A 51,388-nucleotide genomic window follows, 5' to 3' on the forward strand; every position below is an offset into this window, starting at 1 on the left:
CGGCGCGCACCGCCGACGCCGAGACCGTGCGTCACGGCACGCAGGCGCTGGCGGCGGCCGACCCGCTCGACCCGGACGCCCGCGCGCAGGTGCAGGCCGCCGTCGCCCGGTCGCTCGTCGTGGTCGGTCGGTCCGCGGACGCCGAACCGCTCGTCGCCGCCGCCCGGGCGCACTGGGAGCAGGTCGGCGACGAGGGGCGCCTCGCCGACGCGCTCGTCGTGCAGGGCTCGGTGCGGTCCGCGCTCGGGGACGTCGACGAGGGCGTGGCGCTCGTCCGCCGGGCCGTCGAGGTGCTGGAGCGGCGGTCGCCCGGGCCCGAGCTCGCCGCCGCGATGCTGCGGCTCACCAGCGCCCACATGCTCGCCCGCGAGCGCGACGAGGCGGTGCGCTGGGGCGAGCGGACGATCGAGCTGGCCGGGCGGCTCGACGAGCGCGGGCTGCTCGGTCGGGCGCTGGTCGAGACCGGCATCGCCGACGTCGTCGACGGCCGGCGCGGGGGGCTGGTGCGGGTGCGGGAGGGGATCGCGCTCGGCGAGCGGGAGGGGCTGCCCGGCGTCGTGGCGTCGGGGTGGGCCCAGATCGGCTCGGGGTGCGGCGAGCTGCGCGACCACGGGACCGCCGTGCCGGCCCTCGAGCAGGCCGTGCAGGTGGCCGGCGAGCACGGCCTGGAGTCGCTGCGCTCCTACGCCCTGGCGTGGTGGGCGCGCTGCGACCTCGAGCTCGGCCGGTGGGACGACGCCCTCGCCCGCTCGCGCGGCCTGCTGACGTCGTCGACGCCCCTGGTCTCGCGGTTCGTCGCGCTGCTCACCACCGGCTGGGTGCGGGCCCGGCGGGGCGAGCCGGACGCGTGGGAGGCGCTCGACGAGGCGCACGCCATCGCGCGGCGGATCGGCCACCTGCAGCGGCGGTGGCCCGTCGTCGTCGCCCGGGCGGAGGCCGCCTGGCTCGACGGCGAAGCGGGCCGGTTCGCCGACGAGCTCGCCGACGTCCACGCGCTGGCGCGCAGGTGCCGGCACCCGGTCGCGGTGGGCGAGCTCGCGCTGTGGTTGGTCCGTGCCGGGGCCGCGCCGCCCGCCGACGTCCCCGCCGGCCCGTTCGGACGCTGGGTGTCCGGGGACGCGGCCGGGGCGGCCACCGCGTTCCGCGCGTCCGGGACGCCGTACGAGGCGGCCTGGGCGCTCGCGGAGACCGGCGACCCGGGACTTGCCGAGGCGGCGGAGGTGCTCGGGTCGCTCGGTGCCGCACCGCTGGCGACCCGGCTCGGACTGCGCGTCGCCCGGTCCGGACGCGGGGCGCCGGCGCGCCCGGCCGGGCTGAGCGCGCGCGAGCTCGAGGTGCTGCGGCTCGTCGCCGTCGGCTTCACGAACCCGCAGGTCGCCGCGGCGCTGGTGATCAGCCGCAAGACCGCCGAGCACCACGTGTCGCACGTGCTCGCCAAGCTCGGCGTCGCCTCCCGGGCGGAGGCGGCCGCGGCGGCTGTGCGGCTCGGCGTCCTCGACTAGCCCCACGGCCCACCCCGCAGGTGGGGACGCAGGATGGGGCAGGTGCCCGATGCGGCGGGGGTGGCCGCGGCGGTGGGATACCGGCATGGACAGATACCTGATCGAGCGCAACATCCCCGGAGCCGGCAGCCTCACGAGCGACGAGCTGCAGGCCATCTCGCAGAAGTCGAACGGCGTGCTGGCCGACATGGCGCCTCGTGCGCAGTGGGAGCACAGCTACGTCGTCGACGACAAGATCGTGTGCGTCTACCTCGCCGACGACGAGGCGGCCGTGCGCGAGCACGCCGAGCGCGGCGGCTTCCCCGCGGACGCGGTGCACCGCGTCGGCACCGTCATCGACCCGATGACGGGACGCTGAGCAGGCCCGCGAGCGCGGCGGCGTAGCGGTCGACGTCGACCGGGTCGTCGCTGAGGACGCGGAACAGGGCCGCCCGGGCCAGCACTGTCCGGGCGGCCCCGACCGCGTACGGGGTCAGCGCGGCCGGGTCGGCCCCGGCCCACAGGACGAGGTCGAGCACCGCGACGGCCTCGGCCCAGGCGGGGTCGCGCCAGTACGGCGCCACGTCGATGACGACGGCGGCCCCCGCGGCGTCGACCAGGACGTTGCCGCCGAGGTCGCCGTGCACCAGCTGCGACGGGGTGCGGACGTCGGTCCCGGCGCGCACGTCGAGCAGCCGGGCGACCAGGTCGGCGTGCGGACGCCCGCGGACGGCGGCGGCCACCTCGTCGGCCGGCGCCACGTTCGCCAGCACGTCGGCGTCGGCGTACCGGCCGCCGCGCCCGACCAGGACGTCCGGCCTGCTCGGGACAGCGGACGCGAGCTCGGCGTGCAGGACGCGCCCGGCGGCGACCACGACGTCGAGGTCGGTGCAGGTGGACGTGCCCGGCTCGTACCGGCTCGCCGCCCAGCCGTCGACCACCCACTCGCCGTCGCGGGCGGGGACGGGCACCGCGACCCGCAGGTCGAGCGGCCGCCGACCGGGCCGCTCGTCCATGCGCACGGCGAGCCGCGCCAGGACGGGGCTGAGCCAGGCGGTGACGGCGGCGTCGCGACCCGGCGACAGCACGAGGTCGCCGGCCCGCACGCTGCCGCCCTGCCCGCCGGGCAGCGGCTGCACCTCGCCCGTGACCGCGAACAGGTCGAGGACGTGCGACGGGGGCGAGGTCACTTGAGCAGCAACGTCTCCAGCCGGCGGGACGCGACGACGACGCCGACCAGCCCCATCGCCACCAGGTACGCCACGTGCCACAGGATGCCCGGTGCCACGGAGCCGAGCATCAGGTCGCGGACCATCTCGACGCCGTGGAACAGCGGCGTCGCGTGCAGGACGCCCTGCAGCCAGCCCGGGTAGGTCGACAGCGGGTAGAAGGTGGTGGAGAACAGGAACATCGGCAGGATCGCCAGCTGCACGTAGTCGAAGTCCTGCCACGAGCGCATGTACGTCGTCGCGGCCATGCCGACGGCGGCGAAGGCGAACCCGATCAGGCTCGCCGCCGGGATCGCCAGCAGCGACCACCACGACTGGACCAGCCCGCTGGCCAGCGCCACCAGGTAGAAGGCGACCGAGTAGACCAGGCCGCGCAGCAGCGCCCAGCCGATCTCGGCGACCGCGACGTCGCGCGGGCCGAGCGGGGTGGCCAGGATCGAGTCGTAGAGCCGGGCGTGCTTCATCTTGAAGAAGATGTTGAAGGTGCTGTCGAAGACCGCGCCGTTCATGGCGGAGGCGGCCAGCAGCGCCGGCGCCACGAAGGCGGCGTACTCGACCTGCCGCCCGCCGTCGAGGGTCACGGTGCCGACGAGCGCGCCGATGCCGACGCCCATCGAGAACAGGTAGAAGACCGGCTCGAAGAAGCCGGAGACGATGGTGATCCAGGCGTGCTTGAAAGCGACGAAGTTGCGCTCGACCATCATCCGGGCCATGCCGGCGCCGGCGGGCAGCGGCAGGGCGCGGGCGAGGGCGTGGGCGGGTCCGCGCCGGGCGGCAGGCGACTCGGGCCGCAGGTCGGTGGTCATCAGCTCACCAGCCGCTTCGTCAGCTGCCGCTCGGCCAGCACCCAGCCCACGACGACGAACACCAGCAGGTACGCCACGTGCCCGGCTGCACCCGCGAGCGTGCCGGTGCCGAGCGTCAGCCCCCGGCACAGCTCGACCCCGTGCCACAGCGGCGTCGCCCAGGCGACCGGCTGCAGGAACCCGGGCAGCTGGTCGACCGGGAAGAACGTGCCGCTGAACAGGAAGAGCGGCATCAGCACGAACCGGAAGAGCACGTTGAAGCTGTCGCCGCCGTCCTCGACCTTGGCGGACAAGGCGGTCACCGGCGTGACGAAGGCGAGACCGGTCAGCACCGCCGCGGGCAGCGCCAGCGGCGTGGTCCAGGCGTGCGTCGCGCCCAGCACGGCGGCGACGACCAGGAAGACCCCGCACACGATCAGGAGCCGGACGACCATGTACGCGACCTGCCCGGTCAGCACCTGCCGGGGGTTGAGCGGCGTGGCCAGCATCGCGTGGAACTGGCCGTTCCACTTGATCGCGCCGAGCACCGGGTAGGTGCTCTCGCCGGCGCCCGTCTGCATCGCGGTCGCGGCGAGCACCCCGGGCGCGATGAACGAGACGTAGGCGACGCCGTCGATGCCGCCCGAGATGCCGCGGTCGACGAGCACGCCGAGGCCGTACCCCATCGCCGCCAGGTACAGCAGCGGCGACAGGAAGCTCGACATCAGCGAGCCGCGGAAGGTGCGGCGGTAGACGACCAGGAGGTACTCCAGGACCGAGGCCGCTCCCCCGCCGTCCGGCGGTGCGGTGCCGAGGGCCCTGCCCCCGTCCTGCGCGTGCTCGACCTGCTCGGCGGCCATCAGTCGACCAGCGTCCGTCCGGTGAGGCGCAGGAAGACGTCCTCGAGGGTGGAGCGGCGCACCAGGCTCGACAGCGGCTCGAGCCCGCGCCGGTGCACCTCGGCCACGGCGGCGTCGCCGTCGTGCACGTAGAGCAGCAGCCGGTCGGGCAGCACCTCGACCCGCTCGCCCACGCCCTCGACCTGCGCGGCGTACGGCGCGTGGTCGTCGGCGTGCCAGCGCAGCTCGAGCACCTCGCGGGTGGAGTGCTCGGCGATCAGCTCGCGGGGCGACCCCTCGGCGACGATCAGGCCGTGGTCCATGACGACCAGCCGGTCGCAGAGCTGCTCGGCCTCGTCCATGTAGTGGGTGGTGAGCACGAGCGTGACGCCTGCGCGCTTCAGCCGGAACAGCCTGTCCCACAGCACGTGCCGTGCCTGCGGATCGAGACCGGTGGTCGGCTCGTCGAGCAGCAGGATGCGCGGGGAGTTGATGAGCGACCGGGCGATGGTGAGCCGGCGCTTCATGCCGCCGCTCAGCGGCTCGACGCGGGAGGTGCGCCGCTCGGTGAGCTGGGCGAACTCGAGCAGCTCGTCGGCCCGGCGGCGCACCTCCGCGCGCGGGAGGCCGAAGTACCGGCCGTAGGTGTGCATGTTCTCCTCGACGGTGAGCTCCTCGTCGAGGTAGTCGCGCTGCGGGCAGACGCCGAGCTGGGCGCGGATGGCCGGGCCCTGCGTCCTGGGGTCCATGCCCAGGATGCGCAGCTCGCCGCCGGACGGCGGCGAGACGCAGCCGATCATGCGCATCGTGGACGACTTGCCGGCGCCGTTCGGGCCGAGGAAGCCGAACGACTCGCCGGCGTGCACCTGCACGTCGATGCCCTTGACCGCCTCGAAGTCGCCGAAGGACTTGCGCAGGCCGCGGGCGGAGATCAGGACGTCGCCGTCGGGACCGCCCGTGGACGAGGTCGTCGGCGCGCTTCCGGGGGTGGGGCTGACAGGCACGGGGACGACCGTAGCCCCGCCCTCCGACAGGCGGCCAACCGGTTACCGCCCCGCTGGAGGGTGGGTCGCAGAGGGTCGGTCGGGGGCCGCCGGTGCGGCCCCCGACCGGGTCTCAGCGGCCGTCAGCGGCGCAGCGACAGGCCGTGCCCGTAGGCGAACAGCGGGTCGCCGAGCCCGGGGACGTCCTCCGGGTGCTCGCGCACCTGCTGCATCGACCGCGGCAGGTCGAACGGCAGCCGTCCGCGGGGCTCGACCGCGCCGGTGAGCGCATCGAGCAGCGCGGCGTCGCAGGTGCCGTAGCTGCCGGTCAGCGCCGAGCACAGCGGCAGCAGCGGCGTGAGCACCGGCGGCCGGTCGAGCACGACGTCGACCACCAGCGGGACGGTGGCCGCCAGCCTGCTGAGCCGCGCGACCAGCCCCGGCTGGAAGTCGAGGTGCCCCTGGTGGAACCAGGACTCCAGGAACAGGTCCGAGCGGGGCTCGAACGGCGCCCCCAGGCGCAGCAGCGCGACGTCGGCGTCCTCGGGCCGGTCGACGACGGTGAACCGCTCGCCGACGACCGCCGGGTCCCAGCCCTCGCAGTAGACGCGCGCGCCGGGACGCAGCGGGAGCACGCCGTCGAGGTGGTCGGTGCCGTCCTGCAGCACCGTGACCGACGCCGACTGCGCGGCGAGCCCCTCGGCGCGGAACGTGTCGTTCCCGACCGTGGCGGCCGCGTGGTCCTCGTCGACGTACGGGTGGTCGAACAGCCCGAGGCGGAACTTCACCGCCAGCAGCCGCCGCGCCGACTCCTCGACCCGCGCCTCGGTCACCCGTCCGGTGCGGACGAGCTCGAGCAGCACCTCGACGCACTCCTCGCCGCCGAACTGGTCGCAGCCGGCCTGCAGGATCAGCTCCATCCGGCCGAGCGGGTCGAGGTGCTCGACGCCCCACGACCGCGCCGGGAGCACCTGGTCGCCGACGTGGTTGTCGTTCACCAGCTCCCAGTCGGTGAGCACCACGCCGTCGTAGCCGAGGCGCTCGCGCAGCATGCCGGTGACGACCTGCCGGTTGTAGCCGAAGCCGACCTCGTCGATCCGCTCGCCGTCGACCACGAGGTCGACCGGCATGCCGTAGTACGGCATCACGGCCGCGACGCCCGCGGCGAGCACCGGCGGGAACGGCGACAGGTGGTCGTCGAACCGCCCGCCGCGGTAGACCTGCTCGCGCCCGTAGGGGAAGTGCGCGTCCTCGCCGTCCTGCTGCGGCCCGCCGCCCGGGAAGTGCTTGGCGGTGCACGCCACCGAGTCCGCACCGAGCTCCTCGCCCTGGAACCCGGCGAGGTAGGCCAGCGACAGCTCGGTCACGAGCGCCGGGTCCTGGCCGAAGGTGTGCACCTGCCGGGCCCAGCGGGGCTCGGTGGCGAGGTCGAGCGTGGGGTGCAGCGCGGCGCGGATGCCGACCGCCACGTACTCCTGCCGGGCCACGTCGCCGAAGCGGCGCACCAGCTCGGGGTCGCGCAGGGCGGCCAGCCCCAGCGGCTCCGGCCACTGCGAGAAGGCCCGGGCGGCGAACCCGGCGCCCGAGTTCTCGATGAACGCGTTGCGCGGGTCGGTCGAGATCGTCACCGGGACGCCGTGCGGGGTCTCGGCCGCGAGCCGCTGGACGTTGTTGTACCAGCGCGCCGCCATCCGCGGGTCGTGCAGGTCGTGCACGTTGAAGTGGTTGACGAGCTTGTCGACGACCACCTCCCGCGTCCCGGTCTTGCTGATCCTCCCCGGCCCGGGCAGCGTCGAGCCGTCCTCCCCCGCCTCGATGACGGTGTGGAACAGCAGCCCGACCTTCTCCTCCAGCCCCATCCGGCCCACCAGGTCGTCGACCCTGGCCGCCACCGGCAGCGAGGCGTCCCAGTAGGGCTCGCTGCGGTCGCGCCCGTCGACGTACCGCGGGTCGGGCCTCGGTGTCCCCGTCACGGTCGCGCCGGCCATCAGACCGTCCCCGCCCCGAACCGCTCCATCGCGATGACCGGCCGGAGCGCGCGGCTGAACTCCCTGGTGCAGAACGCGTCACGCAGCAGGTCGCGCACCAGGACGTTGCCGACCGCGCCGAGCACCATCGCCTGGTCGAGCGACAGGTAGCGACGGGCGATCGTGCCCGACCGCACCGCCACGGCGTCGAAGAACCCGCCGTCGCCGTAGGCACCGAGCTCGCGCTCGATGCGGCGCAGGTTCGTGAAGGCCTGGTCGGGCTCGTGCATCATCGCCAGGAAGGCGGCGTGGGGCGTGACGACGCCGTCGCCGAACGCCGGGTTCGGCGCGGTCGCCGGTCGGCAGTCGCCGAAACCCGGGTCGTACTGCGTCTTGTCGACGTCGGAGAAGTAGCCGTCGGGGTTCATGCCGAGGGCGTCGACGCCGTACTCGCGGTAGCTCGCGAACGGGTCGGACGAGGGCGAGAAGCCCCAGTAGCCGTAACCGGCCTCGTCGAGCCCGTGCTCGCGCTGGGCGCGCACGTGCAGCGCGTGGTTCACGGCCCAGGACCGCTTGCCCCACTTCGTCTCGTGGACGAAGACGTCTGGCATGAGCTCCTCGAACATGCTGCCGCCCCAGCCCGGGACGATGCGCATGCCGCGGTACTCGTAGGCACCCTCGAACACGTCGACGCCCAGGTAGCTGCGGGTGCGGCCGACCGGCTGCGACTCGTGCCACGACCAGTCGCACGACGCCGGGAAGGTGCGCCACGGCGAGAAGTAGCCGCTCGCCGGCACCTGCCCGGTGGCGATGCCGAGGTAGGTCGCGATGCGCGTCTCCGACACCGCGGTGTCGTAGTGGTGGTTGGTGTACCAGACGTCGGGGCCGATCCCGATGTGGTTGCCGAGGAACACGTCGGCGCCCTCCGCGGGCGGGGCGTCGTAGAACCCGCCGTGCAGCAGGCCGGCCGGCTCCTTGTCGGGGTTCCAGAACATGTCCCAGCGCATCCGGCGGAACAGCCGGTCGGCGAGGGGCGCCGCGGTGGCGTCGCTCGACCGGACGACGACGAGGGCGGCGCCGAGCCAGCCGTTGTCGACGCTGGACAGGAACGGGTACACGCGGGCGCCGTCGGTCGGCCACGCCGTCACCACCGCGCCGGTGCTCTCGTCGTACCAGTTGTAGTACATGCCGCTCGGCTCGTGGTGGTCCATCTGCAGCAGGGTGCCCAGCGTCTGCACCAGCCTCCGCGAGCACTCCGCGGGCGTGATGATGCCGAGCTCGCGCGCCACGACGGCGCTCCACAGGTACCCGCCGATGTTGGTCGGCGACGTGTAGCGGCTGCGGTCGCCCGGCGCGAGCGACTCCGGCGAGTTGTCGGCGACCAGGCCGGTCGTCTCGTCCGTCATCGCCACCATGGACGCCCAGGTGTCGCGCGCCCACCGGCGCACGGTGCGGGTGTCGAGCCGCGCGGTGCCGCCCGCGGTCAGCAGGGTGGGCGCGGCGGACGCGGGGGGCGCGGCCAGCCCGCCCAGCGAGCCGGCGCCCGCCAGGGCCGCAGCCCCGGCCCCGAGCAGGAAGCCGCGGCGCGACGGGGTGGCGGTGGTCGTGCTGATCAGGTCGGTCCGGGTGCTGCTCATCGTCGAGCTCCTTCGGGGTGGGGGTCAGGACGGTTGCGCCGCGACGGGTGCGGACCCGTGCGGCGGACTCACTTGATGCCGGTGGTGGCGATGCCCTCGATGATCCGGCGCTGGAAGACCAGGAAGACCGCCAGCACGGGGATGATGACGACCGTCGCCCCGGCGAGCAGCAGGCCGTAGTCGGTGCTGTTCTGGCCGGTCGAGTACAGCGCCAGCGCCACGGGCAGGGTGTAGTTCTCCTCGGTCTGGGCCACGACCAGCGGCCACAGGAAGTTGTTCCAGCTGCCGAGGAAGGTGAGGATGCCGAGCGTCGCCAGGGCCGGCCCGCACAGCGGCAGGAACACCTGGGCGAAGATGCGCAGCTCGCCCGCGCCGTCGACGCGGGCGGCGTCGAGCAGGTCGCGCGGGAGGCCGAGGATGAACTGCCGCATCAGGAAGACGCCGAACGGCGAGACCAGGAACGGCAGGATCAGGCCGGGCAGCGAGTTGATCAGCCCGGCGTTCGCGACCAGCACGAACAGCGGCACGAAGGTCACCACGCCGGGGATCATCAGCGTCACCAGCACGGTGACGAACACGACCCGCTTGCCCTTGAACTCCAGCATCGCCAGCGCGTAGCCGAGCATCGAGCAGAACAGCAGGTTGCCCACGGTGACCACGACGGCGACCACGAGCGAGTTGGTGAAGTACGTGCCGAAGTCGAGCCGGGTGAACAGCTGGGTGATGTTGTCGAGCGTGGGGTCCTGCGGCAGCACCGTCGGCGGGACCTGCCGCAGCTCGGGCGTGGTCTTGAACGCCCCGAGGACCATCCACAGGAACGGCGAGACCACCACCACGAGCAGCACGGCCAGCACCGGGTAGAGCCAGTTGCGTCGCAGCCACCCACCTCGGGGCCGCGCGGGACGGCCACCGAGGTCGGTGCCGGCGCGACCGCCGTCGCGGCCGACCGGGACGGCGCTCACCGGGCGCGAGCTGGTGTCGGAGGCGGTCATGACTGGTTCTCCCGCAGCAGCCGGAACTGGATCGCGGTGACGACGGCGATGACCACGAAGATCAGGTAGCTCATCGACGCCGCGTACCCGTAGTTGCCGAAGCTGAACTGCTGGTAGGTGTACATGGACATCGTCAACGTGCTGTCGAGCGGACCGCCGCTGGTGAGCACGAACGGCTCCTCGAAGATCTGCAGGTAGCCGATCATCGTGGTCACCGAGACGAACAGCAGGGTCGGACGCAGGAGCGGGAACGTGATGTGCCAGAACCGCTTCCACGCGTTCGCACCGTCGATCGCGGCGGCCTCGAGCAGCGAGGCGGGCACCGACTGCAGACCGGCGAGGAAGATGATCATGCCGGTGCCGAAGTTGCGCCACACGATCATCAGCAGCACGGCCGGCTTCGACCACGTCTCCGAGCCGAGCCAGTTCGGACCGTCGACCCCGAACCAGCCGAGCGCCGTGTTCAGCAGGCCGCCGTCGGTCTGGTAGATGAACCGCCAGACCACCGCGACGGCGATGATCGAGGTGATCACCGGCAGGTAGAAGCCGAGCCGGAAGAACGCGCGCAGCCGCTGGATGCCCTTGTCGAGGGCCACCGCGGTCGCGAGCGCGACCGCGAGGGTCAGCGGCACGCCGATGACGACGAAGAAACCGGTGTTCGCCATCGAGGTGAGGAACTTGTCGTCACCCAGCGCGCGGGCGTAGTTCTCGAACCCGACCAGGTCGACCGCGAACGGGGTCCGCAGGTCGCGCGAGGTCGTGTCGGTCACGCTCATGAACAGGGACTGGACGACGGGCCAGACCGTGAACAGGAGGAACAGCAGGCAGAAGGGCAGGGCGAGCACCCACGCCGCCCTCCCCTCCCGCAGCCCGGTGCGGGTGCGGGAGGAGGGAGCCGGCGTGCTGCGCTGCTCCTTCTCGGTCGCCGTGGTGGCGCTCATCGCAGGTGTCCTTACTGCCCGGTGCCGATCGAGTCGGCCTGGCCCTGCACCTCGGTCAGGCTCTCGGCGACGTCGGCGTCCTGCTTGGTCACCCGCTCCAGGGCGGAGTCGAACTCGGTGACGACCTGCTCCCACGTCGGGAACGACGGCGGGGCCTTGGCGGTCTCGAGCTGGGTGCCGAACGTGGCGAGCTTCTCGTCGTCGGCCAGCGCCGGGTCGTCCCACGCGGAGGTGACGGCGGGCAGGTCGGTGGAGATGTCGTACCACTTCACCTGCGTCTCGGGCTCGGAGAGCCACTCGACGAGCTTCCAGGCGCTGTCGCGGTTCTCGCTGTCCTTGAAGACGGCGAGGTTCGAGCCCCCGACGAACGAGGACGAGATCTCCTTGGCGGGGATCTGGAACACGCCGTACTTGTCGGCGAAGCCCTCGCCGCCCTGCGCCTCGACGGCCGACATCATCCACGGGCCGGAGATGAACATCGGGACGCGGCCGCTGACGAAGTCGGGCTCGGTCGTGGGCTGCACCGGGGCGTTCTTGTCGGAGATGCCGTCGGTGAAGAAGCTCTGGTAGTACTCCACGGCCTCGGCGGTCTTCGGGTCGTCGAAGTTGTAGGCGGTGCCGTCGTCCTTGGTCAGCTCGGCGCCGTTGGACCAGGCGAACGGCATGACGGTCTGCCACGAGCCGGTGCCACCGGCCTGCATGCCGATGCCCCACTCGGCGCCCGCCTTCGACTGCATGTCGGACGCCATCTGCTTCAAGCCGTCCCAGTCGGTGGGCGGCTCGGTCCAGCCGGCCTGCTCGGCCAGGTCGGTGCGGTAGTAGACCACGCGGGTCTCGACGTACCAGGGCACGCCGTAGGAGGTGCCGTCGACCTCGGTGGTGCCCCAGGCGCCCTCGAAGAAGTCGCCGGAGTCGATCGAGGGCGGCGTCGGGTCGAGTGCGCCCAGCCCGGAGAACTCGCCCATCCACGTGGAGCCGACCATCGCGGCGTCGGGCGTCTCGCCCGCGGCGATCGCGGTGGTGAACTTGTCGTGCGCGGAGTCCCAGGGGACGGCGGTCACGTCGACGGTCACGTCCGGGTTGGCGTCCTCGAACTCCTTGACGAGCTCGGGCAGCTTCTCGCCCTCGGCGCCCATCGCCCAGATCGAGATCTCGCCGGTCGCGGGACCCTCGCTGACCTCCTGGCCGGTCTCCTCGGCGGTCGCGCCGCCGTTGCCGTCGCGGCCGCAGCCGGCCAGCAGGAGCCCGGTGGCCAGCAGCGCCACCGTGGCGGTCGTGGTGCGTCTCATCGCGGTGTACCTCTTTCGTGTCTGCCGGGTTCCGGCAGGTTTCGGGGCGGGGGTGGACGGGGGGTCTCAGGGGGCGGGGTCGACGCAGCCGCAGGAGCCGCGCAGGACCAGCTCGGTGGGCAGCACGCCCTGCCCGGTGGGCAGGTCGCCGCCGACGACGAGGGCGTGCAGCCGCTCGGCGGCGGCCTCGCCGAGGCGCCGCACGGGCTGGCGGACGGTGGTGAGGCCGGGACGGACGAACCGCGCGGCCATCACGTCGTCGAAGCCGACGACGGCCAGGTCGGCCGGGACGTCGTACCCGGCCTCCTGCACGGCGCGCTGCACCGACAGGGCGATCTCGTCGTTGGCGCAGCACAGGGCGTCGGCCACGAGCTCGCCGGCGAGCCAGCGCCGGGCGACGTCGCGGCCGGCCTCCTCGCGGAACGGCACCCGCACGGCGTCCGCCGGCACGACGCCGCGGTGCTCGTGGGCCGCACGGAACCCGCGGTAGCGGTCGGCGACGTCCGGCGCGTGGTCGGGGTCACCGACGAACAGCAGCCGGGCACGCCCGTGCTCGAACAGGTGGGTGGTGAGATCCGCTGCGGCGACGCCGTTCTCGGCGCGCACGCTGTGCGGGTCGTCGCTCGCCTCGCCCGCGAGCACCACGACCGGACGCTGGGCGCGCAGGTCGTGCACGAGCCGCTCGGGCAGGGCGGCGGACGCGAGCACCGCGATGCCGTCGACTCGTGCGGCCAGACCGCGCAGCGCGGTGCGCGGGTCGCCGTTGCCGACGAGCTGGCGCAGGACGACGCTGTGGCCGAGCTCGGCCGAGCGCGCCTCGAAGCCCATCAGCAGCTCGGCGAAGTACGGACCGGTGAGCTCGGGCAGCACCAGCCCCTGCGCCTCGTGCCGGCTCGCGGCGAGGCTGCGAGCCCCGCCGTGCGGGAGGTAGTCGAGCTGCTCGACGGCGGCCAGCACCTTGTCGCGGGTGCGGTCGGACACCTTGGCCGAGCCCTGCAGCACGCGGGAGACGGAGGCGATGGAGACACCGGCGCGCTCGGCGACCGAGTAGATCGTCGCGCCGCTCTGGTGGGAACGGGACTGCACGGGACTCACCTCCGCCCTCGACGTTGAAAGCGCTTACACAGGCACCTTGCCACGGTCTGCCCGATCACCGCAAGCGACGTAGCCTGCGGTGGTGGACGCGATCGAGGTGCTGCTGGAGTCGTTCGGCCGGGTCCCCGACCTGGCCCGGACCGCCGTCGAGGGGCTGGCGGAGGACGAGCTCGCGTGGCGTCCCGACGAGGAGGCGAACCCCATCGGGTGGCTGGTCTGGCACCTGGCCCGGCAGCAGGACGCGCAGGTCGCCGCGCTGGCCGGCACCGACGAGGTGTGGGGCCGTGACGGCGGGTGGGGCGAGCGAGCGGACCTGCCGTTCCCGTTGCAGGAGAACGGGTACGGGATGGACGCCACCGACGTCGCCCGGGTGCGGCTCGACGCCGCGACCCTGCTGGGCTACCTCGACGACGTGCAGGCGGCGTCCGAGGCGTACCTGCGCTCGCTCGCGCCGGACCGGCTCGACGACGTGGTCGACGAGGACTGGGACCCGCCGGTGACGCGCGGTGCGCGGCTGGTCAGCGTGGTCGACGACGCGGTGCAGCACGCCGGCCAGGCGGCGTACGTCCGCGGGCTGCTCGAGCGCCGCTGAGGGAACGGCCTCAGGCCGCGGCGGGGGCGGCGCGGCGGGCCGCGAGCGCGGTCGCCACGACGGGCACCAGCAGCACCAGCGCCGCGACGTTCAGCCACGCGTACCCGGCGAGCTCGAGCACGGGTCCGGCCAGCACGCCGGCCGTCGCGGCCGCGACGCCGACGACGAGGTCGCCCGTCCCCTGCACGGGGGTGCGCACCTCGTCGGGGACCGACGCCGACAGCAGGGCCGAGCCGGCGACCATCGTGCACGACCACCCCAGGCCGAGCAGGACGAGCGCCACCGCCACCTGCCGGTGGTCGTGCGAGGCGGCCGAGGCCCCGGTCGCGGCGGCGGCGCCGAGCACGACGACGCCTGCCCCGACGACCGGCACGGCGCCGTACCGGTCGACCGCCCAGCCCACCAGCGGGCTGAGCGCGTACATGCCGGCGATGTGCAGGCTGATGACCACCCCGACCACGCGCAGGCTCGCGCCGTGGTCACCCAGGTGCACCGGCGTCATCACCATCACCGCGACCATCAGCGCGTGCCCGCCCGAGACGGCCGTCATGCCGGCGAGCGCGCGCGGGGTCCGTGCGACGAGCCGCAGCACCTCGAGCGTCCCCGGTACCGGCTCGCGCGGCCCGGCCGTGGCGGAGTCGGCGACCGCGGGGGCCGCGCCGTCGTCCGGGAGCGCACCGCTCCCCCGCGGCCTCCGGTCACGGAGTCCGAGGAGCACGACGAGTGCGGCGGACGCGAACGCGACCACCGAGAACAGGTAGGGGCCCGACAGGGCGGGGATGCCGACGGTGCCGCCGAGCGCTCCCCCGAGGCCGGAGAGGTTGGGGCCGGCCACGGACCCGATGGTGGTGGCCCACACCACGACCGACAGGCTCCGGCCCCGGACGTGCGCCGCGACGCCGTCGGTGGCGGCGTAGCGCGCCTGCAGGCCCGCGGCGGTGCCGCCGCCGAAGGCCGCGGTCGCGAGCAGCAGGAGCCAGAACCAGCCGAGCACGGCGGCGACGACCGCCAGCACCGCGCCGACCAGACCGAGGCCGTACCCGGCCGCGAGCGCGGGTCCGCGCCCGGACCGGCCCGCCAGCCGGGCCAGCGGGACGGCCAGCAGCGCGGCACCCAGGACGGCTGCCGTCTGCGCCAGCCCGGACAGGCTCGTCGAGCCCGAGACCTGCTGCGCCAGCAGCCCACCCACGGCGATGCCGCTCGCGACGCCGATGCCGCCGAGCACCTGGCTGGTGACGAGCACCGGCAGCCGGCGGCCCCGGGACGTGACCGGAGCCGCCGCCGGAGCGGTGCTCACGCCCGGTCGGACGCGGGCGTCACCGAGGCCACCGCGCCGAACCCGCCGCTGCGGAAGGCGTCGACGAACAGGGCGTGGTCGGTGCGCACCTGCTCGGCGTAGGCGTGCGCGAACTGCGTGGTCTCCTGCACGAACGCGTCGACGTCGTCGCCGACGCAGGCGCTGACGACCTCCTCGACGCTCACCGGCACCAGGTCGTGCTCGGACTCGTCGTCGGCGACGCAGTGGATCTTCGCCGTGGCCTGGCCGAGCTGCTCGACGAGCTCGAGCATCTCGCCGGGCTCGGCCACGCCGTCCCAGTCGAGGTCGGCCTCGTACGGCGAGTACTCGCTGACGACGTAGCCGGTCTCGGGACCGTGGGTGCCGGGCAGCTCGGTCCAGCCGAGGAAGCGGTCGGCGTGCGCCTGCAGGGCGCGCTGGCTCAGCGCGGTGCGGTGGCCGTGGTGGTGGAAGTACCCCGCCACCCGCTCGTCCTGCACGACCCGGCTCGGGGCGGCGACGTTGCCCTGCTTGAAGGTGAGCACGACGTCGTTGTCGAGCGCCTGGCTGAAGCCCTCGATGAGCACGTTGTACGCCGGCAGCCCGGCCGACCCGATGCCGAAGCCGGAGCGGCCGACGACGTCGAGGACGTCGAAGGTCACGGTGCCGTCGTGGCTGCGCTCGGGCAGCGTCCGGACGTAGCGCTGGAAGGCCTCTCGCACGAGGGCGTCCTCGCCGTCGTCGAGACGACGGACCCCCGGCACCTGGGCGAATCGGCGCTCGAAGTCCTCGACGACCGTGGCGCCGTCGAGCAGCTGCACGCGGGTGCTCATCCGCGCCGCCCGGAGGGCGTCGAGCACTCCCCCGCGCGCGTTGTCGAGGGTGAGCGCCCACTCGGTGTCGTCGTCGGCCTCCACGTAGTGGCGCACGTGGTCGACGTAGGCCCGCAGGTAGGTGCCGACCAGCTCGTCGATCGCGTCGTCCGGCAGCGCCTTCTGCCAGCACACCAGGGCGAGCGAGGCGCAGAACCGCATCGGGTCCCAGGTCCAGTGCCCGAGGTAGGCCTCGTCGAAGTCGTTGACGTCGAAGACCAGCCGGCCGTCGCGGTCGAGGTAGGTGCCGAAGTTCTCGGCGTGCAGGTCGCCCTGGATCCACACCCGGCGGGCGCCGTCCTGCTGGGTCCAGCGGTCGTCCACGCCCGCGAACGGCCCGCTGCCGGCGACGTCGGCGTAGAACAGGCAGGCGGTGCCGCGGTAGAAGGCGAACGGGTCGCGCGCCATCGTGCGGAACTTCGACCGGAACGCCGTGGGGTTCGCGTCCATCAGGTCGGAGAACGCCTCGGTGAGGGTGCCGACGACGTGCTCGCTGCGCTCGCCCCGCGAGGCCGCGCCGCTGCCGCGGCGGTCGCGGCGGCTCACCGGCCCAGCCCCGGACGGGCGGGCGGCAGGTCGCGGCCGAGCCGGCGCTGCGCCGGGACGTCCATGGCGTCGCACACGGCGAGCCAGACGTTCCGTGGGTGGTGGCCGGCGTCCAGCGCCTGCTGGGCGGTCAGACCGTCCAGGGCGCCGATCGACTGGTCCTGCGCGACCGAGCGTGCGTAGCCCACCCCGAACTCCTCTTCCATCAGCTGCCAGAAGACGCTGTGCCTCACCCGGTCAGAGTGCCACGCCCGCGTGCCGCCCGGAACGCGCCCGGCCCGACCGGGGCGCGGTTGTCGGACCCGGGTGCGACGATCACGTCCGTGAGCGCACCGACGGGCACCACCACCGGTCCCGGCGCGTCGGCCGACGTGCTGGCCCGGTTCAGCGCGCCCGCCCGCGAGTGGTTCACCTCCGCGTTCGAGGGGCCGACCCCGGCGCAGGCCGGGGCGTGGGACGCGATCTCCTCGGGCCACCACACCCTCGTCGTGGCGCCGACCGGCTCGGGCAAGACGCTCTCGGCGTTCCTGTGGGCGATCGACCGGTTGTCCACCACCGACCTCCCCGAGGACCCCCGGCTGCGGTGCCGGGTGCTCTACGTCTCGCCGCTCAAGGCGCTGGCGAGCGACGTGGAGCGCAACCTGCGCTCCCCGCTCGCCGGCATCGCGCAGGCGGGTTCGCGCGTCGGCGAGCAGGTGCGTCCGCTCAGCATCGCGCTGCGCTCGGGCGACACCCCGGCGTCCGAGCGGCGGCAGTTCACGACCAAGCCGCCGGACGTGCTCATCACCACGCCCGAGTCGCTGTTCCTGCTGCTCACCTCCCGCGCCCGCGAGCAGCTCGCCGGGGTCGAGACGGTGATCGTCGACGAGGTGCACGCCGTCGCCGGCACCAAGCGCGGCGCCCACCTCGCGCTCACCCTCGAGCGGCTCGACGCGCTGCTCGAGCAGCCTGCCCAGCGGATCGGGCTGTCGGCCACCGTGCGGCCGGTCGAGGAGGTCGCGCGATTCCTCACCGGTCACCGCGAGACCGGCACCGGGGGCGGCCGTCCGGTCACCGTGGTGCAGCCGCCGTCGACCAAGGAGTGGGACCTCAAGGTCGTCGTCCCGGTCGAGGACATGACCGAGCTGGGCCAGCCCGCCACCACCGACGACGGCTCCACCGACCTATCGGGGGCAGCGGCCGGTGCGCCCGCCACGCAGTCGATCTGGCCGCACGTCGAGGAGAAGGTCGTCGACCTGGTGGCGCCGGTCGAGGGCGAGCCCGCGCGGTCGTCGCTGGTGTTCACCAACTCGCGGCGCCTGGCCGAGCGGCTGACGGCCAGGCTCAACGAGGCCTGGGCGGCACGGTTGCAGGAGCGAGCCGAGCACGACGACGACGCGGCGGACGACGACACCCCCGCGACCGGGCGCGCACCCGCCGAGGTGATGGCCCAGGCCGGCGCCTCCTGGGGCGCGCCGCCGGTGCTCGCCCGGGCGCACCACGGGTCGGTCTCGAAGGAGCAGCGCGCCCTGATCGAGGACGACCTGAAGTCGGGGCGGCTGCCCAGCGTGGTCGCCACGTCCTCGCTCGAGCTCGGCATCGACATGGGCAGCGTCGACCTGGTGGTGCAGGTCGAGTCGCCGCCGAGCGTGTCGAGCGGGCTGCAGCGCGTCGGCCGTGCCGGGCACCAGGTGGGGGCGGTCAGCCGCGGCGTGATGTTCCCGAAGTTCCGCGCCGACCTGGTGACGATGGCCGTGGTCACCGAGCGCATGCGCACCGGGCAGATCGAGGCGCTGCGGGTGCCCACCACGCCGCTCGACGTGCTGGCCCAGCAGGTCGTCGCGATGACGGCTATGGACGACTGGACCGTCGACGACCTGTACGACCTCACCCGCCGGGCGGCGCCGTTCGCGACGCTCACCCGGCCGGTGCTGGAGTCGGTGCTCGACATGCTGTCGGGCCGCTACCCCAGCGAGGAGTTCGCCGAGCTGCGACCGCGGCTGGTGTGGGACCGCATCGCCGGCACCCTCACGGGGAGGCCCGGCGCCCAGCGGCTCGCGGTCACCAGCGGCGGCACCATCCCCGACCGCGGCCTGTACGGGGTCTTCCTCGCCACCGGCGAGGGCGGCGGCGGGCGGCAGGGCGGCCGCCGAGTGGGCGAGCTCGACGAGGAGATGGTCTACGAGTCGCGGGTCGGCGACGTGTTCACCCTCGGCGCCTCGACGTGGCGGATCGAGGACATCACCCACGACCAGGTGCTCGTCACGCCGGCACCCGGCCAGCCCGGCAAGCTGCCGTTCTGGCACGGCGACCAGCAGGGGCGCCCGCTCGAGCTGGGCCGCGCCGTCGGCGAGTTCGTCCGCGAGGTCGACGCGCTGTCCGACGACGCCGCCCGCGAGCGGCTGTCGGCGGGCGGGCTCGACCCCTGGGCGGCCGACAACCTGATCGGGTACCTGCGCGAGCAGCGCGCGGCCACCGGGCACCTGCCCGACGACCGCACGATCGTGGTCGAGCGGTTCCGCGACGAGCTCGGCGACTGGCGCGTCGTGGTGCACTCGCCCTTCGGGGCGCAGGTGCACGCGCCCTGGGCGCTGGCGCTCGGCAGCGCCATGCGCGAGGCCTACGGCCTCGACGTGCAGGCGATGCCCGCCGACGACGGCATCGTGCTGCGGATGCCCGACCTCGACGCCGGGCCGTGGGGTGGCGAGGGCGACCTCGGCGACCTGCCCCCGCTGCACGACGCCGAGCCGGCCCGTGGCGCCGACGGTCCCGAGGTGCTCTCCGCCCTGCTGGTCGAGCCGTCGTCGGTGCAGCAGCGGGTCACCGACGGTCTCGGTGGCTCGGCGCTGTTCTCCGCGCGGTTCCGCGAGTGCGCCGCCCGCGCGCTGCTGCTCCCCCGCCGTCGCCCCGACCGCCGCCAGCCGCTGTGGCAGCAGCGCCAGCGGGCGGCGTCGCTGCTCGAGGTGGCCTCGCGCTACCCGACCTTCCCGATCGTGCTCGAGACCGTGCGCGAGTGCCTGCAGGACGTCTTCGACGTGCCCGGTCTCGAGGGGCTGCTGCGCGGGCTCGAGTCGGGCGAGGTGCGGGTCGTCGAGGTCACCACCGACCAGCCCTCGCCGTTCGCCCGGTCGCTGCTGTTCGGCTACGTCGCGCAGTTCCTCTACGAGGGCGACGCCCCCCTGGCCGAGCGCCGTGCCGCCGCGCTCGCCCTCGACCCCGACCTGCTGGCCGAGCTGCTCGGTGGCGACGCCTCGGGCACCCGGCTCGCCGACCTGCTCGACCCCGAGCAGGTGCTGCGCACCCACCGCGAGCTGCAGCGCCTGCCGGTGCCGGGCGCGGCCGACGACGACGAACGGGCCGAGCTCGACCGCCGGGCCCGGTCGATGGAGGAGCTGTCCGACCTGCTCCGGGTGCTCGGACCGCAGAGCCGCGCCGAGCTCGCCGAGCGCAGCACCGGCACCGCCGAGGAGGTCGGCGGCTGGGTCGACGCGCTGGTCGCCGCGCGGCGGGCGATCGAGGTCACCATCGGCGGCACCGACCGGGTGGCCGCGGCCGAGGACGCCGGCCGGCTGCGCGACGCGCTGGGCACCCCGCTGCCGGTCGGGCTGCCGCTCGCCTTCACCGAGGTCGTCGACGACCCCCTCGGGCAGCTCGTCGCGCGGTACGCGCGCACGCACGTCCCCTTCACGGCGCTGGCGCTGGCCCGGCGCCTCGGGCTCGGCGTGGCCGTGGTCGACCAGGTGCTGACCCGGCTCGCCTCGTCCGGGCGCCTGGTCGTGGGCGAGCTGCTGCCCGACGCGGCCAGGCCGGGGCTCGCCGCCGTCGACGCCGCAGCCGACGAGCCGCTCGACGTGCACCAGTACTGCGACGCCGAGGTCATGCGGGTGCTGCGCCGGCGCTCGCTGGCCGCCCTGCGGGCCGAGGTCGAGCCCGTGCCGCAGAGCGACCTCGCGCGGTTCGTGCCGTCGTGGCAGCAGGTCGGCGGACGGCTGCGGGGACCCGAGGGCGTGCTGCGGGTCGTCGAGCAGCTGGCCGGCGTCGTCGTGCCCGCGAGCGCGCTCGAGTCGCTGGTGCTCCCCGCGCGGGTCGACGGCTACCAGTCGGGCATGCTCGACGAGCTCACCAGCTCGGGCGAGGTGCTGTGGTGCGGCCACGGCGAGCTGAGCGGCGACGACGGCTGGGTGTCGCTGCACCTGCCCGAGACCGCCCACCTCACGCTGCCGGTGCCCGACCCGCCCGACGCTCCCCCGCCGGCCGACGACGAGCAGCCGCTCAGCGGACGCGTCCTCGACCTGCTCGGGTCGGGCGGCGGGTTCTTCGTCCGCGCCCTGTCCGACGCGCTCGCACGCTCCGGCGACCGCCCGGGCGACCAGGCGCTGGCCGACGCGCTCTGGCAGCTGGTCTGGGAGGGCCGCATCAGCAACGACACGTTGGCGCCGCTGCGCGCCCGGCTGCGCGGCGGGCGCACCGCGCACCGGGCGCGCAAGGCGCCGGTCCGCGCTCGCTACGGGCGTCCCGGGCGGGGTGCTGCCGGTGCGGGGGCAGCGGCGCGAGAAGCGTTGTCGCGCAGCGCTCCTGCCTCGCTCGCCGGCCGGTGGTCGCTGCTCCCGATCGCCGACCCCGCTCCCACCCAGCGCGCCGCGCTCGAGGCCGAGCTGCTGCTCGAGCGCTACGGGGTCGTGACGCGCGGCTCCGTCGTGGCCGAGGGGCGTCCCGGTGGGTTCGCCGCGGCGTACCGGGTGCTCGCGGCGATGGAGGAGTCCGGACGCGTCCGCCGCGGGTACTTCGTCGAGGGCCTGGGAGCCAGCCAGTTCGCCACCACCGCCGCGGTCGACCGGCTGCGGGCAGCGCCTCCGACCCCCACCTCGGGCGAGGGGTCGCCCGCCTGGGCGCGCACGCTGCCGAACCGGGCTCCCGCCACCGACCGCGCCGCCGTGCTCGCGGCCTGCGACCCCGCCAACCCGTACGGCGCGGCCCTGGCCTGGCCCGACGTCGAGGGGCAGCACCGTCCGGCGCGCCGCTCGGGCGCGCTGGTGGTGCTGCTGCAGGGCGCGCCGGTGCTCTACGCGGAGCGGGGCGCGCGCACCGTCCTCACCTTCACCGACGACCCCGACGCCCTGACGGCGGCGGGGCACGCGCTGGCCACGGTCGTGCGGCGCGGGCAGGTGCAGGGGCTCACCGTGCAGACGGTCGACGGCGCCCCGCTGCTCGGCAGCGAGCACCCCCTCGTCGCGGCGCTGACCGAGGCCGGCTTCCACCCCACCCCGCGCGGGCTGCGGCTGCGCACCTGATCGCGCGCCCCCACCACGACCTCAGCCCAGCACGCAGACCTCGTGCTCGGGGTCGAGCGGCAGCTGCGGGTCGCCCGAGACGACCCAGCGGGCACGTGACCACGGCGCCTCCGCGCGCAGGTGCGCGTCCTCCTGCTCGGTCCACGACAGCTGCACCTCGCGGGTGACCTCGCCGCGTGCCACCCGCTCCTCCTCGCGCCCCCACCGCACGGGCTCGGGCGTCTCGACCCACACCAGGGCGGTGACGTCGGACGCGAGCGAGCGCCGCCCGGTGCCGACGCCCTCGAGCACCAGCGGGTCGGCGCCGGCGGGCACCCGGATCGAGCCCTCCCGGCCGCGCTCGCGCCAGGCGGCCGGCCGGAAGTCGACCGCGTGCCCCGCCCGCAGCGGCGCCAGCACGCCGTCGCGCAGCAGGTGGTCCCACTCCACGACCGAGTCGTACCAGGCGAGGTCGTCGCCGTGGACGAGCGCGGCGCCGGGGAGCAACCCGGTCAACCGGGCCGCGAGGGTCGACTTGCCGGACGCGCTGCGGCCGTCGACAGCGAGCACCGCCGGCCCGGACCCACGGTGCGCGTCCTGCAGGACGACGGACACCTCCCGGGCCAGGTCGTCGAGCCGCCGCACCCTCCAGCGCACCGCGTCGTCACCCATCGTCCGCCCCTCTCCGTCGCCGGCACGCGGCCCTCACGCGGGCACGTCGCGCCGCCGGTAGCCGACCACGCCGACCACCGCGAGCGCCACCGCGAGCGCCGACAGCACGAGCAACGGCACCGGGTCGACCGCCTCGGCGGGGTACCGCGGCACCCAGTGCAGCGGCGACCACCACAGGGCGGCGTCGGGCAGGTCGAGCAGGCCGGCGAACAGCCCGACGAGCACCGCCCAGCCCACCGGCACCCAGGCCAGCACCGCCCACCGCGGTGCCGCCCCCACGAGCGCGAGCGCGGCGGCGGCCAGCAGCGCCACCGCCGGCAGGTGCACGAGCGCGGCCAGGACCAGCCGTCCCACCACTGCGGGGTCGTCCTGCACGCCGGCGGCCGTGACGCCCATCGCCGCCCCGCCCGCGACCAGCACGAGCACCGCCCCGCCGAGGGCGACCCCCAGCGCGACGAGCGCGAGCCGCGGCCGGGCCACCGCGGCCGCGAGCAGCAGCTCGACCCGGCCCTCCTGCTCCTGCGACCGCAGCCGCAGCACCGACCCGACCGCGAAACCCGCTGCGCCCAGGGCGATGTAGACCATCAGCGTCGCGAAGAACGAGTCGAGCAGGTCGCTGCCGCCCCCGGCCTGCAGGAACCCCTCCATCGCCGGGTTGGTCTGCACGGCGTCGAGCACCGAGTCGGTGAGCGCGCCGAACGTCGCCCCGGTGAGCGCGACGCCGACCGCCCACCCGGCGAGCGAGCCGCGCTGCAGCCGCACCAGCAGCCCGGCGGGGCCGGCGAGCCGGGGTGACGCCGTGGCGCGCCCGCCCCGGGCGGCCACCAGCCCGGCACCGACGTCGCGCCGGTCGACCAGGCCGAAGGCGAGGGCGACGAGCGCGACGGTGCCGAGCACCGTCAGCAGCAGCGGCCACCAGCGCAGGTCGACGTACACCCGGGTCTGCTGGGCCCAGGCGATGGGCGAGCACCACGACAACGCGCTGCCGGTGGGGTGCAGCACGTCGCCCACGCCACGGACGACCGCCGCCGCGGCCAGCACCGCGAGCGCGGAGCCGGTGGCCGGCCGTGCGTGCGCGGCCACCTGCGCCGTGACCGCCGCGACCGGGCCGAGCAGCAACCCGGTCAGCGCGACCCCGAGCGCGAACGCGACCGAGTCGACGGCGCCCAGGTCGGCAGCGGCGAGCCCGCCCGCGACCACCACGCCCAGCCCGAGGTCGGCGAGCGCGGTGACCGCCAGGGCGGCGGCCAGCGGCGCGTGGCGGCCGACGACGCCGGCGCGGACGAGCTCGGCGCGGCCCTGCTCCTCGTCGGCGCGGGTGTGCCGCACCACCAGCAGCACCGACATGATCGAGGCCACCACCATCACGGTGAGCCCGAGCTCGTTCGCCACCATCGCACCGACGGTGTAGTCGTCGACCCCGAAGCCGGGTCCGCCGAGCATCACGGCCGCGGGGTTCTCCATCAGCGCCGCTCGACCCTGCCTCGAGGCAGCGTCCGGGTACGCGAGCCGCAGCGCGAACACCGAGTACACCGTGAGCAGCCCGGTCGACAGCACCCACACCGGCAGCCGCACCCGGTCGCGGCGCAGCGCGAGCCGCACCAGCGCACCGGTCCCGACGAGGGGGTGGCCCGGCGCCGCGGACGTCCGTGCGGTCGACCGCGGCGGGGCGGCGGTGGTCACGACCCCACCGCGGCGTCGCCGTACTCGCGCAGGAACAGCTCCTCCAGCGACGGCGGCGTCGTGACCAGCGAGCGCAGCCCGAGGTCGCCGAGCGCCCGCATCACCGGGTCGAGGTGGTCGGCCTCGACGTCGAAGGCCACGGCGTGACCGGCCGGGTCGTCCCGGCTGGTCAGGTCGTGCACGCCGTCCATCCCGCCGAGGGCGGACGGGTCGCGGGCCACGACCGCCCGCACCGCGTTGCGCGACAGGTGGCGCAGCTGGTCGAGCGTGCCGCACTGGACGGTGCGGCCGCTGCGCACGATCGTGACGGTGTCGCAGAGCTTCTCGACCTCGGCGAGGATGTGGCTCGACAGCAGCACCGAGCGTCCCTCGGCCGTCGCCTCCCCCACCACCTCGGTGAAGACGTGCTCCATCAGCGGGTCGAGGCCGGACGTCGGCTCGTCGAGCACGAGCAGCTCGACGTCGGCGGCGAGCGCCGCGACCAGCGCGACCTTCTGCCGGTTGCCCTTGGAGTACGTGCGCGCCTTCTTCGTCGGGTCGAGCCCGAACCGCTCCAGCAGCTCGGCGCGACGGCGGGGGTCGGTGCGCCCGCGCAGGCGTCCGAGCAGGTCGATCGCCTCGCCGCCGGTCAGGTTCGGCCACAGCGTGACGTCGCCCGGGACGTACGCGAGCCGGCGGTGCAGCGCCACGGCGTCGTGCCACGGGTCGCCACCGAGGACGCGCACGGTGCCCGAGTCGGGCCGCAGCAGCCCGAGCAGCACCCGGATCGCGGTGGTCTTGCCCGCGCCGTTCGGACCCAGGAAGCCGGTGACGGTGCCCCGCGGCACGCTCAGGTCGAGCCCGTCGAGGGCGCGGACCCGCCCGAAGGACTTCGTCAGGCCGTGCACCTGCACGGCGTCGTCGCTGCTCACGGGGCACCTCCGGCGGCGGTGGGGACCTGCTCGGACGCGAGGTACGCGTCGAGGAACGAGGAGTCGGCCAGCAGGCCCTCGGTGTAGAGCTCGAGGGCGGGCAGCGTGGTCTCGGCGGCCAGCGCGCGCAGCGTCTGCGCGACGTCGTCGCCGCTGGTGCGCAGGTGCATCAGCAGCATGCCGGTGCTCGACAGCACCAGGAACCGGGCCCGGCGGTCCGGGTCGCGGCTGGGCCGCACCGTCCCGTTCGCCACGCCCTCGGCCAGGTACGCGCGGGCGTCGTCGACCATGTGCGCGAGGAAGTCGCGGGCGGCCCCGTCGCCCGAGGCCAGCGACTGCGCCACGTAGGCCGCGGCGGGCGCGTAGTCGTCGACGGCCGCGAGCGCGGCGAGCAGCCCGCCCGGCCCGGCGGGCGAGATCGCCTCGGCCTTGCTCTCGCGCACCAGCGCGAGGACGTGCTCGTCGCAGACCCGCCGCAACCCGTCCTTGGAGCCGAAGTGGTGCACGATCAGCGCGGCGCTGACGCCGGCCTGCGCGGCCACCGCCCGCAGCGGCACGCCGAAGCCGTCCTGCCCGAAGAGCCGCACGGCCGCATCGCGGACCCGGGCCCGGGCGGTGAGGTCCTCGGCTGAACCCATGGTCAGGATGCTAAACACATGTTCAGTCGGGTGGCAAGGCCGACCGCGACGACGGAGCCGGTGGAGCTACTCGACCAGGCCGAGGGCGGCGAAGGCGTCGGCCAGCGGGCCCTCGACGTGCACGCCGACCTGCCCGTCGGTGACCCGGGTGACCTGCTGGGTGCGACCGTCCGCGGCGCGGTAGAAGACCTGCGGCGAGACGGGGCCGGGCTGGGCGTCGTGCTCGCCCGCCGCGAGGCGCACCAGCGTCTGCAGCGCGGGCACCACCCCCACGCCGCCGAGGACGTGCACGGCGAGCAGGTGCCGGTTCGGCACCGCGAGCAGCACCCCGTGCCGGGGCCGCTCGATCCCGATGCCCGCGAGCACCTCGTCGAGCAGCAGCACCCGCGAGGCGCCGAAGAAGTCGTCCGTGGCGAGCAGGTGCACGACGGCGTCCGACCGCGAGGGGTCGGCGTCGATCGTGTCGTGGTGCGGCGCCGGCAGGCGGCGCAGGTTGGCGAACGCGACGTCGCGCACGGCGTCCCAGCCGCCGAGCGCGTCGACCCGCTCGTCCGACAGCAGCTCGCTCACGTGCGTCGGGTAGTCCAGGGCCGCGACGGCGAGGACGCCCGGCAGCGGCTCCGGCGCGTAGGAGGGGCGGCCGACGTCGAGCGAGGCGAGCGGGCGCAGCTTGGGCAGCAGCAGCGGCCGCGCCTCCTCCAGCGTCGTCGGCTCGGCCGTGGCGTGCGCCTCGATCATCGTCGTGACGTGCCGCTCGACCGCCGCGGGCCACTGCCGTCGCGGCAGCTGGGCGACGACCGCCGCCAGGTTGCCCAGCCCGTGCACGATGCCGTCGCCGACCAGCACGCCCTCGCCGTCCGGGACGGTCTCGCGGCCGTGCTCGGCGAAGGTGCGGCGCGCGAGCGCGACCAGCGCCGCGGCGTCGTCGCGCGAGAGCACGGGGAGGACGGGGTCGGGATCGGTAGGCGGACCCGGTACGCCGTCGTCCCCGGCGGCACCGCGCCGGCGGAACCACCGCACGACCGCCACCTCCGACCCGTCCGCACCGCCGCTCCTCGCGCGGCGGGCACCGTCCCATCGTGCCACGCTGGCCGGGTGCCGGAGGGTGATGTCGTGCTGCGGACGGCGCGGCGCCTGCACGCCGCGCTGGCGGGGCAGGTGCTGGTGCGCTGCGACCTGCGCTGGCCCAGTCTCGCGACCGCCGACCTCGCGGGGCGCTCCGTGCTCGAGGTGGTCAGCGCCGGCAAGCACCTGCTGCTGCGCGTCGACGGCGACCCGGGTCTGACGCTCCACAGCCACCTGCGGATGGAGGGCTCGTGGCGCGTCCAGCCCGCCGACCGCCCCGTCGCGTCGAACCCCGGCGTGCGCGCCGTGCTCGGCACCGACCGGTGGACGGCCGTCGGGCTGCGGCTCGGGCTGCTCGAGCTGCTGCGCACCTCGGCCGAGCACACCGTCGTCGGGCACCTCGGGCCGGACCTGCTCGACCCCGGCCTCGACCACGACGTCGCCGCCGCCCGGCTGGCCGCCGACCCGGAGCGCACGGTCGGCGAGGCGCTGCTCGACCAGCGCGTCGTGGCGGGCGTCGGCACGATGTTCATGGCCGAGTCGCTGTTCGTCCTCGGCGTCACGCCGTGGACCCCGGTGCGCGAGGTCGAGGTCTCCCACGGCACCCGCAAGGTCGTCGACCTCGCGGTGCGGATGATGTCGGCCAACGTCGACCGCGCCGTGCAGTCGACGACCGGCGACCTGCGGCCAGGGCAGGAGGTCTACGTGCACGCGCGCTCCGGTCGCCCGTGCCGCCGGTGCGGCACCCCGGTGCGGGTCGCACCCCTGGGGCCGCCCCCGCAGGACCGCACCGCGTTCTACTGCCCGCACTGCCAGCACGGGCCCACGCCCACCGACGACGGCCGACCGCAGTCGCCCCTCGGGGCCTCGCGCGGTTCGCCGAACCGACGCCGGCGCGGGTACCAGGCCTACCGGCGGCGTTGACCGCCTGGAGGCCGGGCGCCGGTCGCCACCAGGTCGTCGAGGGAGATCAGCACCCGCTCGAGCGCGAACGCCCAGGCCCGGTCCGGGTCGTAGGCCGACCCCTGCGCCGCCCCGACGGCCGTGCCGATGCGGGTGGCCAACGGGTACGCCGCGGGGTCGAGCACCTCGGCCAGCACAGGCCCCGCGGCCGCCCACCACTGCCGCTCGTCCAGGCCGGAGCCGGCCCGGGTGGCCTCGGCGTCCTGCTCCGCCAGGGCGAGCGCGCGCACCACGCCGAGCACGAGGGTGAGCGCGGCGTCGGTGTCGGCGTCGTCGAGGCCCGCACCGGCGAACGCGCCGAGCTCGTGCTCGTACTTGGCCATCAGGCCGGGGCCGAGGGCGGGACGGGTGGACGGCAGCCGGGCCACCCACGGGTGGGTGCGCAGCAGGTCGCGGTTCGCCTCGGCGACCCGTCGCACCCGCGTCCGCCAGCCGGCCCTCCCCCACGGCGGCCGCGGCATCGCGAGCTGGACCCGGTCGACCATCAGGTCGAGCAGGTCGGCCCGCCCGGGCACGTACCCGTACAGCGTCATCGGCGCCACACCCAGGTCGGCGGCGAGCCGGCGCACGGTGACCGCGTCGAGACCCTCGGCGTCGGCGAGCCCCACGGCCGCGTCGACGACGCTGTCCAGGTCGAGCCCCGGGCGCGGGCCGCGCCGGCCGGTCGGCGCGGCGTGGCCCCACAGCAGGCGTACGGAGCGGGCGGGATCGACCTCGGGCACGTTGACACCGTACATCGTACGGCGTACGTTGCTCTCCGTACACCGTACGGTCTTCCGGGAGGTCCTGTGCACGTCACGGCGTCCGCGCTCTCGCTCAACGTCGCCGACCCCCTCGCGTCGGCCGCGTTCGTCCGCGCCCACCTCGGCTTCGAGATCGAGATGGAGGCCGACGGGTTCGTCGCGCTGCGACGTGACGACGTGGGGTTCCGGCTCGTCTACCTGCGTACCGGGCTCGGGTCGTTCACGCCGGCCGCGGCGGCCGGCCACGCCGACGGCGTGCTGATCGCGTTCGTCGTCGACGACCTCGACGCGCAGGCCGAGCGGCTGGTGGCGGAGGGCGTCGAGCTCACCACTCCCCCGACGACCGAGCCGTGGGGGGAGCGCTACCTGCAGGTCACCGACCCGAACGGCGTGGTGCTGCAGCTGGTCACGTGGGTGGAGGCGCCGCCTCAGGACGTGCTGCCGTAGGGCCGGCCGGGCGAGCGCTCAGCCGACGCCGAGCAGGTCGGGCGCGGCGTCGCCGGAGAAGTCGTCGAAGTCGTCCGGCAGCTCGTCGGGGAAGGTCGCGATCGCCTCGGCGGTGTCGGGGACGACGAGCCCCTCGGCGACGGCCACCCGCTCGGTGACCTCGCGGAGCACGGCCGACATCGGCACGTCGAGCGCGCCGCAGATCGAGGCGAGCAGCTCGGACGAGGCCTCCTTCTGGCCCCGCTCGACCTCGGAGAGGTAGCCGAGCGACACGCGGGCACGACCGGAGACCTGGCGCAGCGTGCGGCCCTGCCGCTGGCGCGCGCCACGCAGGACGTCGCCGATCTCGCGTCGGAGCACGACCACGGGGCGACCTCCTTCCTGCGTGCTGGCCGGGCGGGGTGCTGCGGGCGTGGTGCCCGGGCGGCCCCGGCCGGCTGCCGGACCGAGTACGGACACGGTACCGGGCGGCACCGACAGCCGCCCGGGGGTCGTGGTGGGACGCCCCGGACGGACCACCGTCCGCCGGGCGCCGCGGATGCTCGCGCCGTCCTGCATGCCCTGTCCAACCCCCGGGCGCGCGGTGGTGTTCCGGGGTCCGTCCGCCGTCCCGCCCCCCCGGACGCGGACGGACCCCGCACCCGGGGTGGGTGCGGGGTCCGCCGGAGGGGTCAGGACGTCACGGACGCCCGTACTTCAGGGTGTACGAGCCCGAGCCGGTGTAGCTCAGCACGACCCAGCGGTAGGTGCCCGCGGTGCCGTTGTAGGTCACGTTCTCGGTCGAGGTGGACCCGATGCCCTGGGCCACGGTCGACCAGCTGCTGCCGTTCGACTTCTGCAGGTAGAGGTCGAAGTCGGTGCCCGACGGGCCGGTGAGGCAGCCGGTGTGGGCGCCGGACGCGGACGTGGTGTAGCTCGCGCCGACGACCTGGGCACCGCTGCTCAGCGAGCCGCTGGTGGTGGTGCTGCACGTGGTGGGCGTCGGCGTCGTGCCGCCGCCACCGGTGAGCAGCGAGTACAGCAGGCGGTTCGGCGAGCCCGAGCCGGCGTTGGTGACCTTGCCCGTGGTGGCGGTGCTGGTGATCGCGTTGGTCACCGTGGCCGCGGACGCGGTCGGGTTGCCCTGCAGGTACAGGGCGGCCACGCCGGCGACGTGCGGCGAGGCCATCGAGGTGCCGGAGATGGTGTTCGTCGCGGACGTCGAGGTGTACCAGGCGGAGGTGATGTTGCTGCCGGGCGCGAACACGTCGACGCAGGAGCCGTAGTTCGAGAACGACGACCGCGCGTCGGTGTTCGTGGTCGAGCCGACCGTGATCGCGGAGGGGGCGCGCGCCGGGGAGACGTTGCACGCGTTCTGGTTCTCGTTGCCCGCCGCCACGGCGACGGTCACGCCGGCGGAGGTCATCCGCGCGATCGCGGAGTCGACCGCGGTCGAGGCGCCGCCGCCCAGGGACATGTTGGCCACCGACGCGCCGGAGCGGTTGGCGGTCACCCAGTCCATGCCGGCGATGACGCCGGCGTTGGTGCCGGAGCCCGCGCAGTCGAGGACCCGGACGGGGATCAGCGTCACGCCCTTGGCGACGCCGTAGGTGCTGCCGCCGACGGTGCCGGCGACGTGGGTGCCGTGGCCGTTGCAGTCGGTGGTGCCGCGGCCGTCGTTGATGGCGGAGTAGCCCGCGGCCGTGCGGCCGCTGAACTGGCTGTGGGAGGTGAGGATGCCGGTGTCGATGATGTAGGCCTTCACCCCGGCGCCGGTCGGCGTGTAGGTGTAGGTGCCGTTCAGCGGAAGGTCGCGCTGGTCGATGCGGTCCAGGCCCCAGGTGGCGCCGGTCTGGGTGGTGCTGATGCTGACCTTCTGGTCCTGCTCGACGTAGGCCACCGAGGGGTCCTGGCGGACCTTCTCGAGCGTGGCCGCGTCCATCCGGGCCGCGTAGCCCTTCAGGGAGGTGAACGTCCGGTCGACCTTGGCGCCGTTGGCGCCGGCGCGCTGCGTGGCGTCCTTGGCGCTGGAGGTGGACACCCGGTCCTGGAGCATGACGATGTAGCTGCCCTCGATCGCCGACGATCCGTCGGCGGTGGCGAGCGGCGCGAGCGTCGGCTGCGCGGCGGTAGCCGACTGAGCCATCGCCCCGGTGAGGGCGGCGGCGGCGAGCACCGACAGTGCCACCACGCCCTGACGCGCTGAGCTGATCACGAACGGTCTCCCTACGTCCGCCGGCTCCCCCGAGACCCCGTGGTCTCTCCGGCCCGACGGAACCTAGCCGCGCGCGTGTCCGATCTGAGCTGTTGGCGCCGAAACGTAGGGAAAACCCTCGCACCCGCGAGGGTGCCGGTGACGGTGCGTGACACCGACCACCGCACGGCCCAGACGGGGGCTGGTTGACGCGACGCGCTGTGCGCGCTCAGGCCGGCAGGTGCGCGCGGACCAGCCGCAGGGCGTGCGCGACGGTGGCGGCGCGCACCTGGGCGCGGTCGCCGTCGAGGTCGAGGCGCACGACCTCGGTGGGTGCGTCGGGGCCGGCGACCGCCACGAACACGCGGCCGGCCGGGACGCCGTCGGCGGGACCGGGACCGGCGACGCCCGTGGTCGACACGGCGAGGTCGGCGCCGAGCGCCCTGCGCGCGCCCTCGGCCATCGCGACCGCGACCGGCGCGCTGACCGCGCCGAGGTCGGCCAGCACGCCCGCGTCGACGCCGAGCAGGTGCGCCTTCACCTCGTCGGTGTACGACACGACCCCGCCCCGCAGCACGGCCGAGACGCCGGGCACGCAGGCGAGGGTGGACGCCACGAGCCCGGCGGTCAGCGACTCGGCGGTGCCCAGCGTCGTGCCGGAGGCCACCGCGCGGCCGACGACCTCGCGGGCGAGGTCGTCGAGGTCGTCGACGTCGGAGACGGAGGCGGAGGTGGGCACGGCGGGACGGGTCAGGGGGTGGGGCCGGGCTGCTCGCGGGCCTCGCGGGCGGCCTGCTTGTCGGCCGTGCGCTGCGAGCCGCGGCGCATCGTGACCGCCTGCAGCACGTAGTCGACGCCGGTGACCAGGGTGACGGCGACCGCGGCCAGCATCACGACCCAGCCGACCACCACGGCCCAGGTGCCGAGCCAGATCTCGGTCGGGAACAGGAAGAAGCCGAGCGCGATCGACTGCAGCACCGTCTTGAGCTTGCCGCCGCGGCCGGCGGGCATGACGCCGTGCCGGATGACGACGAACCGCATCAGGGTGATGCCGAGCTCGCGGCCGAGGACCAGGACCGTCACCCACCACGGCAGCAGCCCCAGCACCGACAGCAGCACCATCGTCGTACCGACCAGCGCCTTGTCGGCGATCGGGTCGGCGACCTTGCCGAAGTCGGTGACCAGGTTGCGCCGGCGGGCGATCTCGCCGTCGACGCGGTCGGTGGCGATGGCCAGCACGAACACCGCGAGCGCACCCAGGCGCCACCACGGGTCGGTGCCGGCGTCGTGCACGAGCAGCACGGCGAGCACCGGGACGAGCAGGATGCGGGCGACCGTCAACGCGTTCGGCAGGTTCCAGTTGCTCGGCGCGGGAGCGGACGCGGCGGCGGCCGGCACGCCGGTCACGAGCGGCGCCCCGCCCCGGACGCGCTGCCGCCCACCGGCTCGGCGACCAGGTCGACGCCCTCGCTCGCCACGACCACGGCGTCGAGCAGGTCGCCGACGGCGGCGTCGGCGGGCGCGCCGGAGCGGTCGACCAGGCGGGTGGTGCCGTCGACGTCGGGGCCCTGGTGCTCGGCGCGGCCCCACGGGCCGTCCTCGTCGACCTCCTCGACCAGGACGCGGAGCCGCTCCCCCACCCGCTCCTCGGCGCGCTGGGCGACGAGCTCGGTGACCAGGTCGGTCGTGACGGCGAGCCGGCGCGCCACCTCGGCCTCGTCGACCTTGCCGTCGAGGTCGGCGGCCTCGGTGCCGTCCTCGTCGGAGTACCCGAACGCGCCGACGACGTCGAGGCGCGCCCGTTCGAGGAAGTCGTGCAGGTCGGCGAGGTCGTCGTCGGTCTCGCCCGGGAAGCCGACGATGACGTTCGACCGGATGCCGGCGGTGGGCACGAGCGCGCGCACCCGCTCGACCAGCTCGAGGAACGGCTCGGTGCCGCCGAACCGGCGCATCCGGCGCAGCACGGCCGGCGCGCTGTGCTGGAAGGACAGGTCGAAGTACGGGACGACCCCCTCGGTCTGCGCGATCGCCTCGAGCAGACCCGGCCGCACCTCGGCCGGTTGCAGGTACGACACCCGCACCCGGTCGATGCCCTCGACGGCCGACAGCTCGGGCAGCAGGGTCTCGAGCAGCCGGATGTCGCCGAGGTCCTTGCCGTAGGAGGTGGAGTTCTCGCTGACGAGGAACACCTCGCGCACGCCCTGACCGGCGAGCCAGCGCGCCTCGTCGAGCACCTCGGCCGGGCGCCGCGACAGGAACGAGCCGCGGAACATGGGGATCGCGCAGAACGTGCAGCGCCGGTCGCAGCCGGAGGCGAGCTTGAGCGGGGCCCAGGGACGACCGTCCAGCCGGCGACGCACCACCCGCGGCCCGGACGACGGCGCGAGACCCGAGGGCAGGTCGGGGGCGCTCGCGTGGCCGGGGACGGCGACCGCGGACGAGGCGTCCTGGCGCGAGGCCGGGCTGAGCGGCAGGAGGGTGCGCCGGTCGCGCGGGACGTGCGAGGCCGGGCGCTCGCCGTGCAGCACCGCCTCCAGGTGGCCGGACAGGTCGGCGTAGGAGTCGAACCCGAGCACCGCGTCGGCCTCGGGCAGCTGGTCGGCGAGCTCGGTGCCGTAGCGCTCGGCCAGGCACCCCACCGCGACGACCGCCCGGGTGCGGCCGCCGTCCTTGAGGTCGGACGCCTCGAGCAGCGCGTCGATCGAGTCCTTCTTGGCCTGCTCGACGAACCCGCAGGTGTTCACCACGGCGACGTCGGCGGCCGCGGCGTCGTCGACGAGGGTCCAGCCCGCGTCCGCGAGGCGTCCGGCGAGCTCCTCGGAGTCGACCTCGTTGCGCACGCAGCCCAGGGTGACCAGGGCCACCGAGCGGGACGCCGGAGCGGCGTCGGTGGCGGGCGCGGAGGGGGACGGCACGGTCCCCCACCCTACGCGAGCGCCGGGGCCACCCCGCCCGCCGTCACCGCCCGCCGTCACCGCCCGCCGTCACCGGCCGGTGAGGCTCCAGGCGTCCTCGTCCTCGTCGTCGTCCGGTGCGCCGTACTGCGCCTCGACCGGGTCGCCCGCGTACCGGTCGTCGCCCGGCCCCTCGTCCCCGCCGGCGCCGGCCGGGGCGTCCTGGTCGAACGCGTCCTCGGCGTCGGAGGGCGGGTCGTCGCCGCGCAGCAGCGCGAGCGTGGTGGGCAGGTCGTCGGGCTTGACCAGCACGTCGCGCGCCTTGGAGCCCTCGGACGGACCGACCACGCCGCGCGACTCCAGCAGGTCCATCAGCCGGCCGGCCTTGGCGAACCCGACCCGCAGCTTGCGCTGCAGCATCGACGTCGAACCGAACTGCGTCGTGACGACCAGCTCGGTGGCCTGCAGCAGCAGCTCGAGGTCGTCGCCGATGTCGTCGTCGATCTGCTTGCTCGGTGCCTGGACGGCGACGTCGTCGCGGTAGACCGGCTGCAGCTGGCCCTTCACGTGGTCGACGGCTGCCTTGACCTCGGTCTCGGTCACCCAGGCGCCCTGCACGCGCATCGTCTTCGACGCGCCCATCGGCAGGAACAGCGCGTCGCCCTGGCCGATCAGCTTCTCCGCACCGGGCTGGTCGAGCACGACGCGCGAGTCGGCGAGCGAGGAGGTCGCGAACGCCATCCGGGACGGGACGTTGGCCTTGATCAGGCCGGTGACGACGTCGACGGACGGGCGCTGGGTCGCGAGCACCAGGTGGATGCCGGCGGCGCGGGCGAGCTGGGTGATGCGCACGATCGAGTCCTCGACGTCGCGCGGCGCCACCATCATCAGGTCGGCGAGCTCGTCGACGATGACCAGCAGGTACGGGTACGGCGCGATCCGCCGCTCCGAGCCCGGCAGCGGCTGCACCTTGCCGGCGCGCACCGCCTTGTTGAAGTCGTCGACGTGCTTGAACCCGAACGTCGCGAGGTCGTCGTAGCGGGTGTCCATCTCGCGGACGACCCACTGCAGCGCCTCGGCCGCCTTCTTCGGGCTCGTGATGATCGGCGTGATCAGGTGCGGGATGCCCTCGTAGCCGGTGAGCTCGACCCGCTTCGGGTCGACCAGGATCATCCGCACCTCGTCGGGCGTGGCCCGCATCAGGATCGAGACGATCATCGAGTTCACGAACGAGGACTTGCCCGCGCCGGTGGCGCCGGCCACCAGGAGGTGCGGCATCTTCGCCAGGTTGGCCACCACGTAGCCGCCCTCGACGTCCTTGCCGACGCCCATCAGCATCGGGTGCTCGTTGCGGCGGGCCGCCTGCGAGCGCAGCACGTCGCCGAGCGAGACGGTCTCGCGGTCGGCGTTCGGGATCTCGATGCCGATCGCGGACTTGCCCGGGATCGGCGACAGGATGCGGACGTCGGCGCTCGCGACGGCGTAGGCGATGTTCTTCGACAGCGCGGTGACGCGCTCGACCTTGACGCCGTGGCCGAGCTCGACCTCGTACCGGGTGACCGTCGGCCCGCGGCTGAAGCCCGTGACCTGCGCGTCGATGTCGAACGACTCGAGCACGCCGGTGAGGGCGTCGACGACGCGGTCGTTGGCGGCCGAGCGCGTCTTGTGCGGCGTGCCGGCGGCCAGCACCTCGTTGGGCGGGAGCGAGTAGGTGACGTCGCCGGCGAGCAGCAGCTGCTCGGTGCGCTCGGGCAGCGGCTGGTGCGGCGGCGGCTCGAGGGCGGCCTGCTCGTGCCGGTCGACCGCCTGCTTGCGCTCGGCGCCGACCTGGCCGGGCACCACCAGACCGGGCACGGGCCGCTTCTCGCCGGGGCGCGGCCCAGGGACGGTCGGGGTCGCGTCGGGGCCGGCGCCCGCTGCCTCGTCGTCGACCGGCGCCGCGGGCTCGGCCGGCCGCTTGGGACCGGTGAGGCGCCGGCCGCGGCCGGGCACCACTTCGACCGGGGTCTCGAACGCCTCGTCGCCCTCGAGCCGGCGGGCGCGCCGGCCGCGCCTGACGGCGGGGTCGCGGGAGTCGTCGGGGAAGTCGCGCCCGTCGTCGTCACCGTCCTGCTCGGCCGCGGGGTGCAGGGTGAGCCGGTGGTACAGCGCGCGCAGCCGCGCCGGGATCGCGTGCACCGGCGTCGCCGTGATGACCAGGACCGCGAAGAACGCGAGCAGCGACAGCAGCGGGACGGTCGCCCACACGGTCACCGCGGCCTCGAGCGGCGAGGCGACGAGGTAGCCGATGATGCCGCCGCCCTCGCGCATCCGGTCGGCGCCGTCGGGCGGCGCGGGGATGCCCGTCGCCACGTGCACCAGGCCGGCGGTGGCCACCAGCAGCGCGGTCGTGCCGATGCCCATCCGCCCGTTGGCGGCAGCCAGGTCGGGGCGGCGCATCAGCCGCAGCCCGAACAGCAGCAGGACCAGCGGCAGCACCAGCGAGACCCGTCCGACGGTGCCCGCGACGACCGCGTGCACGACGTCGCCGAACCGGCCCTGCACGCCCCACCACTCCACCGTCGCGACCACGATCGCGAGCGCGAGCAGGGTGAAGCCGAGGCCGTCGCGGCGCAGCTCCGGGTCGAGCTCGGAGGTCGAGGTGCCGATGCGCCGGGCGGTGCCCCCCACCAGGTGCGCGGTGCCCATGAACAGGCCCCTGGCCGCGCGGACCGGCAGCGGGCTGCCCTTGGGCGCGCGGGGAGGAGGTGCCTGCTTGCGTCCGGTCGGCCGGGTGGAGCCCTTCGAGCCGGCAGCGGCCCGCGTCGTCCCTCGGCCGGCGGAGCGTACGGGGGAAGACGTACGGGTCGCCATGATCGGCAGGCTAGTGGCATCTCCCACCGTTCACACGCGCCACACGCCGCACGTGCGTCCCGCGCACCCCGGGGGACCCTCACGCCCGGACCCGGCGGACCGTGGCCGCCTCGACCTCGTACCGGCTGACCGCCGCGCCACCGGCGCGGAAGAAGCGCCGGCGCAGCGCGCCCTGCACCTCGACGTGGTCGCCGGGGGCGAGCCGCAGCGCGCTCGCCCGGGTGCGCGCCGACCAGCACGCGACGTCGATGGTGTCGACGCCCGCCCGCGGCTCGGCACCGGCCTCCCTGCGGCGGGCGCCCGGCGGCCGACCCACCACCACCCGGACGCTCACCAGCAGGTCGCCGCTCGGCAGCTCGCGCTGCTCGACCTCGGCGCTCACCCGGCCGACCAGCCGCACCTCGTTCACCGGCGCCGGCGCCTGCGCCCCGTCCTGCACCCCGTCCTGCACCACCGCTGCCCTGGCCATCGCGTCGTCCCCTCCGCCGCCGGGGCACCCGCCCGGCGTCGGCACCACCGTGCTCGGCGGGGACGACGGCGCGGGGCCTGTCGGCACCGACCTGTGGACGGAGGGACGTCCGGCGCCCCTGTGGACGACGCGGCGGTGCAGCCGGTCGGGTGCCCCGCCGGGACCCCGGGCGGTCAGTCCGCGTCGGTGCGGGCGCGGTGCGTGGCGGCGGTGACGTCCAGCAGGAACCGCAGCACCAGGCGGAGCTCCTCGTCGGAGTAGCCGTCCATCGCGCGTCCGACCGCGATGCCGAGCGGGGTGAACACCTGCGAGGCGACCCCGCTCGCCTGCTCGGTCATCTCGATCTGCACGCGGCGCCGGTCGGTCGGCGAGTGGGTGCGGTGCACGTGCCCGACCTGCTCGAGGCGACCGAGCAGCGCCGACGTCGCGGGCGGGCTCAGCCGCAGCAGCTGGGCGAGGGCGCCCGGCGTCAGGCTCTCGCCCGACTGCGCCGCGCGGTGGACGTGGGTGAGCGCGTTCAGGTCGGACCGGTGCAGGCCCACCGCTCCCCCGCGGTCGTCGACGTAGGCGTCGGTCTCGACGACGTAGTCGCGCAGGGCGTCGACGAGCGCCGCGGCCACTTCGCGCCGTGCCTGCTCCGTCCGCTCCGCCATCACCGCTCCTCCGACTTGCACCCCGGTCGGGCCGACCCTATCGTTTCCATCGTCGAACTATTCCAGCATGGTACTACCGACGCGGAGGACAGGCGTGGACGAGCAGGGGACGCACCCGGTGGGCACGGCCGGACGGGTGCTCGGCCCGCTGGCCGGGCGGCGGCTGAAGTGGGCCGTGGTGGCGGTCGCGGTGGCGTGCTCCGGGGCCTTCCTCGCCCTCGGCGGCGAGGCGGAGCCGGTCGCGAACACCGCGGCCTCGCTGCCGGACGACGCCGAGTCGGCCCGCGCCGCCGCGGTGCAGGCCGGGCTGCCGTCGTCCGGGGTGTCCCCCGCGATCGCCGTGTTCACCCGTGAGGACGGCGAGGCGCTCGACGACGCCGACCTCGCGGCGGTCGGCGAGGCCACCGGTCGCGGTCTCGAGGTCGCCCTGCCGCTGCTCGAGGAGGCCGGTCTCGACGCCGCCCAGGGCGGTGCGCCCGCCGAGGGCGCACCCGGCGAGGGCGCACCCGGCGAGGGCGCACCTGCCCAGGGTGCGCCCGGCGGGGGCGCCCCGGGCGGACCGCCGTCCGGACCCCAGGTGTCCGAGGACGGCACGACGGCGCTGGGGGTCGTCCCGCTGCCCGCCGACGTGCCCGACGGCCAGCTCGGCGAGGTGGTCGAGGAGCTGCGCTCGGCCCTGCGCGACGGGCTGCCCGACGGTCTGCAGGTCGCCGTGACCGGTGGTCCCGCCTTCGGCGCGGACATCGGCGCGGTCTTCGAGGGCGCCGACATCACCCTGCTCGCCTCGACCGCGGCCATCGTCGCGGTGCTGCTGCTGCTCACCTATCGCAGCCCCTGGCTGTGGCTCGTCCCGCTCACCGTGGTCGGCCTCGGCGACCAGGTCGCCGCGAAGCTGCTGGCCGTGCTGAGCCGCGTCACCGACCTGCGGGCCGACGGCGCCGTCACCGGGATCATCTCGGTGCTGGTCTTCGGCGCCGGCACCAACTACGCGCTGCTGCTCATCGCGCGCTACCGCGAGGAGCTGCGCCACGTCGAGGACCGGCACGAGGCGATGCGCCGCGCCCTCGGCTCGGCGGCGCCCGCGGTGCTGGCCAGCGGCGGCACCGTGGTGCTCGCGCTGCTGGCCCTCGGCCTGGCCGACGACCCGTTCGCGCGCTCGCTCGGCTACGCCGGCGCGACCGGCATCGTCGTCGCGCTGGTGTTCGCGCTGCTCGTGCTGCCCGCCGCGATGGTGCTGTTCGGGCGCCGGCTGTTCTGGCCGTTCGTGCCGAGGGTCGGGCAGGCCGACCCGACCCGCACCGGCTTCTGGTCCAAGGTCGGCTGGGTCGTCACCCGGCGCCCGGTCCTGACCTCGCTCGCGTCGGTGCTGCTGCTCGGCGTCCTGGCGTCGGGCCTGGTGAGCCTGCGGGTCGGCCAGGCACCGGACGAGCAGTTCCTCGTCGAGCCCGAGGCCGTCGTCGGCCAGCAGCAGCTGGCCGAGGCGTTCCCGGCCGGCACGAGCGAGCCGGCGCTGGTGATCGCGTCGGCCGACCGGGCCGAGGACGTCGCGGCCGCGGTCGAGGGCGTCGACGGCGTCGTGTCGGTCACCCCCGGCGAGGGCGACGGGTCGGTCGTGCCGATCTCGGTCGTCACGGACGCCGAGCCGGGCACCGGGGCCGCCTTCGACCAGGTGCGCGACCTCCGCCGGGTCGCCACGCAGCAGGACGCGGGCGCCCTGGTCGGTGGCGCCGACGCCGAGGCGCTCGACGCCCGCGACACCACCTCGCGCGACCGGTTGCTGCTCTTCCCCGTGATCCTCGCGATCGTCCTGGGCGTGCTGCTGGTGCTGCTGCGCTCGGTGGTGGCCGCGATCGTCCTGGTGCTGACGGTGGTGGCGACGTACGTCGCCAGCATGGGCGCCAGCTGGTTCGCCTTCGAGCAGCTGCTCGGGTACCCGCCGCTCGCGGTGAGCACCCCGCTGCTGGCGTTCCTGTTCCTCGTGGCGCTCGGCGTCGACTACAACATCTTCCTCACCACCCGGGCGCGCGAGGAGGCCGTCCGCGGCGCCCCTGCCCGCGAGGCGGTCGTGACGGCGCTCGCGGTCACCGGCGGCGTCATCACCAGCGCCGGCGTGCTGCTCGCCGCGGTGTTCGCGGTGCTCGGCGTGCTGCCCCTGGTGCAGCTCGCCCAGATCGGCGTCATCGTCGGCTTCGGCGTGCTGCTCGACACCGTCGTGGTGCGGAGCCTGCTGGTGCCGGCGCTGGTGACCCTGCTGGGAGAACGGTTCTGGTGGCCGAGCCACCCCGCGCGCGGCAAGCACGTGGCGGTCGAGGAGCAGCCGGAGCCGGCGCCGGTGGGCTGAGTCAGACCCGCCGGGGGCCGTCGCGCAGGACGCCGCGCACGTCGTCGAGCGACAGCGGCGAGGCGTCGAAGTCGGTGAGCAACCACGTCGCCCCCGCGTCCACCCAGGGCGCGGGGTCGGCGTCGCGGCCGACGGAGGTGACGACGTCGAACGGTCGGGCGTCGCCGCCGCGCACCTGCCGCAGCACACCGACCGCCTCCGCGAGCTGGTCGGGCGCCTGCAGGTTCACCGGGAAGAAGCCGTCGTGCGCGGCGGCCCGCACCACCGGACGGCGGTTGCCGGGGAACCCCGCGACCCACACCGGGACTCTTCCGCGCACCGGCGTCGGCTCGAAGGTGAGCCCGTCGACGAGGTGGTGCTCGCCGCGGTGGTGCACGGGCTCGCCGGTCCACGCGGCGCGCAGCACGGCCAGCGACTCGTCGAGCGCCCGGGCCCGCACCCGGTCGTCGGTCTCCTCGCCGGTGCGCGAGAGCTCCTCGCCGAACCGGTCGCTGCCGAGCCCGACCCCCAGCACCAGGCGCCCGCCGGACAGCCGGTCCAGGCTCGCGGTCTCCCGGGCGACCTTCACCGGGCGGCGGCGCGCCAGCGGCGTCACCATCGGCCCGAGCAGGATGCGCTCGGTGACGGCGGCGGCGGCCGACAGCACGACCCACGGATCGGCCACCGCCCGCACCGGGGCGCGCCACGCCACGTGGTCCCACACGAAGAACCCGTCCCAGCCGCGCTCCTCGGCCTCGGCCGCGAGCCGCACCACCGTCGCGGGGTCCGCCAGCTCGTCGAACAGCGGCACCCACAGCCCGCACCGCACGGTCATCGCGCCTCCCCCTGGGCCCGCCCGGTGTGCTCGACCAGCGCGTCGACGAAGTCGTCCCACCGCGGTGGCGGGACGTCGTGCGCGGTGTCCGCGAGCACGACGAGCCGCGCGCCCGGGACGGCGCGGGCCAGCGCCCGGCCGTGCTCCAGCGGGAAGCACGGGTCGACCTCGCCGTGCACGACGAGCGCCGGCACCGCCACGTCACCGAAGCCGCCGCCGCGCGGAGCGTCGAAGTCCATCACGACGTGGTTGGTCTGCGCCGCCGCCAGGTCCCGCGTGCGGGCCACGTCGATCCGCGCGAGCGCCCGCACGTGGTCGGCGTCGGCGAGCGGCGAGCCGACGGCGTACGCCAGCACGGCCTGCGTGATCTGCTCGACGGCGGCCTCGTCGCCGTCCCCCGGCGGTCCGAGCGCCGCGGTCGCCGTCTCGAACTCCGCTGTGGGAGGGGGCAGGTCGTCGTCCCCGGTGGTCGTCGCGACGAACGTCACCGACGCGACGCGCTCGGCGTGGTCGAGGGCGAGGTGCAGGGCGGTGCCGCCCGACATCGACCGTCCGACCACGTGCGCCCGCGCGATCCCCAGGGCGTCCAGGACGCCGACGGCGTCCCGCGCGAGGTCCGACATCGCGTAGCCGGGCTCCCCCACCGGGAAGGTCGTCGACCGGCCGGTGTCGCGCTGGTCGTACCGGACGACGAGACGGCCTGCGGCAGCGAGCCGTTCGCACAGCTCGTCCTCCCACCACACCATCGAGGCGCACGCCCCGTGGATCAGCAGCACCGCCGGGTCGCCGGGGTCACCGACCGTCTGCACGCACAACTCGACCCCCGGTGCGACCGTCACCGTCCGCTCGGCGTCCACGGCACGGACCGTAGCGGCGCGCGGTCGGCCGCGGGGCCGTCCGCTGCCGCGGGCGGACGACCGGTCGCGTCCTCGACGCCTCGAGTGGTGGCATCGCGCGCCGCGACGCAACCGTTCGTGGCCCGGACGCCGCCGGCGTCGAGCCAGGCGACCGTGGACCGGGCGCGGGGTGACGACGCGGGTACGCCCGTCGCCACCCCGGACCGCTACCGCTTGCCGATCTGCCCCACCGCGTCGGCCGCCGTGGCCGTGCCCTTCTTCGCCGCCTTGGCCGCCCGCTTCTCCTTGAGCGTCTTGCCGGCCTTCTTGCTGAGGTGCTGGCGAGGTGACTTGTCGGACATGGCTGTCTCCCAGCGCTAGGAAGCCTGAGCGACTCCGTCCTGCGACACTACGCCCCTGCCGGCCGGCCCGGCGCCGAGCCGGGCGGTCCGACCGCGTCCGGCTCCTACGACTCGACGACGGTCGGGATGATCATCGGGCGGCGGCGCAGCTTGGTGCCGGCCCAGCGGCCGACGACGCGACGCACGACCTGCTGCAGCTGCTGCACGTCGGTGGTGCCCTTGGCCGTGGCCTCGAGCAGCGCCTGCGTCACCTGCGGCTTGATCGAGTCGAACACGTCGTCGCCCTCGGCGACGCCGCGGGCGGCGATCTCGGGCCCGACCACGACCTGGCCGGACGAGGAGTCGACGACCACGAAGATCGAGATGAAGCCCTCGTCGCCGAGGATGCGGCGGTCCTTGAGGTCGGCGTCGGTGATCTCGCCGACCGAGGAGCCGTCGACGTAGACGTAGCCGCACGGCACGGCCCCGACCACCTTGGCTGCGCCGTCGACGAGGTCGACCACGACGCCGTCCTCGACCACGACGACGCGCTCGGCCGGCACGCCGGTGCGGCGCGCCAGCTCGGCGTTGGCGTGCAGGTGCCGCACCTCGCCGTGCACCGGCATGACGTTGCGCGGGCGGATCACGTTGTAGCAGTAGAGGAGCTCGCCGGCCGACGCGTGGCCCGAGACGTGCACCTTGGCGTTGCCCTGGTGCACGACGGTCGCGCCGAGCCGGGTGAGGCCGTTGATGACGCGGTTGATCGGGTTCTCGTTGCCCGGGATCTGCGACGACGCGAGGATCACGGTGTCGCCCTGCCCGATGCGCACCGGGTGGTCGTTGTTCGACATCCGCGACAGCGCGGCCATCGGCTCGCCCTGCGAGCCGGTGCACATCAGCACCACCTGGTCGTCGGGCAGGTCGTCGATCTGCTTGGCGTCGACCAGGATGCCGGGCGGCACGGTGAGGTAGCCGAGGTCGGCCGCGACGCCCATGTTGCGCACCATCGACCGGCCGACCAGCGCGACCTTGCGCCCGTGGGCGTACGCGGTGTCGAGCACCTGCTGCACGCGGTGCACGTGCGAGGCGAACGACGCGACGATGACGCGCCGCTCGGCGCCGGCGAACACCCGGTCGAGCACGGGCCCGATCTCGCGCTCGTGCGTGGTGAAGCCCGGCACCTCGGCGTTGGTGGAGTCGACCATGAACAGGTCGACGCCCTCCTCGCCGAGCCGGCCGAACGCCCGCAGGTCGGTGATGCGGCCGTCGAGCGGCAGCTGGTCCATCTTGAAGTCGCCGGTGTGCAGCACCAGCCCGGCCGAGGTGCGCACCGCGACGGCGAGCGCGTCCGGGATGGAGTGGTTGACCGCGACGAACTCGCAGTCGAACGGGCCGAGCCGCTCGCGCTGGCCCTCGCGGACCGACAGCGTCAGCGGCTGGATGCGGTGCTCCTTCAGCTTCGCCTCGATCAGCGCGAGGGTGAGCTGGGAGCCGAGCAGCGGGATGTCGGGCTTGAGCCGCAGCAGGTACGGCACGCCGCCGATGTGGTCCTCGTGGCCGTGGGTGAGCACGATCGCCTGCACGTCGTCGAGCCGGTCGGCGATGTACTCGAAGTCGGGCAGGATCAGGTCGACGCCCGGCTGGTGGTCCTCGGGGAACAGCACCCCGCAGTCGATGATCAGCAGCTTGCCGTCGATCTCCAGGACGGCCATGTTGCGGCCGACCTCGCCGAGCCCGCCGAGCGGGACGATCCGCAGGGCGCCCGGTGCGAGGGTGGGGGGCAGCGACAGCTCGGGGTGCGGGTGACTCACGAAGAGAGCTCCTCCAGCGCGGCGCGGACGGCCGCGGCCTGCTCGTCGGTGGCGTCCGCGAGCGGCGGACGCACGGTGGTGTGGGCGAGGACGCCCTGGTGGCGCAGACCCGCCTTGCAGGTCAGCACGCCCTGGGTCGACATCATGACGGCGCGCACCAGCGGCAGCAGCCGGCGGTGCAGGTCGAGCGCGCGGACCAGGTCGCCGGCGTCGACGGCCGCGACCAGCTCGACCAGCTCGCGGCTCGCGAGGTTGCCGACCGTGGTGACCATGCCCGCGGCGCCCTGGGTGAGCTGGGCCAGGTTCAGCGCGTCGCTGCCGGCGTAGTAGGCGAGGTCGGTGGCGGCCATCACCTCGCTGGAGGCGAACAGGTCGTCCTTGGCGTCCTTGACCGCCACCACGTTCGGGTGCTGGGCCAGCTGCACCAGGGTCGCCGACTCGATCGGCACGCCCGAGCGTCCGGGGATGTCGTAGACCATCACGGGCAGGTCGGTGGCGGACGCGACCGCGGTGAAGTGCGCCAGCAGGCCGGCCTGCGGCGGCTTGGAGTAGTACGGGGTGACGACCAGCAGGCCGTCGGCGCCGGCCGCGGCGGCCTGGCGGGCGAGCTCGCTGGTGTGCGCGGTGTCGTTCGTGCCCACCCCGGCCAGCACGTGGGCGCGGTCGCCGACCGCCTCGACCACGGCGCGCAGCAGGTCGGACTTCTCGGTGTCGGTGGTGGTGGGCGACTCGCCCGTCGTCCCGCTGACCACCAGGCCGTCGTCGCCCGCGTCGACCAGGTGGGTGGCCAGCCGGGCCGCGCCCTCGAGGTCGAGCTTCCCGTCCGCGTCGAACGGGGTGACCATCGCCGTCAGGACGGCGCCGAAGGGGCGGCGGGGCGCGAGCGCCGAGGGGGCCGTGGACATGGGCTCCAACCTACCGCCGCGGGCCCTGCGGGCTGTCCTCGCACCGCCGGGGACGTGCGGCGTCCCCCTGGGCGCGAAGAAGCGGTCGTTGCCCGCTCGGGGGTCCGGGCAACGACCGCTCCGGGACCATCATTGCCCCATCGGGGTGCCCTGTGGCAACTCCGGACGCACCGGATCGTCCGGAGGGACGACTCAGTCCTCCTGCGAAAGGTCCTCCAGACCGGTCGCGATGGCGTAGCGGACGAGCTCGACCCGGTTGTGCATCTGGAGCTTGCCCAGGATGTTCTGGACGTGGTTCTGCACGGTGCGGTGCGAGAGCACGAGCCGCCCGGCGATCTCCTTGTACGACAGGCCCTTGGCGACCAGCCGCAGCACCTCGGTCTCGCGCTCGGTGAGGGTGCTCTGCACGCCCGAGGAGGGGTCGACCGCGGGCTCGGTCGACATCCGCCGGAACTCGCCCAGCACGAGCCCGGCCAGGCCGGGCGTGAACACGGCGTCGCCGCGCGCGGTGCGACCCACGGCGTCGAGCAGCTCCTCGCGCGACGCCGACTTCACCAGGTACCCCGTGGCGCCCGCCTTGACCGCCTCGAGCACGTCGGCCTGCTCACCGCTGGCCGACAGCACGAGCACCCGCACCCGCGGGTCGGCGGCCACGATCTGGCGGGTGGCCTCGACGCCGTCGACGCCGGGCATCTGCAGGTCGGCCAGGACGACCTGCGGCGAGGTCGCGGCCGCCCGGCGCACCGCCTCGGCACCGTTCGCCGCGGTGGCGACGACCTGGTAGCCCGCGTCCTCGAGGTCGCGGGCCACCGCCTCGCGCCACATCGGGTGGTCGTCGGCCACGAGCACGCGCACGGGGGCACCCTGCTCGGACGGCGGCGTGGCGCCGGGGTCGGACGGGCTGGCGGTCGCGTCGCTGGTCACGATCCCAACCCTAGGGCGAGGTCGGACGCGGGACGCGGAGCTCGACCTCGGTGCCCTGGCCGGGCTGCGACCACAGCGCCACGGTGCCGCCGAGGTCCTCCACCCGTCCGCGCACCGACGACGAGACGCCGAGCCGGCCGTCCACCTCGGCCTGCTCGAGCCGCCCCGGCTCGATGCCGACGCCGTCGTCGCGCACCGTGACCAGCACGGCCGGGCCCTCGTCCTCGACCAGGACGAACGCCCGCGCGCCCTCGCCGGCGTGCTGGGCGACGTTGTGCAGGCAGGCCGCGACCGCCGCGGCCAGCTCGCGCGCCGCGACCCCCGCCAGCGGGACCGGCGTCGCCGGGCCCGAGACCGTGACCCGGGACGACGCGAGCGGCAGCAGCAGGTCGCGCAGGTCGACCGCGGCGTCCGGGTCGCCGTCGACCGCGGGGTCGGCTCCCCCGGCCGAGACCAGCGACCGCAGCCGCACCTCCTGCTCGCCGGCCATCGCCGCCAGGTCGGCCGCCTCCCCGCCGAGCTCGGTACCGCGGCGCTGGACGTACCCCAGCACCTGCAGCACCGAGTCGTGGATGTCGCGGGCGAGCCGCTCGCGCTCGCGCGCGGCGGCGGCCTGCTCCAGCGCGGACGCCAGCTCGCGTCGGCTGCGCTCGTACAGCTCCGCGGCGAAGCCGACCACCGCGCCCGCGAGCAGCAGCAGGACGATGTTGTGCAGCGCGGAGCGGTCGAGCGGGTCGAGCACGACGAGGTCGGCGGCGCCGACCGCGAGCGCGGCGAGCACGCCGGTCAGCGGGCCGCGCCAGACCGCCCACGACAGCACGGCGGCCGCGGGCCACACCAGCGGGAGCGTGTTCGTGGCCGAGGCCAGCGCCGGCGTGTCGACGACGGCCGTCATGAGCACCGCGACGCAGGCCAGCGCGAGGTCGGCGACGAGCAGCCACACCCGGCGCCGCGGGGCCAGCCAGACGAACGCCGACCACAGCGCCATCACCGCGAGCACCGTCCAGCCCAGGAGCGGGTGCCGGTAGGGCTCCTCGCGGGTGGCGTAGGCGGCGACGGCGTAGAGCACCGCCACGACGCGGAAGACGTCGACGGCGCGCCACAGCGCCGCGGCGAACCCGAGGTCGCGGTGGCGCTGGGACAGGTCGCGGCGGCCGCGGCGGCCGGCGTCGGTGGGCGCGGGCGCCGGGGTGGGGTCCGCGGTCACGGCAGCGGGGACGTCAGTCGGCGGCGCGGTCGTCGCGGCGGTCGAGCTCGGGGTCGTAGGTCGGGTCGTCGTCCGGGAACTCGGACAGGTCGACCGAGCGGTGCTGCCGGGCGGCGACGGCCTCGTCGCGGGCCGCCTCGATGCGGGCGCGGGCGTCGGCGGCGCGACCGGCCGCCGTCGCGGCGGCGGCCTGGGCGCGGGCGCGGGCCTGGGCCACCCGCTCCTTCATCGCGTCGGCGAGCTGGTCCTTCATCGTCGCGGCGTAGACGTCGACGTACTCCTGGCCGGACAGCTTCATCAGCTCGTACATGATCTCGTCGGTGATCGAGCGCAGGACGAGACGGTCGTCCTCCATGCCCTCGTAGCGCGAGAAGTCGAGCGGGGCACCGATCTTCACGCCGACCCGCTTGATGTTCGGGACCTTCTGCCCGATCGGCTGCACCTTGTCGGTGTTCACCATCGCGACGGGCAGCACCCGGACGCGGCCCTCGAGCGCCATCCGCGCCACGCCGGTCTTGCCGCGGTAGAGCCGCCCGTCCGGGCTGCGGGTGCCCTCGGGGTAGATGCCGAGCAGGTCGCCCTGGCCCAGCACGCGCAGGCCGGTGCGCAGCGCCGCGTCACCCGCACCGGCGCCGGACCGGTCGACGGGCACCTGGCCGACGCCGCGGAAGAACCCGGCCGTGAGCCGGCCCTTCACCCCGCGCCCGGTGAAGTAGTCGGACTTCGCGAGGAAGGTGATGCGGCGCGGCACGACCAGCGGCAGGAAGAACGAGTCGGAGAACGACAGGTGGTTGCTCACCAGGATCGCCGGGCCCTTGTCCGGCACGTGCTCGAGCCCGGTGACCCACGGACGGAACAGGGCGCGCAGCAGCGGCCCGAGCACGATCGACTTCAGCACCCAGTAGAACAACCGCTCGCCTTCCGTCCGACGCCGCGGCGTCCCCGCACGTCGGCGTCGACTCTACGGCCATCCGGACGGCGCGCGTGCGGGTGACGGACGACCCGGTGGCCCGGATCCCTGGTCGCGGTCGGCGACCCCGTGACACCATGAGGAGGTGCCGCTGATGCCTGGTGCCGAACCGATCCGTCACGACGGCGGCGACGTCGCCGTCCTGCTGTGCCACGGGTTCACCAGCACCCCCGGGAGCATGGCCGACTGGGCGTCCGCGCTCGCCGAGGACGGCCGCACGGTGAGCGTCCCGCGGCTCCCGGGCCACGGCACCACCTGGCAGGAGATGAACCGCACCCGCTGGCAGGACTGGTACGCGGCGGTCGAGAACGAGCTGCTCGACCTGGCCGCCGCCCACGGGCGGGTCTTCGTCGGCGGCCTGTCGATGGGCGGGGCGCTCGCGCTGCGGCTCGCGATCCACCACCCCGACGCCGTCGCCGGCCTGATGCTCGTGAACCCCTGCGTGCACGCCACCGACCGACGGGTGCTGCCGTTCCGCTCGGTGCAGATGCTGGCGCTGCCGCTGCTGCGGCACGTGGTGCCGGCGCTGCCCGGCATCGCGAGCGACATCCGCAAGCAGGGGGTCGCCGAGTCGGCGTACGCGCACAACCCGCTGCATGCGCTGCACTCCTCGCTCCAGCTGTTCGCCGACGTCAAGCGCGACCTGCCGCAGGTCACCGCGCCGATGCTGCTGATGCGCTCGGCCGTCGACCACGTCGTCCCGCTCTCGAGCGGGGAGTACGTCAAGGCCCGGGTGTCGAGCACCGACCTCACCGACGTCACGCTGCACGACAGCTACCACGTGGCCACCCTCGACGAGGACGCCCCGCTGGTCTTCGCCCGCAGCCGCGAGTTCGTCTCCCGCGTCTCGAGCGGGGTGCCGGCGTGAGCGAGCGGCACGGGGACGGCGACCTCGACGTCGACGCGGCCTGGGCCGAGATCGTCGCCCACTGGGGCGTCGACGGCGACGACGTCCGCGTGGTGCGGTCCGGGGAGGCGCCCGAGCACCCCGTGGCCGAGGGTGGCGCACCCGACGGCGACGCGACCGACGACGACGCGACCGACGACCCCGCGACCGGTGACGCCGACGCCATCGCCACCGCGGAGACCCGCGACGAGCGTCCGGCCGACGGCCCGGCCGGTGACGTCCTCGACGCGGGTACCCCACCCCCCGCGGCGCCCACCACGTCGTCGCGGGTGGTGCCCACCGACGACGCGAGCCGCCCGGCGCCCCGCCCGCCGGTGCGCCGCGACGACCTCGCCGACGACGACCCGCTGCTCGCGGCGCTCGACGAGCACTTCGTCCCGCCGGAGCCGCCCCCGCTCGGCGGCGGCGACCCGCTGACCACGCTGGCCTGGCTCGGCGCGCTGGGCGGCCCGGTGTTCCTGCTCGTCGCGGCGCTGGCGTGGCGCTCCGCCCCGTCGCTGCTCATCGGCGCCGCCGTGCTCGCGTTCGTCGCCGGCTTCGTCACCCTCGTGGTCCGCATGCCCGACCGCGACGAGGACGACGACGGCGCCGAGGTCTGACCCGCGTCGACCCGGTACCGTCGCCCCGCCCTCCCCGCCCGGGGACGACCAGCCGAAGGAGCCTGCCCGGATGACCAGCGCGCGCGCCCAGGAGACCGTCCAGATCCGAGGCCACCTGCTCGACTCCGGCGTGCTGAGCCGGTGCGCGAGCGACGTGCGCGCCCTGGGCGGCGACTACGTCATCGAGCGGCTCGAGGTGGGCAAGGACTCCGGCGACGAGTCGTACGCGCGCATCCTGGTGACCGCCGACGACGAGGAGCGGCTCGCCACCATCCTGATGCGGCTCAACGTGCACGGCGTCAACATGGTCGAGCCCGGCGAGGCGGTCGTGCGCGAGGTCGACGCCGACGGCGTCTTCCCGGTCGACTTCTACTCCACCACGAACCTGCCCACCCAGGTGCGCCTCGAGGGCCACTGGGTCGACGTGCAGCAGCCCGAGATGGACTGCGGTCTGCTGGTCACCGGCACCTCGGCGGACGGCGACCTCGCCGTCCGCACGATCGCGATCTCGGACGCCCGACAGGGTGACCGGGTCGTGTGCGGGCCGTCCGGGGTGCGGGTGGTGCGCGCGATCGCGAAGACCGACGAGGACCAGGTCTTCGAGTTCATGAACTCCGAGGTCTCCTCGGAGAAGCCGCAGGCGCTGCTCGTGCGCCAGATCGCCGAGGAGATGCGGGCCACCAAGGAGGCCGGCAAGCGCATCCTGTGGGTCGGTGGTCCGGCGGTCGTGCACACCGGCGCGGCGCCGGCGATGGTGGCGCTGGTGCGCGCCGGCTACGTCGACGTGCTGTTCGGCGGCAACGCGATCGCCACCCACGACATCGAGTCCTCGATCTTCGGCACCTCGCTCGGCGTCGACCTCAGCAAGGGCCAGGGCGTCGAGCACGGCCACGAGCACCACATCCGCGCCATCAACCTGGTGCGCCGGTCCGGCTCGATCGCGCAGGCCGTCCAGGACGGCGTGATCGCCTCGGGCGTCATGCACGCGCTGGTGAGCGAGGGCAAGGACTTCGTGCTGGTCGGGTCGGTGCGCGACGACGGTCCGCTCCCGGACGTGGTGACGGACGTGATCGAGGGCCAGCGCCGGATGCGCGCGCAGCTGCACGACGTCGGCTTCGCGATCATGGTCGCGACGATGCTGCACTCGGTGGCCACCGGGAACCTGCTGCCCGCGTCGGTGCCGCTGGTCTGCGTCGACATCAACCCGGCCACCGTGGTCAAGCTCGCCGACCGGGGGTCGTCGCAGGCCCGGGGCGTCGTCACCGACATCGGCCTGTTCCTCGAGCAGCTCGCCGACGAGCTGGTGCCGGACCGCCCGCGCCCCTGACCGGACGCGCCGCCGTCAGGCGCGGGGCAGGACGACCTCGGCGAGCACCGGGCGGTGGTCGCTGCCGGCCACCACGTCGGCCTCGTCGACGCCGTCCGGGTAGCCGTACGACGCCGTGGTCAGCGCGGGGTCGACCAGCACGGCGTCGATGCGGTGCCGCGGCCGGGCCGACCGGAACGTCGGCGGCCCGTCAGGGTCGGGGTCGACCGCCCGGGCCGCGAGCGAGCGCCACGACGCGCCGTCGGGACGCTCGTTCAGGTCGCCGGCGAGCACCACCGGCGGACCGCCGGACGCGGGCTGGGCGGCGAGCAGCAGCTCGACGTGCCGGGCGCGCTCGCGCTCGTCCAGCCCGAGGTGCAGGCAGGTGACGGCCACGGGCGCCGTGCCGGGCAGCGACACCAGGGCGCGGACGCACCCGCGCGGCCGCGTGCGCCACCCGCGCACCGGCAGCCGGTTCCCGGCGGCGACG

The 51,388-nt window shown here is 75.0% G+C and carries 46 protein-coding genes; 10 read left to right on the top strand and 36 right to left on the bottom strand.

Going from position 1 to position 51,388, the window contains the following annotated elements; all coding sequences use genetic code 11:
• Positions 1–1,502, top strand: a 1,502-nt coding sequence (locus ACYVKY_RS21900) for a LuxR C-terminal-related transcriptional regulator (RefSeq protein WP_460437105.1), incomplete at its 5' end; no start/stop codon positions are given.
• Positions 1,503–1,587: 85 nt separating this feature from the next.
• A complete protein-coding gene (locus tag ACYVKY_RS21905; protein WP_460437106.1) occupies positions 1,588–1,860 on the top strand; it encodes a DUF4242 domain-containing protein in 273 nt (90 codons plus the stop codon).
• Here ACYVKY_RS21905 and ACYVKY_RS21910 read toward each other — a convergent pair.
• The 10 genes from ACYVKY_RS21910 to ACYVKY_RS21955 all read right to left on the bottom strand — a co-directional run bounded on the left by ACYVKY_RS21910 (position 1,835) and on the right by ACYVKY_RS21955 (position 13,229).
• Entirely contained in the window at positions 1,835–2,671 is an 837-nt protein-coding gene (locus tag ACYVKY_RS21910; protein WP_460437107.1) for an aminoglycoside phosphotransferase, read from the bottom strand. The two genes, ACYVKY_RS21905 and ACYVKY_RS21910, sit on opposite strands and share 26 nt — an antisense overlap.
• The gene (locus ACYVKY_RS21915) at positions 2,668–3,516 is read right to left on the bottom strand and encodes an ABC transporter permease (protein WP_460437108.1); all 849 of its coding nucleotides are present in this window, start codon (positions 3,514–3,516) and stop codon (positions 2,668–2,670) included. The genes ACYVKY_RS21910 and ACYVKY_RS21915 overlap by 4 nt, the downstream gene beginning before the upstream one ends.
• Complete coding sequence (locus ACYVKY_RS21920; RefSeq protein WP_460437109.1) at positions 3,516–4,355, bottom strand: ABC transporter permease; 840 nt, start codon at positions 4,353–4,355, stop codon at positions 3,516–3,518. Before ACYVKY_RS21920 ends, ACYVKY_RS21915 begins: the two co-directional genes overlap by 1 nt.
• Entirely contained in the window at positions 4,355–5,269 is a 915-nt protein-coding gene (locus tag ACYVKY_RS21925; RefSeq protein ID WP_460437146.1) for an ABC transporter ATP-binding protein, read from the bottom strand. Before ACYVKY_RS21925 ends, ACYVKY_RS21920 begins: the two co-directional genes overlap by 1 nt.
• Before the next feature lie 191 nt (positions 5,270–5,460).
• Complete coding sequence (locus ACYVKY_RS21930; protein ID WP_460437110.1) at positions 5,461–7,305, bottom strand: glycoside hydrolase family 3 protein; 1,845 nt, start codon at positions 7,303–7,305, stop codon at positions 5,461–5,463.
• Positions 7,305–8,921, bottom strand: coding sequence for a glucoamylase family protein (locus tag ACYVKY_RS21935; RefSeq protein WP_460437111.1), 1,617 nt, complete (start codon positions 8,919–8,921; stop codon positions 7,305–7,307). The genes ACYVKY_RS21930 and ACYVKY_RS21935 overlap by 1 nt, the downstream gene beginning before the upstream one ends.
• Positions 8,922–8,989: 68 nt before the next feature.
• Positions 8,990–9,913, bottom strand: a complete 924-nt coding sequence (locus ACYVKY_RS21940) for a carbohydrate ABC transporter permease (protein WP_460437112.1) — start codon at positions 9,911–9,913, stop codon at positions 8,990–8,992.
• Positions 9,910–10,854, bottom strand: a complete 945-nt coding sequence (locus ACYVKY_RS21945) for a carbohydrate ABC transporter permease (RefSeq protein WP_460437113.1) — start codon at positions 10,852–10,854, stop codon at positions 9,910–9,912. The genes ACYVKY_RS21940 and ACYVKY_RS21945 overlap by 4 nt, the downstream gene beginning before the upstream one ends.
• A gap of 11 nt (positions 10,855–10,865) precedes the next feature.
• On the bottom strand, positions 10,866–12,143 hold the full coding sequence (locus ACYVKY_RS21950; RefSeq protein WP_460437114.1) for a sugar ABC transporter substrate-binding protein: 1,278 nt from the start codon (positions 12,141–12,143) through the stop codon (positions 10,866–10,868).
• A gap of 66 nt (positions 12,144–12,209) precedes the next feature.
• Positions 12,210–13,229, bottom strand: a complete 1,020-nt coding sequence (locus ACYVKY_RS21955) for a LacI family DNA-binding transcriptional regulator (protein ID WP_460437115.1) — start codon at positions 13,227–13,229, stop codon at positions 12,210–12,212.
• 91 nt (positions 13,230–13,320) lie between these two features.
• Between ACYVKY_RS21955 and ACYVKY_RS21960 the strand changes: the two genes are divergently transcribed.
• Positions 13,321–13,830: a mycothiol transferase gene (locus ACYVKY_RS21960; protein WP_460437116.1), complete on the top strand. Its 510-nt coding sequence runs from the start codon at positions 13,321–13,323 to the stop codon at positions 13,828–13,830.
• 10 nt (positions 13,831–13,840) lie between these two features.
• On the opposite strand, the gene ACYVKY_RS21965 is transcribed toward ACYVKY_RS21960, so the two are convergent.
• The 3 genes from ACYVKY_RS21965 to ACYVKY_RS21975 are packed head-to-tail and all read right to left on the bottom strand — an operon-like array spanning position 13,841 to position 16,757.
• A complete protein-coding gene (locus tag ACYVKY_RS21965) occupies positions 13,841–15,127 on the bottom strand; it encodes an MFS transporter (protein WP_460437117.1) in 1,287 nt (428 codons plus the stop codon).
• Complete coding sequence (locus ACYVKY_RS21970; protein ID WP_460437118.1) at positions 15,124–16,524, bottom strand: DUF2252 domain-containing protein; 1,401 nt, start codon at positions 16,522–16,524, stop codon at positions 15,124–15,126. Before ACYVKY_RS21970 ends, ACYVKY_RS21965 begins: the two co-directional genes overlap by 4 nt.
• Positions 16,521–16,757: a DUF3046 domain-containing protein gene (locus tag ACYVKY_RS21975; protein WP_460437119.1), complete on the bottom strand. Its 237-nt coding sequence runs from the start codon at positions 16,755–16,757 to the stop codon at positions 16,521–16,523. Before ACYVKY_RS21975 ends, ACYVKY_RS21970 begins: the two co-directional genes overlap by 4 nt.
• Before the next feature lie 81 nt (positions 16,758–16,838).
• Here ACYVKY_RS21975 and ACYVKY_RS21980 point away from each other — a divergent pair, with 81 nt between their 5' ends.
• Positions 16,839–21,794, top strand: a complete 4,956-nt coding sequence (locus ACYVKY_RS21980; protein WP_460437147.1) for an ATP-dependent helicase — start codon at positions 16,839–16,841, stop codon at positions 21,792–21,794.
• 21 nt (positions 21,795–21,815) lie between these two features.
• Here ACYVKY_RS21980 and ACYVKY_RS21985 read toward each other — a convergent pair whose 3' ends face one another.
• From ACYVKY_RS21985 to ACYVKY_RS22005, 5 genes are all read right to left on the bottom strand, one after another.
• Positions 21,816–22,445, bottom strand: a complete 630-nt coding sequence (locus tag ACYVKY_RS21985) for a uridine kinase family protein (protein WP_460437120.1) — start codon at positions 22,443–22,445, stop codon at positions 21,816–21,818.
• Between the two features lie 33 nt (positions 22,446–22,478).
• The gene (locus ACYVKY_RS21990) at positions 22,479–24,128 is read right to left on the bottom strand and encodes an ABC transporter permease (RefSeq protein ID WP_460437121.1); all 1,650 of its coding nucleotides are present in this window, start codon (positions 24,126–24,128) and stop codon (positions 22,479–22,481) included.
• A complete protein-coding gene (locus ACYVKY_RS21995; RefSeq protein ID WP_460437122.1) occupies positions 24,125–25,039 on the bottom strand; it encodes an ABC transporter ATP-binding protein in 915 nt (304 codons plus the stop codon). Before ACYVKY_RS21995 ends, ACYVKY_RS21990 begins: the two co-directional genes overlap by 4 nt.
• A complete protein-coding gene (locus tag ACYVKY_RS22000; RefSeq protein ID WP_460437123.1) occupies positions 25,036–25,677 on the bottom strand; it encodes a TetR/AcrR family transcriptional regulator in 642 nt (213 codons plus the stop codon). Before ACYVKY_RS22000 ends, ACYVKY_RS21995 begins: the two co-directional genes overlap by 4 nt.
• A gap of 66 nt (positions 25,678–25,743) precedes the next feature.
• Positions 25,744–26,706 (bottom strand): DUF1444 domain-containing protein, encoded by a 963-nt coding sequence (locus ACYVKY_RS22005; RefSeq protein WP_460437124.1) that lies wholly within the window; start codon positions 26,704–26,706, stop codon positions 25,744–25,746.
• A gap of 66 nt (positions 26,707–26,772) precedes the next feature.
• On the opposite strand from ACYVKY_RS22005, the gene ACYVKY_RS22010 reads away from it, so the two are divergent.
• Positions 26,773–27,666, top strand: coding sequence for a DNA-formamidopyrimidine glycosylase family protein (locus tag ACYVKY_RS22010; RefSeq protein WP_460437125.1), 894 nt, complete (start codon positions 26,773–26,775; stop codon positions 27,664–27,666).
• Here the strand turns inward: ACYVKY_RS22010 and ACYVKY_RS22015 are convergent.
• Complete coding sequence (locus ACYVKY_RS22015; RefSeq protein WP_460437126.1) at positions 27,651–28,427, bottom strand: TetR/AcrR family transcriptional regulator C-terminal domain-containing protein; 777 nt, start codon at positions 28,425–28,427, stop codon at positions 27,651–27,653. The genes ACYVKY_RS22010 and ACYVKY_RS22015 overlap by 16 nt on opposite strands.
• 66 nt (positions 28,428–28,493) lie before the next feature.
• Here ACYVKY_RS22015 and ACYVKY_RS22020 point away from each other — a divergent pair, with 66 nt between their 5' ends.
• Complete coding sequence (locus tag ACYVKY_RS22020) at positions 28,494–28,895, top strand: VOC family protein (protein ID WP_460437127.1); 402 nt, start codon at positions 28,494–28,496, stop codon at positions 28,893–28,895.
• 18 nt (positions 28,896–28,913) lie between these two features.
• Here ACYVKY_RS22020 and ACYVKY_RS22025 read toward each other — a convergent pair whose 3' ends face one another.
• The 8 genes from ACYVKY_RS22025 to ACYVKY_RS22060 all read right to left on the bottom strand — a co-directional run bounded on the left by ACYVKY_RS22025 (position 28,914) and on the right by ACYVKY_RS22060 (position 37,937).
• Complete coding sequence (locus ACYVKY_RS22025; protein ID WP_460437148.1) at positions 28,914–29,375, bottom strand: helix-turn-helix domain-containing protein; 462 nt, start codon at positions 29,373–29,375, stop codon at positions 28,914–28,916.
• A gap of 199 nt (positions 29,376–29,574) precedes the next feature.
• Positions 29,575–31,065, bottom strand: coding sequence for a S8 family peptidase (locus tag ACYVKY_RS22030; RefSeq protein ID WP_460437128.1), 1,491 nt, complete (start codon positions 31,063–31,065; stop codon positions 29,575–29,577).
• Between the two features lie 232 nt (positions 31,066–31,297).
• Positions 31,298–31,807, bottom strand: a complete 510-nt coding sequence (locus ACYVKY_RS22035; RefSeq protein ID WP_460437129.1) for a CinA family protein — start codon at positions 31,805–31,807, stop codon at positions 31,298–31,300.
• 11 nt (positions 31,808–31,818) lie between these two features.
• Positions 31,819–32,475: a CDP-alcohol phosphatidyltransferase family protein gene (gene pgsA, locus ACYVKY_RS22040; RefSeq protein WP_460437130.1), complete on the bottom strand. Its 657-nt coding sequence runs from the start codon at positions 32,473–32,475 to the stop codon at positions 31,819–31,821.
• Entirely contained in the window at positions 32,472–33,983 is a 1,512-nt protein-coding gene (gene rimO, locus ACYVKY_RS22045; protein ID WP_460437131.1) for a MiaB/RimO family radical SAM methylthiotransferase, read from the bottom strand. The genes pgsA and rimO overlap by 4 nt, the downstream gene beginning before the upstream one ends.
• A gap of 69 nt (positions 33,984–34,052) precedes the next feature.
• Positions 34,053–36,815, bottom strand: a complete 2,763-nt coding sequence (locus ACYVKY_RS22050; RefSeq protein ID WP_460437132.1) for a DNA translocase FtsK — start codon at positions 36,813–36,815, stop codon at positions 34,053–34,055.
• A gap of 79 nt (positions 36,816–36,894) precedes the next feature.
• Positions 36,895–37,284, bottom strand: a complete 390-nt coding sequence (locus ACYVKY_RS22055) for a single-stranded DNA-binding protein (RefSeq protein ID WP_460437133.1) — start codon at positions 37,282–37,284, stop codon at positions 36,895–36,897.
• A gap of 173 nt (positions 37,285–37,457) precedes the next feature.
• Entirely contained in the window at positions 37,458–37,937 is a 480-nt protein-coding gene (locus ACYVKY_RS22060) for a MarR family winged helix-turn-helix transcriptional regulator (RefSeq protein ID WP_460437134.1), read from the bottom strand.
• A gap of 94 nt (positions 37,938–38,031) precedes the next feature.
• Between ACYVKY_RS22060 and ACYVKY_RS22065 the strand changes: the two genes are divergently transcribed.
• The gene (locus ACYVKY_RS22065) at positions 38,032–40,278 is read left to right on the top strand and encodes an MMPL family transporter (protein WP_460437135.1); all 2,247 of its coding nucleotides are present in this window, start codon (positions 38,032–38,034) and stop codon (positions 40,276–40,278) included.
• 1 nt (position 40,279) lies between these two features.
• Here the strand turns inward: ACYVKY_RS22065 and ACYVKY_RS22070 are convergent, their stop codons facing one another.
• The 8 genes from ACYVKY_RS22070 to ACYVKY_RS22105 form a co-directional block, all read right to left on the bottom strand.
• Entirely contained in the window at positions 40,280–41,092 is an 813-nt protein-coding gene (locus tag ACYVKY_RS22070; RefSeq protein WP_460437136.1) for an LLM class oxidoreductase, read from the bottom strand.
• The gene (locus tag ACYVKY_RS22075; protein ID WP_460437137.1) at positions 41,089–41,949 is read right to left on the bottom strand and encodes an alpha/beta fold hydrolase; all 861 of its coding nucleotides are present in this window, start codon (positions 41,947–41,949) and stop codon (positions 41,089–41,091) included. Before ACYVKY_RS22075 ends, ACYVKY_RS22070 begins: the two co-directional genes overlap by 4 nt.
• A gap of 206 nt (positions 41,950–42,155) precedes the next feature.
• Positions 42,156–42,290, bottom strand: a complete 135-nt coding sequence (locus ACYVKY_RS22080; protein WP_460437138.1) for a hypothetical protein — start codon at positions 42,288–42,290, stop codon at positions 42,156–42,158.
• A 104-nt stretch (positions 42,291–42,394) separates the two neighbouring features.
• Positions 42,395–44,080 carry a ribonuclease J gene (locus ACYVKY_RS22085; RefSeq protein ID WP_460437139.1) on the bottom strand — a complete coding sequence of 562 codons (1,686 nt, stop codon included), beginning with the start codon at positions 44,078–44,080 and terminating at the stop codon, positions 42,395–42,397.
• Positions 44,077–44,985: a 4-hydroxy-tetrahydrodipicolinate synthase family protein gene (gene dapA / locus ACYVKY_RS22090; protein ID WP_460437140.1), complete on the bottom strand. Its 909-nt coding sequence runs from the start codon at positions 44,983–44,985 to the stop codon at positions 44,077–44,079. The genes ACYVKY_RS22085 and dapA overlap by 4 nt, the downstream gene beginning before the upstream one ends.
• A gap of 192 nt (positions 44,986–45,177) precedes the next feature.
• On the bottom strand, positions 45,178–45,840 hold the full coding sequence (locus ACYVKY_RS22095) for a response regulator (RefSeq protein ID WP_460437149.1): 663 nt from the start codon (positions 45,838–45,840) through the stop codon (positions 45,178–45,180).
• Between the two features lie 79 nt (positions 45,841–45,919).
• On the bottom strand, positions 45,920–47,116 hold the full coding sequence (gene macS, locus ACYVKY_RS22100) for an ATP-binding protein (protein WP_460437141.1): 1,197 nt from the start codon (positions 47,114–47,116) through the stop codon (positions 45,920–45,922).
• Positions 47,117–47,129: 13 nt separating this feature from the next.
• Positions 47,130–48,026 (bottom strand): lysophospholipid acyltransferase family protein, encoded by an 897-nt coding sequence (locus ACYVKY_RS22105; RefSeq protein WP_460437142.1) that lies wholly within the window; start codon positions 48,024–48,026, stop codon positions 47,130–47,132.
• 154 nt (positions 48,027–48,180) lie between these two features.
• Between ACYVKY_RS22105 and ACYVKY_RS22110 the strand changes: the two genes are divergently transcribed.
• From ACYVKY_RS22110 to ACYVKY_RS22120, 3 genes are all read left to right on the top strand, one after another.
• A complete protein-coding gene (locus tag ACYVKY_RS22110) occupies positions 48,181–48,954 on the top strand; it encodes an alpha/beta hydrolase (RefSeq protein WP_460437150.1) in 774 nt (257 codons plus the stop codon).
• The gene (locus ACYVKY_RS22115) at positions 48,951–49,592 is read left to right on the top strand and encodes a hypothetical protein (protein ID WP_460437143.1); all 642 of its coding nucleotides are present in this window, start codon (positions 48,951–48,953) and stop codon (positions 49,590–49,592) included. Before ACYVKY_RS22110 ends, ACYVKY_RS22115 begins: the two co-directional genes overlap by 4 nt.
• A 70-nt stretch (positions 49,593–49,662) precedes the next feature.
• Complete coding sequence (locus ACYVKY_RS22120) at positions 49,663–50,919, top strand: ornithine cyclodeaminase, nickel-pincer nucleotide-dependent (RefSeq protein ID WP_460437144.1); 1,257 nt, start codon at positions 49,663–49,665, stop codon at positions 50,917–50,919.
• Between the two features lie 15 nt (positions 50,920–50,934).
• Here the strand turns inward: ACYVKY_RS22120 and ACYVKY_RS22125 are convergent.
• Positions 50,935–51,388 (bottom strand): endonuclease/exonuclease/phosphatase family protein (locus ACYVKY_RS22125; RefSeq protein WP_460437145.1); only part of this gene is annotated, 454 nt, incomplete at its 5' end.

This window comes from Angustibacter speluncae (assembly GCF_054777815.1).

Excerpts from the sequence above, each read along its gene's own strand:
- dapA (WP_460437140.1), bottom strand. The coding sequence starts at position 44,985 with ATGTCCACGGCCCCCTCGGCGCTCGCGCCCCGCCGCCCCTTCGGCGCC.
- ACYVKY_RS22110 (WP_460437150.1), top strand. The coding sequence starts at position 48,181 with ATGCCTGGTGCCGAACCGATCCGTCACGACGGCGGCGACGTCGCCGTC.
- ACYVKY_RS21935 (WP_460437111.1), bottom strand. The coding sequence starts at position 8,921 with ATGAGCAGCACCCGGACCGACCTGATCAGCACGACCACCGCCACCCCG.
- ACYVKY_RS22050 (WP_460437132.1), bottom strand. The coding sequence starts at position 36,815 with ATGGCGACCCGTACGTCTTCCCCCGTACGCTCCGCCGGCCGAGGGACG.
- ACYVKY_RS21905 (WP_460437106.1), top strand. The coding sequence starts at position 1,588 with ATGGACAGATACCTGATCGAGCGCAACATCCCCGGAGCCGGCAGCCTC.
- ACYVKY_RS21920 (WP_460437109.1), bottom strand. The coding sequence starts at position 4,355 with ATGGCCGCCGAGCAGGTCGAGCACGCGCAGGACGGGGGCAGGGCCCTC.
- ACYVKY_RS22055 (WP_460437133.1), bottom strand. The coding sequence starts at position 37,284 with ATGGCCAGGGCAGCGGTGGTGCAGGACGGGGTGCAGGACGGGGCGCAG.
- ACYVKY_RS22070 (WP_460437136.1), bottom strand. The coding sequence starts at position 41,092 with ATGACCGTGCGGTGCGGGCTGTGGGTGCCGCTGTTCGACGAGCTGGCG.
- ACYVKY_RS21950 (WP_460437114.1), bottom strand. The coding sequence starts at position 12,143 with ATGAGACGCACCACGACCGCCACGGTGGCGCTGCTGGCCACCGGGCTC.
- ACYVKY_RS22080 (WP_460437138.1), bottom strand. The coding sequence starts at position 42,290 with ATGTCCGACAAGTCACCTCGCCAGCACCTCAGCAAGAAGGCCGGCAAG.
- ACYVKY_RS21985 (WP_460437120.1), bottom strand. The coding sequence starts at position 22,445 with ATGGGTGACGACGCGGTGCGCTGGAGGGTGCGGCGGCTCGACGACCTG.
- ACYVKY_RS22000 (WP_460437123.1), bottom strand. The coding sequence starts at position 25,677 with ATGGGTTCAGCCGAGGACCTCACCGCCCGGGCCCGGGTCCGCGATGCG.
- ACYVKY_RS21940 (WP_460437112.1), bottom strand. The coding sequence starts at position 9,913 with ATGACCGCCTCCGACACCAGCTCGCGCCCGGTGAGCGCCGTCCCGGTC.
- ACYVKY_RS21930 (WP_460437110.1), bottom strand. The coding sequence starts at position 7,305 with ATGGCCGGCGCGACCGTGACGGGGACACCGAGGCCCGACCCGCGGTAC.
- ACYVKY_RS21945 (WP_460437113.1), bottom strand. The coding sequence starts at position 10,854 with ATGAGCGCCACCACGGCGACCGAGAAGGAGCAGCGCAGCACGCCGGCT.
- ACYVKY_RS21915 (WP_460437108.1), bottom strand. The coding sequence starts at position 3,516 with ATGACCACCGACCTGCGGCCCGAGTCGCCTGCCGCCCGGCGCGGACCC.
- ACYVKY_RS22120 (WP_460437144.1), top strand. The coding sequence starts at position 49,663 with ATGACCAGCGCGCGCGCCCAGGAGACCGTCCAGATCCGAGGCCACCTG.
- ACYVKY_RS22060 (WP_460437134.1), bottom strand. The coding sequence starts at position 37,937 with ATGGCGGAGCGGACGGAGCAGGCACGGCGCGAAGTGGCCGCGGCGCTC.